The organism is Cyanobium sp. NIVA-CYA 375, assembly GCF_056108345.1.
In genome coordinates this window covers 1-54,326 of sequence record NZ_JBSYHW010000008.1, presented here as the reverse complement: position 1 = coordinate 54,326, position 54,326 = coordinate 1, and the positions used below count along the sequence as shown (strand labels likewise).

60 protein-coding genes and 1 tRNA gene (1 of these 61 running past the window's edge) are annotated in these 54,326 nt (G+C 65.8%); 27 read left to right on the top strand and 34 right to left on the bottom strand.

All coding sequences use genetic code 11. The features are described 5' to 3' along the window. The 6 genes in view from lysA to AC01FP_RS03950 are tightly spaced (at most 21 nt apart) and all read left to right on the top strand, a layout consistent with a single transcriptional unit that may run on beyond the window. Positions 1-1,338, top strand: the 3' portion of a protein-coding gene (gene lysA / locus AC01FP_RS03975; RefSeq protein WP_474478317.1) for a diaminopimelate decarboxylase. Its footprint begins 51 nt before the window's first position; only the last 1,338 of its 1,389 coding nucleotides appear in the window; its start codon lies off the left edge, out of view; the stop codon is at positions 1,336-1,338. A 21-nt stretch (positions 1,339-1,359) separates the two neighbouring features. Beyond that, positions 1,360-2,190: a diadenylate cyclase CdaA gene (gene cdaA, locus AC01FP_RS03970; protein ID WP_474478316.1), complete on the top strand. Its 831-nt coding sequence runs from the start codon at positions 1,360-1,362 to the stop codon at positions 2,188-2,190. After that, a complete protein-coding gene (locus AC01FP_RS03965; RefSeq protein WP_474478315.1) occupies positions 2,187-2,960 on the top strand; it encodes an isoprenyl transferase in 774 nt (257 codons plus the stop codon). Before cdaA ends, AC01FP_RS03965 begins: the two co-directional genes overlap by 4 nt. Beyond that, entirely contained in the window at positions 2,941-3,915 is a 975-nt protein-coding gene (bioB, locus tag AC01FP_RS03960; protein WP_474478314.1) for a biotin synthase BioB, read from the top strand. Before AC01FP_RS03965 ends, bioB begins: the two co-directional genes overlap by 20 nt. Continuing rightward, positions 3,912-4,847, top strand: coding sequence for an oxygen-dependent tRNA uridine(34) hydroxylase TrhO (trhO, locus tag AC01FP_RS03955; RefSeq protein WP_474478313.1), 936 nt, complete (start codon positions 3,912-3,914; stop codon positions 4,845-4,847). The genes bioB and trhO overlap by 4 nt, the downstream gene beginning before the upstream one ends. Positions 4,848-4,860: 13 nt before the next feature. Next, positions 4,861-5,820, top strand: a complete 960-nt coding sequence (locus AC01FP_RS03950) for a DUF952 domain-containing protein (RefSeq protein WP_474478312.1) — start codon at positions 4,861-4,863, stop codon at positions 5,818-5,820. A 47-nt stretch (positions 5,821-5,867) separates the two neighbouring features. Here the strand turns inward: AC01FP_RS03950 and AC01FP_RS03945 are convergent, their stop codons facing one another. The 5 genes from AC01FP_RS03945 to AC01FP_RS03925 all read right to left on the bottom strand — a co-directional run bounded on the left by AC01FP_RS03945 (position 5,868) and on the right by AC01FP_RS03925 (position 7,578). Beyond that, on the bottom strand, positions 5,868-6,083 hold the full coding sequence (locus AC01FP_RS03945; protein ID WP_474478311.1) for a hypothetical protein: 216 nt from the start codon (positions 6,081-6,083) through the stop codon (positions 5,868-5,870). After that, positions 6,080-6,463, bottom strand: coding sequence for a type II toxin-antitoxin system VapC family toxin (locus AC01FP_RS03940; RefSeq protein WP_474478310.1), 384 nt, complete (start codon positions 6,461-6,463; stop codon positions 6,080-6,082). The genes AC01FP_RS03945 and AC01FP_RS03940 overlap by 4 nt, the downstream gene beginning before the upstream one ends. After that, a complete protein-coding gene (locus tag AC01FP_RS03935; RefSeq protein WP_474478309.1) occupies positions 6,460-6,648 on the bottom strand; it encodes a hypothetical protein in 189 nt (62 codons plus the stop codon). Before AC01FP_RS03935 ends, AC01FP_RS03940 begins: the two co-directional genes overlap by 4 nt. 302 nt (positions 6,649-6,950) lie before the next feature. Continuing rightward, positions 6,951-7,289 (bottom strand): HEPN domain-containing protein, encoded by a 339-nt coding sequence (locus AC01FP_RS03930; RefSeq protein ID WP_474478308.1) that lies wholly within the window; start codon positions 7,287-7,289, stop codon positions 6,951-6,953. Further along, positions 7,252-7,578: a nucleotidyltransferase domain-containing protein gene (locus AC01FP_RS03925; protein WP_474478307.1), complete on the bottom strand. Its 327-nt coding sequence runs from the start codon at positions 7,576-7,578 to the stop codon at positions 7,252-7,254. The genes AC01FP_RS03930 and AC01FP_RS03925 overlap by 38 nt, the downstream gene beginning before the upstream one ends. A gap of 137 nt (positions 7,579-7,715) precedes the next feature. Here AC01FP_RS03925 and AC01FP_RS03920 point away from each other — a divergent pair, with 137 nt between their 5' ends. Next, on the top strand, positions 7,716-8,258 hold the full coding sequence (locus AC01FP_RS03920; RefSeq protein WP_474478306.1) for a hypothetical protein: 543 nt from the start codon (positions 7,716-7,718) through the stop codon (positions 8,256-8,258). Then, complete coding sequence (locus AC01FP_RS03915; protein ID WP_474478305.1) at positions 8,248-9,009, top strand: DnaJ domain-containing protein; 762 nt, start codon at positions 8,248-8,250, stop codon at positions 9,007-9,009. The genes AC01FP_RS03920 and AC01FP_RS03915 overlap by 11 nt, the downstream gene beginning before the upstream one ends. A 1-nt stretch (position 9,010) precedes the next feature. Here the strand turns inward: AC01FP_RS03915 and AC01FP_RS03910 are convergent, their stop codons facing one another. The 5 genes from AC01FP_RS03910 to AC01FP_RS03890 form a co-directional block, all read right to left on the bottom strand. Next, on the bottom strand, positions 9,011-10,264 hold the full coding sequence (locus AC01FP_RS03910) for a carbohydrate porin (RefSeq protein WP_474478304.1): 1,254 nt from the start codon (positions 10,262-10,264) through the stop codon (positions 9,011-9,013). A 118-nt stretch (positions 10,265-10,382) separates the two neighbouring features. Continuing rightward, positions 10,383-10,736 carry a PAS domain-containing protein gene (locus AC01FP_RS03905; protein ID WP_474478303.1) on the bottom strand — a complete coding sequence of 118 codons (354 nt, stop codon included), beginning with the start codon at positions 10,734-10,736 and terminating at the stop codon, positions 10,383-10,385. Beyond that, positions 10,726-11,673 carry a lipoyl synthase gene (gene lipA, locus AC01FP_RS03900; RefSeq protein ID WP_474478302.1) on the bottom strand — a complete coding sequence of 316 codons (948 nt, stop codon included), beginning with the start codon at positions 11,671-11,673 and terminating at the stop codon, positions 10,726-10,728. Before lipA ends, AC01FP_RS03905 begins: the two co-directional genes overlap by 11 nt. 19 nt (positions 11,674-11,692) lie before the next feature. Continuing rightward, positions 11,693-12,271: a recombination mediator RecR gene (gene recR / locus AC01FP_RS03895; RefSeq protein WP_254960346.1), complete on the bottom strand. Its 579-nt coding sequence runs from the start codon at positions 12,269-12,271 to the stop codon at positions 11,693-11,695. 62 nt (positions 12,272-12,333) lie between these two features. Continuing rightward, the gene (locus AC01FP_RS03890; protein WP_322763854.1) at positions 12,334-13,029 is read right to left on the bottom strand and encodes a pentapeptide repeat-containing protein; all 696 of its coding nucleotides are present in this window, start codon (positions 13,027-13,029) and stop codon (positions 12,334-12,336) included. Positions 13,030-13,153: 124 nt separating this feature from the next. On the opposite strand from AC01FP_RS03890, the gene psbP reads away from it, so the two are divergent. The 4 genes from psbP to AC01FP_RS03870 are packed head-to-tail and all read left to right on the top strand — an operon-like array spanning position 13,154 to position 16,328. Beyond that, positions 13,154-13,684, top strand: coding sequence for a photosystem II reaction center PsbP (gene psbP / locus AC01FP_RS03885; protein ID WP_474478301.1), 531 nt, complete (start codon positions 13,154-13,156; stop codon positions 13,682-13,684). After that, positions 13,681-14,766 (top strand): FAD-dependent oxidoreductase, encoded by a 1,086-nt coding sequence (locus tag AC01FP_RS03880; protein WP_474478300.1) that lies wholly within the window; start codon positions 13,681-13,683, stop codon positions 14,764-14,766. The genes psbP and AC01FP_RS03880 overlap by 4 nt, the downstream gene beginning before the upstream one ends. 18 nt (positions 14,767-14,784) lie before the next feature. Next, positions 14,785-16,125, top strand: a complete 1,341-nt coding sequence (locus AC01FP_RS03875) for an NHLP bacteriocin system secretion protein (RefSeq protein ID WP_474478299.1) — start codon at positions 14,785-14,787, stop codon at positions 16,123-16,125. Then, a complete protein-coding gene (locus AC01FP_RS03870) occupies positions 16,122-16,328 on the top strand; it encodes a hypothetical protein (protein ID WP_255015852.1) in 207 nt (68 codons plus the stop codon). Before AC01FP_RS03875 ends, AC01FP_RS03870 begins: the two co-directional genes overlap by 4 nt. A 4-nt stretch (positions 16,329-16,332) precedes the next feature. Here the strand turns inward: AC01FP_RS03870 and AC01FP_RS03865 are convergent, their stop codons facing one another. From AC01FP_RS03865 to AC01FP_RS03855, 3 genes are all read right to left on the bottom strand, one after another. After that, on the bottom strand, positions 16,333-18,081 hold the full coding sequence (locus AC01FP_RS03865) for a TolC family protein (protein ID WP_474478298.1): 1,749 nt from the start codon (positions 18,079-18,081) through the stop codon (positions 16,333-16,335). A gap of 157 nt (positions 18,082-18,238) precedes the next feature. Further along, complete coding sequence (locus AC01FP_RS03860; RefSeq protein ID WP_474478297.1) at positions 18,239-19,300, bottom strand: FUSC family protein; 1,062 nt, start codon at positions 19,298-19,300, stop codon at positions 18,239-18,241. Beyond that, on the bottom strand, positions 19,297-20,253 hold the full coding sequence (locus AC01FP_RS03855) for an FUSC family protein (RefSeq protein ID WP_474478296.1): 957 nt from the start codon (positions 20,251-20,253) through the stop codon (positions 19,297-19,299). The genes AC01FP_RS03860 and AC01FP_RS03855 overlap by 4 nt, the downstream gene beginning before the upstream one ends. Before the next feature lie 77 nt (positions 20,254-20,330). Between AC01FP_RS03855 and AC01FP_RS03850 the strand changes: the two genes are divergently transcribed. After that, entirely contained in the window at positions 20,331-20,813 is a 483-nt protein-coding gene (locus tag AC01FP_RS03850) for an MgtC/SapB family protein (protein WP_474478295.1), read from the top strand. On the opposite strand, the gene AC01FP_RS03845 is transcribed toward AC01FP_RS03850, so the two are convergent. The 10 genes from AC01FP_RS03845 to AC01FP_RS03800 all read right to left on the bottom strand — a co-directional run bounded on the left by AC01FP_RS03845 (position 20,795) and on the right by AC01FP_RS03800 (position 35,617). Then, positions 20,795-21,667: an LCP family protein gene (locus AC01FP_RS03845; RefSeq protein ID WP_474478294.1), complete on the bottom strand. Its 873-nt coding sequence runs from the start codon at positions 21,665-21,667 to the stop codon at positions 20,795-20,797. The genes AC01FP_RS03850 and AC01FP_RS03845 overlap by 19 nt on opposite strands. 254 nt (positions 21,668-21,921) lie before the next feature. Next, positions 21,922-22,590 (bottom strand): MarC family protein, encoded by a 669-nt coding sequence (locus AC01FP_RS03840; protein ID WP_474478293.1) that lies wholly within the window; start codon positions 22,588-22,590, stop codon positions 21,922-21,924. Positions 22,591-22,742: 152 nt separating this feature from the next. Further along, complete coding sequence (locus AC01FP_RS03835; RefSeq protein WP_474478292.1) at positions 22,743-23,093, bottom strand: RNA recognition motif domain-containing protein; 351 nt, start codon at positions 23,091-23,093, stop codon at positions 22,743-22,745. A 473-nt stretch (positions 23,094-23,566) separates the two neighbouring features. Beyond that, positions 23,567-23,857: a hypothetical protein gene (locus tag AC01FP_RS03830; RefSeq protein WP_474478291.1), complete on the bottom strand. Its 291-nt coding sequence runs from the start codon at positions 23,855-23,857 to the stop codon at positions 23,567-23,569. A 28-nt stretch (positions 23,858-23,885) separates the two neighbouring features. Beyond that, a complete protein-coding gene (locus AC01FP_RS03825; RefSeq protein WP_474478290.1) occupies positions 23,886-25,766 on the bottom strand; it encodes a DEAD/DEAH box helicase in 1,881 nt (626 codons plus the stop codon). Between the two features lie 220 nt (positions 25,767-25,986). Next, positions 25,987-26,352 carry a phosphomannose isomerase type II C-terminal cupin domain gene (locus AC01FP_RS03820; RefSeq protein ID WP_474478289.1) on the bottom strand — a complete coding sequence of 122 codons (366 nt, stop codon included), beginning with the start codon at positions 26,350-26,352 and terminating at the stop codon, positions 25,987-25,989. Beyond that, positions 26,339-27,925, bottom strand: coding sequence for an ATP-dependent DNA helicase (locus AC01FP_RS03815; protein WP_474478288.1), 1,587 nt, complete (start codon positions 27,923-27,925; stop codon positions 26,339-26,341). Before AC01FP_RS03815 ends, AC01FP_RS03820 begins: the two co-directional genes overlap by 14 nt. Continuing rightward, on the bottom strand, positions 27,922-31,680 hold the full coding sequence (locus AC01FP_RS03810; protein WP_474478287.1) for a UvrD-helicase domain-containing protein: 3,759 nt from the start codon (positions 31,678-31,680) through the stop codon (positions 27,922-27,924). The genes AC01FP_RS03815 and AC01FP_RS03810 overlap by 4 nt, the downstream gene beginning before the upstream one ends. Continuing rightward, positions 31,677-34,934 carry an exodeoxyribonuclease V subunit gamma gene (locus AC01FP_RS03805; RefSeq protein WP_474478286.1) on the bottom strand — a complete coding sequence of 1,086 codons (3,258 nt, stop codon included), beginning with the start codon at positions 34,932-34,934 and terminating at the stop codon, positions 31,677-31,679. Before AC01FP_RS03805 ends, AC01FP_RS03810 begins: the two co-directional genes overlap by 4 nt. Positions 34,935-34,957: 23 nt before the next feature. Further along, on the bottom strand, positions 34,958-35,617 hold the full coding sequence (locus AC01FP_RS03800) for a metallophosphoesterase (protein WP_322763842.1): 660 nt from the start codon (positions 35,615-35,617) through the stop codon (positions 34,958-34,960). 115 nt (positions 35,618-35,732) lie between these two features. Between AC01FP_RS03800 and AC01FP_RS03795 the strand changes: the two genes are divergently transcribed. Next, on the top strand, positions 35,733-36,056 hold the full coding sequence (locus AC01FP_RS03795; RefSeq protein WP_322763841.1) for a hypothetical protein: 324 nt from the start codon (positions 35,733-35,735) through the stop codon (positions 36,054-36,056). Here AC01FP_RS03795 and AC01FP_RS03790 read toward each other — a convergent pair. Both AC01FP_RS03790 and AC01FP_RS03785 read right to left on the bottom strand, forming a co-directional pair. After that, positions 36,053-36,373, bottom strand: a complete 321-nt coding sequence (locus tag AC01FP_RS03790) for an MgPME-cyclase complex family protein (RefSeq protein WP_322763840.1) — start codon at positions 36,371-36,373, stop codon at positions 36,053-36,055. The two genes, AC01FP_RS03795 and AC01FP_RS03790, sit on opposite strands and share 4 nt — an antisense overlap. Continuing rightward, positions 36,370-37,119: a pyridoxine 5'-phosphate synthase gene (locus AC01FP_RS03785; protein WP_474478285.1), complete on the bottom strand. Its 750-nt coding sequence runs from the start codon at positions 37,117-37,119 to the stop codon at positions 36,370-36,372. The genes AC01FP_RS03790 and AC01FP_RS03785 overlap by 4 nt, the downstream gene beginning before the upstream one ends. A gap of 254 nt (positions 37,120-37,373) precedes the next feature. On the opposite strand from AC01FP_RS03785, the gene AC01FP_RS03780 reads away from it, so the two are divergent. The 4 genes from AC01FP_RS03780 to grxD are packed head-to-tail and all read left to right on the top strand — an operon-like array spanning position 37,374 to position 39,159. Further along, positions 37,374-37,991 carry a lysophospholipid acyltransferase family protein gene (locus AC01FP_RS03780; protein WP_474478284.1) on the top strand — a complete coding sequence of 206 codons (618 nt, stop codon included), beginning with the start codon at positions 37,374-37,376 and terminating at the stop codon, positions 37,989-37,991. 17 nt (positions 37,992-38,008) lie between these two features. Beyond that, a complete protein-coding gene (locus tag AC01FP_RS03775; protein WP_474478283.1) occupies positions 38,009-38,560 on the top strand; it encodes a hypothetical protein in 552 nt (183 codons plus the stop codon). A 37-nt stretch (positions 38,561-38,597) separates the two neighbouring features. Continuing rightward, positions 38,598-38,831, top strand: a complete 234-nt coding sequence (locus tag AC01FP_RS03770) for a BolA family protein (RefSeq protein WP_474478282.1) — start codon at positions 38,598-38,600, stop codon at positions 38,829-38,831. A 4-nt stretch (positions 38,832-38,835) separates the two neighbouring features. Beyond that, entirely contained in the window at positions 38,836-39,159 is a 324-nt protein-coding gene (gene grxD, locus AC01FP_RS03765; protein ID WP_106632779.1) for a Grx4 family monothiol glutaredoxin, read from the top strand. Positions 39,160-39,184: 25 nt separating this feature from the next. Here the strand turns inward: grxD and AC01FP_RS03760 are convergent, their stop codons facing one another. After that, positions 39,185-39,451: a DUF6761 family protein gene (locus tag AC01FP_RS03760; protein WP_474478281.1), complete on the bottom strand. Its 267-nt coding sequence runs from the start codon at positions 39,449-39,451 to the stop codon at positions 39,185-39,187. Between the two features lie 177 nt (positions 39,452-39,628). Here AC01FP_RS03760 and AC01FP_RS03755 point away from each other — a divergent pair, with 177 nt between their 5' ends. Then, complete coding sequence (locus tag AC01FP_RS03755) at positions 39,629-40,390, top strand: response regulator transcription factor (protein ID WP_474478330.1); 762 nt, start codon at positions 39,629-39,631, stop codon at positions 40,388-40,390. On the opposite strand, the gene AC01FP_RS03750 is transcribed toward AC01FP_RS03755, so the two are convergent. Further along, positions 40,374-40,898: a hypothetical protein gene (locus tag AC01FP_RS03750; protein ID WP_474478280.1), complete on the bottom strand. Its 525-nt coding sequence runs from the start codon at positions 40,896-40,898 to the stop codon at positions 40,374-40,376. The genes AC01FP_RS03755 and AC01FP_RS03750 overlap by 17 nt on opposite strands. Before the next feature lie 8 nt (positions 40,899-40,906). After that, on the bottom strand, positions 40,907-41,191 hold the full coding sequence (locus tag AC01FP_RS03745; protein ID WP_474478279.1) for a hypothetical protein: 285 nt from the start codon (positions 41,189-41,191) through the stop codon (positions 40,907-40,909). Positions 41,192-41,296: 105 nt separating this feature from the next. Here AC01FP_RS03745 and gad point away from each other — a divergent pair, with 105 nt between their 5' ends. Next, complete coding sequence (gene gad, locus AC01FP_RS03740) at positions 41,297-42,694, top strand: glutamate decarboxylase (RefSeq protein WP_474478329.1); 1,398 nt, start codon at positions 41,297-41,299, stop codon at positions 42,692-42,694. Positions 42,695-42,705: 11 nt separating this feature from the next. Beyond that, entirely contained in the window at positions 42,706-43,383 is a 678-nt protein-coding gene (locus tag AC01FP_RS03735) for a MarC family protein (protein WP_474478278.1), read from the top strand. Here the strand turns inward: AC01FP_RS03735 and crtH are convergent. The 4 genes from crtH to AC01FP_RS03715 form a co-directional block, all read right to left on the bottom strand. Further along, positions 43,358-44,887 (bottom strand): carotenoid isomerase, encoded by a 1,530-nt coding sequence (gene crtH, locus AC01FP_RS03730; protein WP_474478277.1) that lies wholly within the window; start codon positions 44,885-44,887, stop codon positions 43,358-43,360. The two genes, AC01FP_RS03735 and crtH, sit on opposite strands and share 26 nt — an antisense overlap. Positions 44,888-44,914: 27 nt before the next feature. Next, positions 44,915-46,288 (bottom strand): FADH(2)-oxidizing methylenetetrahydrofolate--tRNA-(uracil(54)-C(5))-methyltransferase TrmFO, encoded by a 1,374-nt coding sequence (trmFO, locus tag AC01FP_RS03725; RefSeq protein ID WP_474478276.1) that lies wholly within the window; start codon positions 46,286-46,288, stop codon positions 44,915-44,917. Between the two features lie 4 nt (positions 46,289-46,292). Further along, a complete protein-coding gene (locus AC01FP_RS03720; protein WP_106632785.1) occupies positions 46,293-46,415 on the bottom strand; it encodes a photosystem II protein Y in 123 nt (40 codons plus the stop codon). A gap of 73 nt (positions 46,416-46,488) precedes the next feature. Next, positions 46,489-47,004 carry a gamma carbonic anhydrase family protein gene (locus AC01FP_RS03715; RefSeq protein WP_474478275.1) on the bottom strand — a complete coding sequence of 172 codons (516 nt, stop codon included), beginning with the start codon at positions 47,002-47,004 and terminating at the stop codon, positions 46,489-46,491. Positions 47,005-47,101: 97 nt separating this feature from the next. Between AC01FP_RS03715 and AC01FP_RS03710 the strand changes: the two genes are divergently transcribed. The 4 genes from AC01FP_RS03710 (at position 47,102) to AC01FP_RS03695 (ending at position 49,476) form a co-directional block, all read left to right on the top strand. Then, positions 47,102-47,173: transfer RNA gene (locus AC01FP_RS03710), tRNA-Lys, on the top strand. A 175-nt stretch (positions 47,174-47,348) separates the two neighbouring features. Beyond that, a complete protein-coding gene (locus AC01FP_RS03705) occupies positions 47,349-48,884 on the top strand; it encodes a site-specific integrase (RefSeq protein WP_474478274.1) in 1,536 nt (511 codons plus the stop codon). Between the two features lie 53 nt (positions 48,885-48,937). Continuing rightward, on the top strand, positions 48,938-49,150 hold the full coding sequence (locus AC01FP_RS03700; protein ID WP_474478273.1) for a hypothetical protein: 213 nt from the start codon (positions 48,938-48,940) through the stop codon (positions 49,148-49,150). 29 nt (positions 49,151-49,179) lie between these two features. After that, positions 49,180-49,476: a helix-turn-helix domain-containing protein gene (locus AC01FP_RS03695; protein ID WP_474478272.1), complete on the top strand. Its 297-nt coding sequence runs from the start codon at positions 49,180-49,182 to the stop codon at positions 49,474-49,476. On the opposite strand, the gene AC01FP_RS03690 is transcribed toward AC01FP_RS03695, so the two are convergent. Together AC01FP_RS03690 and AC01FP_RS03685 are read right to left on the bottom strand one after the other, a co-directional pair. Next, positions 49,426-49,782 carry a VRR-NUC domain-containing protein gene (locus AC01FP_RS03690; RefSeq protein WP_474478271.1) on the bottom strand — a complete coding sequence of 119 codons (357 nt, stop codon included), beginning with the start codon at positions 49,780-49,782 and terminating at the stop codon, positions 49,426-49,428. The two genes, AC01FP_RS03695 and AC01FP_RS03690, sit on opposite strands and share 51 nt — an antisense overlap. Then, on the bottom strand, positions 49,779-51,173 hold the full coding sequence (locus AC01FP_RS03685; RefSeq protein ID WP_474478270.1) for a DEAD/DEAH box helicase: 1,395 nt from the start codon (positions 51,171-51,173) through the stop codon (positions 49,779-49,781). Before AC01FP_RS03685 ends, AC01FP_RS03690 begins: the two co-directional genes overlap by 4 nt. Before the next feature lie 80 nt (positions 51,174-51,253). Here AC01FP_RS03685 and AC01FP_RS03680 point away from each other — a divergent pair, with 80 nt between their 5' ends. Together AC01FP_RS03680 and AC01FP_RS03675 are read left to right on the top strand one after the other, a co-directional pair. Further along, entirely contained in the window at positions 51,254-51,439 is a 186-nt protein-coding gene (locus AC01FP_RS03680) for a hypothetical protein (protein ID WP_254942272.1), read from the top strand. After that, positions 51,439-54,204, top strand: a complete 2,766-nt coding sequence (locus AC01FP_RS03675; RefSeq protein ID WP_474478269.1) for a primase-helicase zinc-binding domain-containing protein — start codon at positions 51,439-51,441, stop codon at positions 54,202-54,204. Before AC01FP_RS03680 ends, AC01FP_RS03675 begins: the two co-directional genes overlap by 1 nt. Positions 54,205-54,326 lie beyond the last annotated feature (122 nt).

Sequence of the window (54,326 nt, the reverse complement as noted above, 5' to 3'; positions counted from 1 at the left end):
CGGGATCCGCACAGTCCCAACCGCAATCTCACCCCCATAACCACGGCTATCGACAGCGAGGGGCGCTTAGTGGTGGGTGGCTGCCTGCTGAGCGACCTAGCGCGCGACTACGGCACACCTCTTTATGTGCTTGATGAAGCCACGCTGCGGGGTGCTTGCCTGGCCTACCGGGAGGCCCTTGCCCAGCACTATCCGGGACCGGCCCTGGCCATTTACGCCTCTAAGGCCAATAGCTCCCTGGCGATTACGGCTCTGGTGGCTTCTGAAGGTCTGGGGCTGGATGCGGTGTCTGCCGGCGAGCTGCTCACCGCCCTGCAGGGGGGCATGCCGGCTGAGCGCATCGTGCTGCACGGCAACAACAAGAGCCGCGAAGAGCTGGCCCTGGCAGCTGAGCAGGGCGTCACGGTGGTGGCTGACAACTGGCGCGATCTTGAGCTGCTGGCTGCCCTGGCCCCTGACTTGCAGCGACCTGTGCAGCTGATGCTGCGTTTTACGCCGGGCATTGAGTGCCACACCCATGAGTACATTCGCACCGGCCACCTCGATAGCAAATTTGGTTTCGATCCCGACCAGTTAGAAGCGGTGTTGCAGCACCTGGTGACCTGCTCCTGGGCCCAACTCACCGGGCTGCACGCCCATATCGGCTCCCAGATTTTCGAGCTCCAGCCCCACCGCGACCTAGCTGGCGTGATGGCCGATGCCCTCGCCTTGGCCCGCTCCTTGGGGCACCCGGTGGTTGATCTCAACGTAGGCGGCGGTCTGGGCATTCGCTACATCACTAGCGACGATCCGCCGAGCATCAGTGAGTGGGTGCGCACCGTGGCTGAGGCGGTGGCGGCGGCCTGTCAGGAGCGGGGGCTGGAGCTGCCCCGCCTGCTCTGTGAACCGGGGCGTTCCCTGGTGGCCAGCGCCGGGGTCACCCTCTACGAGGTGGGCAGCCGTAAGGACATCCCCGGCCTCCGCACCTACCTCTCGGTGGACGGAGGCATGAGCGACAACCCCCGGCCGATCACCTACCAGTCCCAATACACGGCGGTGTTGGCCGATCGCCCCACGGCCGAGGCCAGCGAGATCGTCACCTTGGCTGGCAAGCACTGCGAATCTGGTGACGTGCTGCTAAGGGATCTGGCCCTGCCGCCGGCTGGCAGCGGCGATGTGCTGGTGGTGTTTGCCACCGGTGCATACAACGCCTCGATGAGCTCCAACTACAACCGCATTCCGCGGCCGGCTGCGGTTTTGGTGCACGACGGCGTCGCTGATTTAGTGCAGCGCCGCGAGCAGCCGGAAGACCTACTGCGCTACGACGTTTTGCCAGCTCGGTTGAGCTCGGTAAGATGAATAAATTGATTTTGTGGGCACGTGATCGGGCAGCAACTGGGTGAGTTGCTACGCCTGATCGATCTGCGTCTGCTCCTCGATCTTCTGTTTGCTTTCGGTCTTGGCGTGCTCGTGCTTGGCCGGGTCACCGAAGCCCGCACCCTCTGGCTGCTACGCGGCTATTTGCTGCTGGTGGCCCTGGCCTGGGTGGTGCAGCGCTACGCCAACCTGCCGCTCACCAGCAAGCTCATCGATGCTTTGGTGCTGGCCTGCAGCCTCGCCCTGGCGATTCTCTGGCAGGGGGAGCTGCGCCGGCTGATGGAGCTGCTTGGCACCGGCCGCCTTGGTGTGCTGTTTGATAGCCGCAGCCAAGACCAACTGGGATCGGGATCGGTGGCGGTTCTGAGTGAGGCTGCCGGTCGCCTTTCCCAGGCCCGCCGCGGCGGCTTGATCGTGGTGGATCTGGGCAGCGACCTGCGCCCCGAAGACTTCTTGAATCCCGGCATTGGCCTCGACGCCAAGCTGTCAGTGGATTTGCTGCTCAACCTGTTCGCCGCTGACACGCCGCTGCACGACGGTGCCGTGCTGGTGAAGGCCAACCGCATCGTCGCCGCCGGTGTCATCCTGCCCCTATCCCGCCAGGGCATCAACCGCTACGGCACCCGCCATTTGGCAGCACTGGGGCTGACCGAGCGCTTCGATCAGTGCCTGGCGATCGTTGTGTCGGAGGAAACTGGCACCTTGTCGCTGGCGAGTCAGGGGCGCCTCGAGCGGCCGATTACCAGCAGCCGGCTGCACGACTTGCTCAGTCAAGCCTTGGCCTTGCCAGTTGGGCGTAGCGTGGTGAAGGAAATGCCGGAATCACGCGGATGAGTCGCGCACCGGCGACCACCATTGCGACTGCCCCTAAGGCCGTGCCGCCTGGCCTCGATCCGGCGCGGCTACCCAGCCATGTGGCTGTGATAATGGACGGCAACGGCCGCTGGGCCAAGCGGCGCAACCTGCCCCGAGTGATGGGCCACCGCGAGGGTGTTGAGGCGCTCAAACGTACCCTGCGCCTTTGCAGCGACTGGGGTATCGGCGCCCTCACCGCCTACGCCTTCTCCACCGAAAACTGGAGCCGCCCCGGTGAAGAGGTGAGCTTCCTGATGGCCCTGTTTGAGCGGGTGCTGGCCCGTGAGCTGCAAGCCCTGGAGCAGGAACAGGTGCGGATTCGCTTTCTCGGCGATCTTGAGCTCCTGCCGGATGGCCTGCAACGGCTGATCGCCGACGCCACTGAGCTCACGGCGAACAATACCGGTATTCACTTCAACGTTTGCACCAACTACGGCGGCCGGGCCGAGCTGGTGCGGGCTGCCCAGCGGCTGGCCCAGCGCTGCGTGGCTGGGGAACTGGATCCTGCCGCAATCGATGAGCAGCAGCTCGCCGCCGAGCTGCACACCGCCGGCGAGTGCGATCCGGATCTGCTGATCCGCACCAGTGGCGAGCGGCGCATCAGCAACTTCCTGCTCTGGCAGCTTGCCTACGCCGAAATCCACATCACCGACGTGCTCTGGCCTGATTTCGATCAGGCGGCCTTGTTAGAAGCTCTGCTCGACTACCAGGGCCGCCAGCGCCGCTTTGGTGGTGTCGAACCCTGCTGAACTCGCCTTGATCACGCGTCACGACTGGTCCCGTTCCGAAATCCAGGCGCTGCTCGAGCAGCCGCTGCTGGAGCTGCTTTGGCAGGCCCAACAGGTGCATCGAGTCGCCAATCCTGGCTACCACGTGCAACTGGCCTCCCTGCTCAGCGTCAAGACCGGCGGCTGCGAAGAGGACTGCGCCTACTGCCCCCAGTCGCTGCACAACAGCAGCGATGTGGCGGGACGGCCGGAGCTGGAGGTGGAGCCGGTGCTGGAGCGGGCCCGGGCCGCCAAGCAAGCCGGGGCCCATCGCTTCTGCATGGGCTGGGCCTGGCGTGAGATCCGCGACGGCGCTCCCTTTGAGGCGATGCTGCAGATGGTGCGCGGCGTGCGCGAGTTGGGCCTGGAGGCCTGTGTAACCGCCGGCATGCTGAGCGATTCCCAGGCCGAGCGCCTAGCTGCAGCTGGCCTCACCGCCTACAACCACAACCTCGACACCAGCCCCGAGCACTACGACCGGATCATCACCACCCGCACTTACCAGGAGCGGCTCGAGACCCTGGCCCGGGTGCGGCGCTCCGGCATCACCCTCTGTTGTGGCGGCATCATCGGCATGGGCGAAACCGCTGCCGACCGGGCCGGGCTGCTGCAGGTGCTGGCCAACCTGGATCCCCACCCGGAGAGCGTGCCGATCAATGCCTTGGTGGCGGTGGAGGGCACCCCCTTAGAAGACCTGCCGCCGGTCGACCCCCTCGAGCTGGTGCGGATGGTGGCCACGGCCCGGATCCTGATGCCCCAGGCGCGGGTGCGTCTCAGTGCCGGCCGCGAGCAGCTGGGTCGGGAAGCCCAGATTCTTTGCCTGCTGGCTGGGGCTGATTCAATTTTTTATGGCGACACCTTGCTCACCACCTCCAATCCAGCGGTGGAGGCCGACCGGGAGCTCCTGGCCGCCGCCGGGGTGCAGGTGGGCGGATGAGTGTGCTGGTGGCGGCGTTTTATCGCTTCGCCGCCCTGGAGGGCCTGCCAGAGCTGCAGCGCGAGCTGGGCGACCTGGCGGCAGCCGAGGGGGTGAGCGGCACGATCCTGCTGGCGGCTGAGGGGGTAAACGGCACGATTGCCGGAGCAGATGCTGGCGTGCAGGCGCTGCTGGCTCGGCTGCGGCAGGTGGCAGGCCTGGAGCGGTTGGAAGCCAAGTTCAGTCGCTCGGAGATTCAGGCTTTCCACCGGCTCAAAGTGCGGCTCAAGCGCGAGATTGTCACCATGGGTGAGCCCCAGGTGAGTCCCTATTTGGCCTCGGAGGTGGGTACCCACGTGCCCCCTGGGCAGTGGGATGCCCTGATCGCCGACCCCGAAACCCTGGTGATCGATACCCGCAACGCCTACGAGGTGGCGATCGGCAGCTTTGAAGGTGCGATTGATCCGGGCACCGCAACTTTTCGCGAGTTTCCCCAGTGGGTGGAGCGGGAGCTCAGGCCGCTGGTGGAGCAGCGCCAGCCCCGGGCGATTGCCATGTTCTGCACCGGCGGCATCCGCTGCGAGAAGGCCACGGCCTACCTGCAGCAGCAGGGTTTTGCCGGGGTGCACCACCTGGAGGGCGGCATCTTGCGCTACCTCGAGGAGATCCCCGAGCCGCAAAGCAGCTGGCGCGGCGAGTGCTTCGTGTTTGACAAGCGAGTAGCCGTCAACCACCAGCTCGAGCCCGGTGAGCACAGCGTTTGCCATGCCTGCGGCCTGCCGCTTTCGCCTGCCGATCGCCAGCTCCCCAGCTACGTGGCCGGGGTGAGCTGCCGCCACTGCCTCGAGCGCTTCAGCGACGCTGATCGGCAGCGTTTCGCCGAGCGTCAGCGCCAGATGGAGCGGGCTCGCCAGCGGGGTGAGTGCCACCTCGGCGGGAGACCCGTTGGCTGATCACCAGCCAATTTTGTATAGCTTCCGCCGCTGCCCCTACGCGATCCGGGCGCGGCTGGCCTTGGCTGCCGCTGGCCTGCAACCTGGCCAGGAACTGGAGTTGCGCGAGGTGAGCCTCAAGGCCAAGCCCCCCGAGCTGCTGGAGGCCTCCGCCAAGGGCACGGTGCCAGTGCTTGTGCTGGGGGCCCAGGTGCTGGATGAAAGCCTGGCGATCATGCGCTGGGCCCTGGAGCGCTGCGATCCTCTTGGCTGGTTGGCGGGCTGGAGCCCAGCACAGCTGGCCGATATGGATGCACTGATCGCCGCCAACGACGGCCCCTTTAAGCAGCACCTCGATCGCTTCAAATACCCAGATCGCTATCCAGGGGAGCCAGCCAGCACCAACCGGTTTGCAGCCCTCACGATCCTGCGCCGCTGGAACGAGCAACTGGGGGCCGGCGGCTGGCTGCTCGGCGATCGCCCTTCCCTGGCCGACTGGGCCCTGCTGCCCTTCGTGCGCCAGTTCCGCCTGGTGGATCCGGCGGGCTTTGACGCCGAGCCGCAGTTGGCGGCGCTCCAGGCCTGGCTGGGTCGGTTTTTGGGCGGCCCAGAGCTGGCGGCGGTGCAGGAGTTCCCCTGGGCGGCGCGGGCCCCTTGGCGCTCACCTGGCTTGCTGTATCACCTGGCGTTGCGTCCGGAGTGGCAGGCGGCCCGGGCCGATGGCGAGTATCGCCGCTCTACTCGAGAGCGCTCCTTGGAGGAGGTGGGCTTCATCCACCTCAGCTCAGCGCACCAGGTACCGGCCACTGCTAGCCGCTTCTACGCCGATCTGCCCGCCGCTGAGGTGTTGTTGCTCACGATCGATCCCCAGCGCCTGGCGGCTGCCGGTTTGGAGGTGCGTCTCGAGCAGGCCGACGGCGTGGAGCCCTTTCCCCACCTTTATGGCCCCTTGCCCCTGGCGGCCGTGCTGCGCGCCGAGCCCTGGCAGCGGTGACGATATTTGGTATATCTCAATATAATTTGACGGGACTTAAGTTGGATTCAGCCAAGTGCCTTCATGGATCGCCTCCGAGAACTTTTCGCCCTGGTGGAAGTCAACGTCACCACCACGGCCAAAGCGCGCATTGCAAGCAGTGGCAGCCAGCTTTTCTTTGCTGATGCGCACCGTATGCCCTTGAATAGATAGCCATAAAATGCCTTGGCACCGAGCTGATCGAGATGGTCCATCTCACTGGTGATCGTGGCTGCTTGTGTCACGGAAGCAGTTTCAGCTGCAGCAGCTTGGCGGCCTGGTTGAGGCGTCGGTCGAAACAGGCAAAGGTCAGCGGAAGGGCAAAATGCTCATGCAACCGATGGGCAGCTGCCAGCTGAATGCTGTCGGAGCCGCGCAGGCCAAAAGCCTCGGCAAATACACCAGCTTTTTCAACCAGCGGCTGGGTGACATCCGCGATCGCAAAGCCAGGCAAAGCCTGCTCAAACATTGATAGAGCCTGGGCGAATGCAGCCATCGACTCAGCCCAGGTGATCCTGCAGACCGCGATTCCTTCTGATGAGATCCGTGCCTTGATCATGCTCTCGCTGCTCTGCTCGTCGATGAAGAGCTTGAGAAGGGCAGAGGTATCACAAAAAAGGATCACAGTGTATAACCACGATCCTCGATCACGATGTCACTCATCAGTGGGCCACCATCATTCAGCTTTACGGGTGGTGGAATCACAGGATTCTGGCCATTCCAGCTAATCACGCCGGCATCAATCGCCTTCTGCAGCGGATTGGTTGAGGCTGAAGCAGCTGGCTTCAGAGCCGTGATGCGAGCCTTCATCCTGGCCGGCAATAGACGCTCAGCCAGGACACACAACACCAAAGAGAAGCAGTCAACCAATTCCTGCAAGCGCTTAGTCGATCCATGTTGATCGGCTGGAAGCCAGCCTGAGGAAGATCTGAGCGGCTACTTCTGTGCGGCAGCCAGGGACCGGAACCACACAAACTCCTCGGCCATGTCGACGAGCTGCGGTGAACTCGGTCTGAGAGACAGCTCAGGCTGAAGAATTCAGCAGGGATAACAGCACAGCGCGTATCTCTCCGGCGAGACCGAACAACTCGTCTGCATCGTCTGCTGTGGTCTCAAAGCCTGGATACCGGGCCAAAACCGCACCAGTTGAAAAGACCGCTGAGATTCTCCTCGTCCCATTGCCAATCAGAGTCCACACTGGCGAGGTGTCGCGATACAGCAACCAGATCATGCACCTTCTGGATCGGCTGGTTGAGCTGAATCAATCTTGCTTTGAGCAGCTTTTCAACGCATTGCTGAGCATGAAAGACAACCGCATCATGAAGCTCCTCATTGTTCTGCGAGTAGAGGGTTGAGGCAGCGGTCCAGTCCGCTTCTGCCTTGCGGATCCACTCAGGCACTGCACTCCAGGCTTCAGCCATGCAGAACCGTTCCGTGATCGAGGGCTTCACGGATGATCGGATCCCCACCCAAGTAGCGCTCGGCGATCTCATCGGGCCGCCGCACCAGCAGGTCGAGGGGGAAGCCCGCATGGCAAGACTTTCGAATTGCGCGGATCTGAGCCAGATGCCTTCCCTGGAATGGCATTACCACGAGGATGTCTGCATCTGAATCCCAGCGCCCCTCACCGCGGGCCTGGGAACCGAACAGGATTACTTTGTGTGGGGCAAACCGCTCCACCAGCTGCTGCGTGAAGGCTTGGAGCGCCTCACGGGTGACGAGCGGAACTGGGGTAACCATGACCATTCCCCCATTCTGGCCCGTAATTCATCCCGGCCAATACCGCTACGCACGCCTGGGGTGCGGGCTAAGACTTAAAGGCCATGGATCGCGCGGCGGGCAACGGTTGAGACTGGCCCAGGCCGTGGCGGTTGTGGATGTCCAGCTCTTCCCCCGAGGCACCTACCTGCCCCAACCCCAGCTTGGAGCAGCTGGAGCAGAACGCCCGTCTGCGGGGGCTGTTGCTGCGTCTGCAGGTGGGACGGCCAGCGGGGTTGGCCTGGAGCCTGCGGCTGGGGGTGGCGCGGAGGGATGGGGAGAGGCTGGTGCTGCTTGGTGAGATCAAAGGCTGGGCCCTGCCTGCGGCCGCTGGCCTGCGGCTCGACACGATGCGAGTGCAGGGCGAGGACACGGCCGCCGTGGGCCCGCTGATCTGGGCGGCCACCTTTGCCTGGGCCCTGGAGGCCACCCCCTGCCGCCAGGCCACGATCCTGGCCATCCGCGACAGCGAGGCCCAGCATCGCCGCCTGGTGCGCTACTTCCACCAGCTGGGCTTCAGCCCCCTGCGCGAGCTCGGTGCCGGCGTTGCCGATCTGGCCCCCCGGCTGCTCTGGGGTGGCTCGGGCCTGTTGATGCGGGCGGACTGCGCCGAGGTGCTGCGGCGCAGCGTCCGCCGCCTGGGTGGGCTGGATGGGCTTTGATCCCCGCCGCTGGCGTCCAGCTCCCGGCAGCCCTCCAGTCACCAGCAACGTCGATGCCCTCCTGGCTGAAAACGATGCCCTGCGCCGCGAAGTGCAGGCCCTGCGCCGCCGGCTGGAGCAACTTTCGGCGCAGGACCCCCAGCCTGGCCCGACCTATGGCCATGGCCTCAGCCCGCATCAGCTGCAGCGCTGGGGTCAGGCGATGGCCGCCCACCCTCAGTGGCAGGCGCTGCGGATCGGTCCACCGGGCGGATTGCGGGGGGTGATCGAGGAGCTGCGTCGCCACTGGACGAACCCGGCGCTCAGCCTGGAGCAGGAGCTCGACCGCCGCTCCCCTGGCCTGGGCACCGCCCTGGCCGAAGCGCTCCGGGGCCCCCACAGTCGGGCCCGCTGGGCCGTGCGGGCGGCCTTTGCCCTCTATGGCCCCCGGGCGCCGGAGTGGCTCACTGAAGCGCCGCTCCAGGTGGTGGTGGAGTTGGGGCGCCGCCAAGCCCAACTCGGCCAGCGCCGCCGCGGCACCCGCACCGAGAACCACTCTCGGGGCCCGACCACCTCCCAGGACTTCTCCCAGAACTCGGACCCAGACCCCCGCGGCGAGGCCCTGCGGGAGCTGGGGCTAGTGGCCGGGGCGAGCCCGCAGATGGTCAAGCGGGCCTATCGGCGCTTGGCCAAGGCCCACCACCCCGATCTGGGCGGCGATCCCCAGGCCTTTCACCGGCTGGAGGCGGCCTATCGGTTGCTGATGGACTGATTCAGAACTGCAGCTGCAGTTGCAGGCCGGCGGCCAGGATGTCATTTACCTGGCCCGATCCACCCGGGTTGAGCACCCACTGCAGCACCGGTTGCAGCGACAGGTTGGCAGTCAGGTTGAAGCTGTAGTTCAGCTCCAGCACGGCTTCGGCTGTCAGGCCTGGGTTCAGCTGGCTGTTGAAGCTGCTGCGGCCGTAGCCCAGGGCCAGCACGTCGAGGGGGCGGCCGGGCACCAGCCCCTGGCCCAGCCAGCCGCCGGCCAGAAACAGGGGCACGGGGTTGGTGTTTCCGCTCACAGCAGTGTTGACACCGAGCCAGAAGCGGTTGTCGAGGCCCAGCGGCAGGGGGGCCGTCAGGGTGACCGTGCCGTAGAGGGACCCATTGGACTCGCCCGAGCTGCCGCTGGCCAGATAGCCCCCGCCCAGCTGAATCTGGGGGGGAGGAAGCCTGCGGGAGATGGTCTGACCCTGGCGCCGGATCGGTGCCGCCAGGGCGCTGGCTCCGGGCAGCTGGGTGAAGGTCCACTGCAGAAGGTGAAGGCTGCCCTCGCTTGAACTCAGGTCGGGGTTGACCCCGAACAGACCCGCCAGGGCGAGTTGGGAATCGAGCCAAAAGGAGCCATAGCGCCATTCGCCATAGCGCCCCTGGCGACCGGGGGTCCAGCTCAGCTGCAGTCCCGGGGCCACGTAGGGGTTGATCGGCGGGCCGTCGACGTTGAAGTTGAGCGTGTTGCTTAGGGCTGAGTGCACGTATTGATCGAGCACCGGCGTCGACACAAAGCCCGGATTGAGGGAGAACACCCCAGCTTTCAGCGCCAGTTCCCCCGTGCCAGCCCGGCGCTCAATGGTCGCCTCCGTAAGCCACAGGCCAGTCGGATGGGCCGTGCTCTGCAGGGGGTAGGCGGCTCCGATCGCGGCGTTGAGCTGGGGATCGCCGCTGAACAGCATCAGTTGCAGGTTGGCCTGCCAGTGGTCGCCCTCGTGCCACTGGTCGGCGGGCTTGGCCAGACCACTGCTGAACGCTGCCCCCAGGGTGAGCTGCTGCATCCAGCTGGCGCTCTGCTCGCTCCCGCCGCTCGGGTTGGCCAGGGGCTGGGCCTGCAGATTGAGGTCGAGGTCGATCCAGCCAGGAACATTCAGCAGCCGGTTGAGGCTGGGGGGATCGGACTCGGCCTGGACTGCCTGGGTGAGTCCACCGGCTCCCAACACCAACAGGGCCCTGAGCAGGGGAATCAACAGTCCGCTGGGACGCAACACGATTGGCAACCGTTTGAGCCCTGCAGAACAGGATCCCTGGCGTGGGGAGCCAGCAAGTATTGCTGGCTGCAGCGGCGAAGACAATCGCAGGGACGGCTGGTCAGGCAAGCAGGTCTGGTCAGCGAGGACAGGCGATCTCCCGGCAGACCCCAACCAGGCCAATCACGGTGCCATTGGCGTCCCGCAGGGGTGTCTTGACCGTTTCCAGCAGGGCGCTGCGGCCATCGGGGTAGGTCACCCACTCCTCATTGCTCTGGGCCTGGCCACTGGCGAGAATGGCCTGATCATTGGCGCGAAAGCTGCCGGCCAGATCGGCGGGGAATAGATCCAGATCCGTCAGCCCGGTGAGTTCGTCGACCGTTTTCCCCAGTAGGTGGGCCCAAGCGCTGTTGCCAGCGATGTAGCGACCGTTGAGGTCCTTGGCGAACACGATGTCGGTCATGGACTCGATCAGGTGGGCTTCAAGGCTCATGTCGGGTCGCCACAGGGGCGGCCATCATGCCGCCGGCGGCGTGATAGCTGCTGCGCACCAGCGGCCCACTGCGCACCTGCTGGAATCCCAGCTCCCTGGCCCTGGCTCCCAGCTGCTCAAATTCTTCTGGAGTCCAGTAGCGAGCCACCGGAATGTGGGCGAGGGATGGGCGCAGGTATTGGCCCAGGGTCAGGCGCTGGCAATCGACTGATCGCAGGTCGCCCATCGTCTGCAGCACCTCGGCTTCGGTTTCGCCCAGCCCCAGCATCAGCCCACTCTTGGTGGGGATGGCGGGCGCCAGTTCGCGGGCAGCGGCTAGCAGGGCCAGGGAGCGGCGGTAGGTGGCGCCCCGGCGCACCTCCCCCTGAAGGCGTTCCACGGTTTCGAGGTTGTGGTTGAAGCAGGCGGGCAGCGCCGCCAGCACTGCGGCCAGCCGTTGCCGTTGGGCCGCCAACCCCTCCTCTTCGACGCGCTGGCCGCCCCAGAAGTCGGGGGTTAGCACTTCAATGCCGACGCCAGGTGTGCGCTGGCGGATCGCGGCCATGGCGGTGGTGAATAGGTGGGCGCCGTGGTCGGCTAAGTCGTCGCGGGCGACGGCCGTGAGCACCACATAGGAGAGCTGGAGCGCGGCAACTGCCTCGGCCACCCGCTCGGCCTCGCCTGCATCTAGGGGCTGGGGTGCCTGGCCTTTCTCCACCTGGCAGAAGGCGCAGCTGCGGGTGCAGATTGGACCTCCCAGTAAAAAGGTGGCGGTGCCCGCGGCGTAGCACTCGGCTCGGTTGGGGCAGCGACCCTCCTCGCAGATGGTGTGCAGCCGTTGCTGCTTCACCAGCCCCTGCACGTTTTCCAGGGCTGAGGCATTGCCCACCGGACGCCGCAGCCACTCGGGCAGCCGTTCGGTCGGGGCGATGCTGCTGTAGCGGGACTTACTGGTCATGGCAGGGCCACCTTTGCGCTTACTCCATCTGGCGTCTGCCTTCAAAGGCCCGGGCCAGGGTTACCTCGTCGGCGTATTCCAGCTCGCTGCCGACGGGCAAGCCGTAGGCGATGCGACTCACGGTGGTGAATGGTTTGAGTAGCCGGGCCAAATAAAGGCTGGTGGTATCCCCTTCCACACTCGGAGTCAGCGCCAGGATCACCTCAGTGATGGACTCCTTGTCGACCCGGTTCACCAGGGGCTGGATCTGCAGCAGCTCGGGGCCGATGCCATCCATTGGTGAGATCAAGCCGCAGAGCACGTGGTAGTGCCCCTTGAACTCCCGGGTGCGCTCCATCGCCAGCAGGTCGCGGGAATCGGCCACAACACAAAGCTGGCCGTTGCCCCGCTCCTCGTTGCGGCAGATCTCACAGATCGGCTCGGCCGAGAGGTGGAAGCAGCACTTGCACTGGCCCACCTGGCTGCGGGCCGCCAGCAGGGCGTCGGCGAAGTTGCGGACCTGCTCCTCAGGCTGGCGCAACAGGTGTAGAGCCAGCCGCTGGGCCGTGCGCGGGCCAATGCCAGGTAAGCGCTCGAACTGGTCGATCAGCCTGGCCAGGGGGCGGGTAAAGCCGCTCAGCAGTCCGCCGCAATTGCTCAGAACTTAGGCAGCCAGCTCGATCAGCTGGGATTAGGGGCACCGCTATCGAGGCTGGCCCTATCAACTTGTGCATCATCAAGTTGTGCGCCTTCCATTAGGGCCCCTTCCAGTTGGGCACCCTCAAGATCGGCACCTACAAGGATCGCGCCACGCAAGTCGGCATCTCGCAGATCAGCACCGCGCAGGTTGGCTCCGCTCAGATCGGTGCCGGCCAGGTTGGCTCCACGCAGCACGCTCCCTTCCAGGTTGACGTTGTGCCAGTGGCCGTTGGCAGCCTGCAGATTGCGTAGGTCAAAGCCCGCTAGCTGCTGGCCGTCGATTGGTAGCCCGGCACTGTTGAGGATCTCTAGAGCGGTAATGCGCCCCACCAGCCATTTGACGCCGGAGGCATTGCAGTTCATCAGCAGCTCGTAGGCCTCGATGTTGTCGCGCTGGCGCCGTTTTTGAGCCTCCAGGACGTAGAGGAAGGCGGCCGTCACGATGCTCAGCGATTCCACATTGCCGACGCTGATCAGGGCCTCCGTCTCCCGCCAAAGGCAACCCTGGGCCCAGCGGTTGTTGCGGCAGGTGGCGTAGCTGTTCACCACCATCAGCAGCGCCATGGCCGCTGCACCCGATAGGGCTAAGCGAAACAGAAAGGAGCCGTCCAGCAGGCGGAAGAAGCGGGAGTCGTGACGACGCTGCTGCCGGTCCACCCAGGTGGATTGGCGTGGCATGGGGAGACTGGAGATCAGGAGCCCATGCTGACGCCTGGGGGCTCGGCTGCCTAGCAGAATGGCGCCACGCAACGCGCCTTGAGCCATGGCTGTCTTTTGCAATCGGGCTGTCCTACGCGCATTTATGCCGCGTCTTGTTGCCTTGGTGCTGGCGGGGCTGCTGGTTGCTTGCAGTGCTGGGGCAGCCGGGCTCAATGGCTTCCAGAGTCCCGATGGGCGCTATGCCTTCCTCTATCCCACCGGCTGGACGCGGGTGCAGGTGAGTGGCGGCCCCCAGGTCGTGTTTCACGATTTGATCAACAGCGATGAAACCCTCAGCCTGGTGATCTCGGAGGTGAACCCCACCAACGACTTGGAAAAACTCGGCAGCGCCGTGGCGGTTGGCGAGCAGCTGCGCCGCACCGTGATTGCCCCTGAGGGCAGTGGCCGCCAGGCTGAGCTGGTGGAAGCGTCGGAGCGGCAGGAAGGCCCCCGCACCTTCTACGACCTGGAATACGCCGTGCACCTCGACGACCGCGACCGCCACGAGCTGGCCACCGTGGTGCTCGACCGGGGCCGCCTTTACACCTTTGCGGCCAGCACCAACGAGATCCGTTGGGCCAAGGTGAAGGACATGTTCCGGCAGGTCGTCACCTCCTTCACCCTGCTGGTGTGACGGCTTCGGCCCCCGCCGATGTGGTGATCGTTGGCGCTGGGGTAGCTGGTGCTCTGTTGGCCTTGGCGTTGCGGGAGCTAGGGGCGTCGGTGACGGTCGTCGCTGCCCCCGCCAGCCATGGGCTTTGCTCCGCTACCGAGCTCAGCTATGGCGCTCTGCCGGGATGGCCCCTGGCCCCAACCCCTTTAGCTCGCTTGGCGGCCGGAGCCTCTAAGCGCTGGCGGCTCCTGCAAGAACGCCATGGTGAGCTGGGCTGGCGGCCCTGCCGCTTGCGTTTGCACGGGGCTGCCGCCGGTTGGCGGCCCCTTAGTGCCTGGTGGCCGCTGCCCTTCGCCCAGGTGGATTCCGCAGTCTTGGCGGCGCGCTTGCCGCTGGTGCTGGCGGCGGCGGGGGTGACGGGCAAAACGGGCCGGGTGGAGCGCCTGGAGCCGCTGGCTGGGGCAGGCTGGGAATTGACCCTCAGTGATGGCACCAGCCTGCAGGCCCCCCAGTTGGTGCTGGCCGCGGGCGCCTACTGCCGCCAGCTCTGGCCGCTCCTGCCCCAGCGCTTGCGCAGCAGCTGGGCGGCGGCGCTGGAGCTGGCCTCCTTTCCGGCGTCGCTGGGCCGCACCGCCGCCTGGCTCCCGCCCAGCTTTGGGCGGGTAGCTCTGGAGCGGCGCGCCGCTGGCCTGAGCCAGCCGGAGTGGCTGGTGGATGGCGGGTTGGTGCCCCGGGCAGAAGGGGCCCTGCTAGGCCAGCACACCCTGGTGCGACCGGGCCTGGAGCTGGGGGCAGCGCCGCCGCCTTTGGAGGTGGAAAGGCAACTGCGCCAAGAGCTAGCGGCCCAAGCCTGGGGGGCGCCGCTGGCGGCCCTGCCCGGCCATCTGCGCCAGGCGGCCGTGGCCTTCTGTAGTGAGGGCTTGCCCCTGGTAGGTCCGCTGGCAGGGGCGCCTGGGTTGTGGCTGTTCACCGGCTTCAGTGCGGGCTTTAGCCAGGTGCCGGTGCTGGCGCCCCTGCTGGCCCAGGCCCTGGCCTTGGAGGGCGCGCCGGCGGAAGCCGCGGTGCGGCGCCTGCAGCAGCTGGGCCTGACAGGTGCCTTTTAATCCTGCAAGCTGGGACCCATGACCCAGGCCAGCCCCACCGCCACCGAGCCCAGCCATCGCGGCCCATTTCAGCGCTTGCAGGCCCGCTGGCAGGGGCTGAGCGATCACAACCAGGTGGGCGTGAGCCTGGCGGGGGTGGGCGGTGTGTTGGTGCTCTGGGCCCTGTTCTGGCCCGTGCCCACCGAGGTGGAAGGCATGGGCGTGCTGATCTACCCCAACAACGCCGGCATCCTCAACGCCCGTGCCGGCGGCCAGGTGCGGGAGGTGTTTGTGAAGGAGGGTGAGTCGGTGGCGCGCGGCCAGGTGCTGATGCAGCTGTATTTGCCGGTGCTAGAGCGCCAGCTCGACCAGCAGCGCGGCAACCTGCGCCAGCTGCAGCGGCACAACGCCCAGCTCGATGAGCGCGATTCCCTGCGTCTGCTCACCGAGAAGCGTGCCCTAGATACATCTCTGGCCAAGTATTCCGAAGATCGCCGCCGCTACGGCGAACTGCAGTCGACCTACGCCAGCAAATTGCGCAACCTCGATTGGCTAGCCCAGCGGGAGGTGGTGGCGCCGCTGTCTTCTGAGGTTGTGTCGGCTGAGCAGGGGCTCACCAGCACCAGCGTCAATCTCGATGACGTCAAGATCAACGAGAAGAACGTGGTGACCAACTACCAGCAGGTGAAGCTGAGCATCGAAACCCAGGCCCTGCAGCGCCGCTATCAGATCGACGATCTCAAGCGTCAGATCCAGGTGACCGAAGCCAAGATCAGCTACGACGGCAAGGTGCATGCCGACCGGGACGGCACGGTTTTGGATCTGCAGGTGATCGGGGGCCAAACCGTGGGCACCGGCCAGCGGCTGGGCACGATTGGCCGGCCTGAGCAACCCAGCGCCAAGGACCGCCCGCTGCGGGTGGTGGCTTATTTCGCGCCCGCCGATGCTCGCCGCCTGCCCCTGGGGCTGCCCGTGGAGGTGGTGCCGCAGTGGAACCAGCGCGGCCGCTTCGGCGGCATCGTGGGCAAGGTGACCCAGGTGCTGACCCTGCCCGCCACGGCAGACGACATCTCCACCACCACCGGCAACGCCCAGCTGGCCCAGGAACTCACCAAGAGCGGCCCGGTGATGCGCAGCGAAATCGAGCTGGAGCGCGATCCCTCCAGCGTGGACGGATATCGCTGGACCCTCTCGGGGGGCAGCGGTGTGTTCCCGATCCGCGACGGCCTCACGGTGTCGACCCACGCCTATGTGGAATGGCGCTCGCCGATCAGCTACGTGATCCCTGGCCTGCGCTCCCTCACCGGCGGCTTCCGCACCACCTGGATCGACCTGCGCTGGAACCTGCCCTCCCTGCGTCAGCCGAACTCCGCCCCATGAGCCGCCCCGTGGACGCCAAGCCCCGTTTCCAGATCCGCAACCCCCTGCTGCGCCAGGAGTTCCCCTGGCTGGTGAGCGAGGTGGTGTTGCTGCTGATCCTGTTCAACGCCAACCCACCGGAGCTGTGGTTCTGGCTGGTGGTGCTGCTGGTCGTGCTGCTCTATCGCGTGGAGCGCTGGTGGTCGTCGCGGCCCAACGCCTGAGCGTTCAGGGTTGGGTGACGGGGCTACTGCTGAGTTGCAGCTGCAGCTGGGGTTGGATCGGCAGATTGGGATCGCGCGGCATCGGCAGCAGTTCTTTCAGCAACTTCGCGTAAGTGATGTTCACGGCCACCGTGGCGTTGAGCCGCCGCACCAGGGAGTTGATCAGACGGTCCTGGGTGTTGGAGACATTGAGCTCGTTGTCGAGGCCGGTGAGGTAGCGCAGGCGCACATCGCGGAAGGCTTCCAGGGCAGCGGCCACGCCTCGGCGGGCGGAGCTGAGCTTGGCCAGGCTGGCTTCGTGGTTGAAGAAGGCTTGCTCGATCCGCAGGCGGATGTCGTTGCGGCTGGCGGCGTATTGCTGGGCGGTGGCCGCTGCCTGCTTGGTCAGGGCCCGCGCCTGGCCGGAGGTGCTGCCGGCATCAAACAGCAACCAGGTGAGGGTGAGTCCCGCCGACCAATCCCAGCCGTTGGTGGTGGAGAGGGGCAGGGCGGTGGAACCGCAGCAGCCACCTCCGCCAAGATCAAAATTACTCAGGCTTGTTTGGGAGCTGCTGCCGCCGCCGCTGGCAAACAGGGAGAGTTTCGGCAGCAGTCCGGCAGCGGTGGCCTGGCTCTGCTGGGCCAGGGCCGTGCGGGTGGCCAGGATCGCCTCTAGTTCGGGATTGCCCCGGTAGGCCGCCAGCAGGCTGGCCTCCAGATCGAGGGGCCAGCGGGGCTGCACCACGATCGGGTCGCTGGAGCTGGGGGTCACGTTGGCGGGCAGGTTGAGTAGCACCGCCAGTTGGCGGCGCGCCACAGCCCGATCCGCCAGGGCCTGAATCAGGGTTTCTTCATCGGCGGCCTGGATGGCCCGACGCCGCAGCACATCGAGCCTGGGCACTAGGCCGGCCTGCTTGAGGTCCAGGGTGTCCTGCAGGATCACCAGATCGTTGCGCAGGTTGGCGTCGTAGACGCGCACCAGCTGCTCGTCCTGCTGCAGGGAGTAGTAAGCCTCACTCACCTCCAGCTGCAGGGAGCGCAGTTGATTGGCATAGGTGTTGCGCTGCCGTTCAAGGGCTGCCCGTGCCGCGCGCACCGTGGGTGTTCGGGCGAAGTCGAGCAGGGCGTAGTTGAGCTGCAGGCCCCCCTCAGCGCCCCATTCTCCGCTGGTGATTCCTATGGAACCGCCGTTGGGCACGTAAAAGGGGCCATTGGGTGGTTCAAAATTCGGGCCCAAGCCCAGGTTGTCGTTGGGTTTGTTGGAGGTGGTGCTGCTGCGGTTTCCTTCGTAGCCACCGGCGGCAAAGGCGCTGATCGTGGGCCAGTAGCTGCCCATGGCGGCCTGAACGCTGGCCAGGGCGGCAGCCACCTGCTCGCGCTGGGCCTGCAGGGTTGCGCTGTTGGCAAAGGCGATGGCCAGGGCCTGCTCCATGCTGAGGCTGACGATGCTGCCGGCCTGGAGTTGCTGGGGGGTGGGTAGATGCAGGGGCGGCCCGGCCACGGCTTCGGCCGGTTGGATCGGGCCGGTGGGGGGTTGGTTGGCCCGGATCAGGTTGGCGGGCAGCTCAGGAGTGCTGAGTACGTTTCCCACCGGGGGCTCGGGCTCACTGGGGAGCAGCTGATCGAGCGCCCGCAGTTGCGCATCCAGCTTTTGCCAGCTGCGCTCCAGCAGCTTGGTGATCTGGGGCTGGGCTGGGGGCTGAGCCAGCGCGGCCGGGGCCAGCTGGGCCGGGATCAGCCCAAGCCACAACAGGGCCAGAACGCGCTTGCGCATTGCCACGAGGGTGCAGATCAGCGCCTTGGTAGGCGCAGTTTGATGGGTGCAGTGGTTCTGGTGACCTGGGGGTGTTCGGCTTCAGGGGCGGCAGCTGGCTGGCCGGTGAATCCCACCACCAGATGCACCAGGCGGCTGATCTCGGCCCCTGCTTGGTTTAGCTCCTACCCAAAATTGCCTGCCACTTCGCTTCGCCATCGCGGATGGCCTGCTCGGCCTGGCGGCAAAGCATCAGCCGGCTGGCAATCCGCTCGAGTCGCTCCAGGCAGGCCGAGTTGGCGGTGGGGTCGCTGAGCTCCTTCCCCAGCTCCTGCCAGCTGCGTGGTGCCTCAAGCCCCGTCTCTGGCGGCTTGGGCAGACCCCGGCGAGTGCGGATTTGCCGTTCCCATTGGCCTAACTGGCTTGCCATGGCCTGCAGCAACTCCGCTTCGGCTCGATGCAGCTGCACCACCAGCTGGGGATCCTGGAGGGTGGGTGGCTCGCGCACCAAACCCCCCACCAGGGTGATCAGGCGGGAGGCGGTGGCATCGAAATTGGCCATCAGCAGGGTGGCCGGATGGCGCTCCGGCAACGTGCCCAGCTCCTGCAGCAGGGCTGGCCGTTGTTGCCGGATGGCGATCAGCTGGTTGCGCAGGGCCCGGTAGCGGCCGATCCCGATCGGATCAGCCCCCTCCCCCTGCCCTGTGATGGCGGGATCCACCCGCGGCGCCAGGTCGCAGAAGCAGCTCTGCAGCTGGCCGAGCAGGCCGGCGACCTGGGCCAGGCTGCTGTCGAGTCCGCGGGCCGGCCAAAACAGCCGCAGGGCCAGCAGCGTGATCAGCACCCCGAAGCTGGTCCAAAAGAAGCGAATCGGAATCCAGCTAGCCAGGCCGCCCTCGTGCACGAGCCAGCCCATCACGATGATCATGCCGCCCGCTTTGTAGCCCACCTGCAGCTTCAAAATTCCGCCCAGCAGGCGCAGGGCGCCGAGGGTGAGTGCGAGCGCCAGCGGCATCGGCACGCCCCGCAACCCCTCGTAGCCGATCAGCAGCAGCACCGACCCGAGCGCCGTGCCCAGCAGGCGCTGTCGCCCGAGGGCAAGCGCGCCCCCGTAGGTGCCGCTGGACACCGCCAATACCGCCAGGGCCACGTACTGGCTGAACTCAACCCCCGACAGGCTGGCAAAGGCGTTGCCGAGTCCGGCGGTGAGAGCGGTGCGCAGGGCGTTGCGGTTGATCACGGCGGCGCCATCCGGTTCAAGCCCCCGAGGCAGGCATGCAGAGGGCGGCCCTCCTCGGCTAGGGCCAGCAGAGGCAGCAGGGGCAGTTGCAGCTGTTGGGCCAGCTGCTGCCAGCGCTGGGGCTGACGCCGTGGGGTAGGTGCGGGTTGCCCGCTCAGCTGGCGTTGCAGCTCTTGCACCGTGTGCTGCAGCAGATCGGCCTGCAGGATCTGGTGTTCGGGCAAGCCGGCCAGCAGTCGCTCCCAGGCAATCCAGTGAAAATGGGCGAGCTGCCACAGCCGCAGCCGCTGCTCCCAGCCACTGCGTTTGAGGGCCTGATGACGGGGGCCGCCGCGCTCCCGGGCTACCAGTTGCTCGATGCGCTGCAGGTCGTTGGAGAGCGGTGCGGGATTGAGTGGTTCAGGGCGACTTCGACCCTGGCCCAGCCAGTCGCTGTAGGCCTGCAGCTGGGTTTGCAGCGACCGCCGCAGGCGACTATCGGCGCTCTTCAGCTCGCTGCTGCTGTTCTGCGGCCAGAAAAGCAGCCCCACCGCGATGGCCACCACACAACCCACCACAGTGTCGAGTCCGCGGTTAAATACGTAATCCCAGTTCAGCGCCGCGTGGCTGGGAATCATCAGGAACATCACGCTGGTGAGCCCGGCGGTGCCTAGTGCGCTCTGCCAGCCCAGCAGCTGCAGCAGCGGAATCATCACCAGCAACGACACCAGCACCCCGATCCAGCCGCCCAGGATCATGTGCACCAAGAAGGTGATCAGCCCCCCCAGCACCGTGCCGGCGATGCGGCCGGTGGCCGCTTGAACGGTGTGGTCATCGTTGTCGTCCACAACGATCACTACCGCCATCAGGGGATACCAGAGAAACTGAATGCGCTCAGCCCAAGTGGCGATTGCCGCGGTGATGAATATGGCCACAAATAACTTCAGGCTGTTGCGCAACAGCAGGTTCTGCACAGGCCGCGGCAACGCTCAACTGCCAGGAGCTTATGGGGATCAGCCACGCTTCACAGGGCTGTCGTGAGAGGCCTGATATGAGCTGGCTGCCTGCGCTCACTCCCGATCTGGAGGTCCTGCTGCGCCTAGGGCTGGCGGTGCTGTGTGGATTGGCTGTGGGTATCAACCGCGCCCACCATGGCAATACCAGCCATCCCAATCGCCTGCGGGTGCATGTGTTGGTGGGTCTTAGTGCCTGTCTGATGGTGCTGGCGGCCGGTGACGACCCCCAAGCCCGCAGCCGGGTGATTCAGGGGGTTGCCACCGGAATTGGCTTCCTGGGGGCGGGCGAGATCCTGGTGCCCCCTGCTGCTGACAAGAGGGGCATGCCAGAGGTGCGCGGACTCACCAGTGCGGCTTCGATCTGGTTTACGGCTGCCCTCGGAGTCACGGTGGCGGCTTCCACGCCGCTGCTGGCAGGCGTGGCCCTGGTTCTGGCCCTGATCACCCTCTCCCAGCGCAGCAACGGCGGGCCTCCCCCGGTCGTTGATCCTGAGCTGGATCAGAAGAGGAAGCGATAGCGGCCGTCGCCGCTGCTTTCAGCTTCGTTGGTTCCATCCAGCACCGGTTGGGGCCACTCCGCTTCCCAATAGCTGATGTCATCTAGGTAGAAGGGCCGCCCGCCCAGGCGCTTTGTCTCCAGCTGGGTCGAACCCATGGCGGTGATCAGCCCACCAAGCTCCATGGGGCCCAGATCGGTTTTCAGATCCTTACCGGCTGCAGCCAGCAGGATCGGCAGGCGCACCAGATGCTCTGGCCTGGTGAGCTTGCGAAATAGGGCCTGTAGGGCCAGTTGCTGGCGCTCCAGCCGGCCGATATCGCCCATCTCATCGTGGCGAAAGCGCAAAAAGCCTTCTAGGTCTTGGCCTTTGAGATTTTGCAGGCCTTGTTGCAGGTCGATGTAAAGGCCCTGGGTGTTGTCGGTGTAGGCCATGCGTTTCGGCACATTCACCTCGATGCCGCCCAAGGCATCGGCCATGCGCCGGATTGCCGACAGGTTCACCACCACGTGGTGAGTGATCGGCCTGCCCAACTTGCGGGCCAGCTCCCGTTTGAGCAGATCAGTGCCCCCGAGGCTATAGAGGGCGTTGATTTTGTGGGGACCGTAGCCCTCGGCCTCGATGTAAGTGTCCCGGGGTATCTGGGTGATCCGGGTGATGCCGCCATCCACCCGCAGGCTGGCGATTACATCGGTGTTGCCACCGCCCACATCAGTGCCGATCAGCAGGATTTCTTGGTTGGTGATGCCGCTCCAGGCCGCGAACGGATTGGTGATGGCATTGCTGGCTCCGGAGGCGGTGTCGCTGAGAAGCTCGGAGAAGGGCCCAGCCAGCAAAAGGCCTCCACCAAGGCCGACCCCGATAGCCAGGAGCACGGCACCGCGTTTACTCCGCTTGCGGGGCCGCTTGGCCGGAGGGGTTCTCATCCCCTAAAAGCTATTGCACCAAGCGAACCTTTCCTCCCTGGGGGCTTGCCGCTGCTCAGAGCGGCCAGGCTCGAACGAGTTGATGAAGATGTTTCCCCAGGCCTGCAGGAGGTGCCGTGACGAAAAGCAGAGGCCACTGCCTAGAAACGCACCCAGCGCCTCAGCTGGCTCGATAAATCGATCGCTACCGCGCGCCGATAGATTTAGATTCTGAGTTGGATCTGCTCAAGGATCGTGCTGCTGCCGGTCACTATGAACTGGATGCCGATCGCCAAGGTGAATAAGCCCATTACTTTGATCAGCACCGTCATGCCCACATGACCCAGCATCATCGTGAGGCGGGCGGCGAACACGAACATCAGCGCGATGATCAGAGCCATCGCCCAGATCGCAGCAAAAAGCTCGATGCGGTGATTGAAGCTGGTGGCGCTGTTGGCGTACACCGTGATCGTCGACATCGTGCCGGCGCCCGTAGTGAGCGGTAGCGAGATCGGCACGATCGCCGAGGAGGCCATCTGCCCCATATCCATGTGGCTGACGTCGCAGTTCTTCTCGTGTGAGTCGCCCGGAGCCGTTGCATTAAGCATTTTTAGGCCGCTCGCACCCAACAACAAGCCACCGGCGATCTGGAATGCGCTTACTCCGATACCAAAGAACTGGAGCACCGCCGTGCCGATGAAGTAGGCACCCAGCATGATCAGCAAACTTGAGAAGCTGGCAAGCGTGATCACGCGGCGTACCTGGCGATTCGGCAACCCCTCGCTGAGGGTAAGGAAGGGCCCTATGGCCGGGAAGTTGTTGGCCACGGCGAACAGCCCCAGCAGATAATGCTGAAAGGTGCTGGGCAGCAGTAAATCGTGATTTAGGGCCATGGGGAACAGCGGTGGAGCTCCATCATTCCGCGAGCTACTGCCGATGATCAACTCTGCGCAAAAAAATAACCCTGCCGTGGAGCTTCCGCGGCAGGGTTGGTGTAGCCCAATGCGGAGCAGGAGAGCTTGTGGCAGAGGCTGATGGGTTGGTTCTACCAGCGATTGCCGCCACCACCGCCGTAACCACCACCACCACCACCACCGCTACCACGATTGCCACCACCGCCGCCGCGATTGCCACCGCCACCGCCGCCTCCGCCTTCCCGGGGAGTGGCCTTGTTGACGCGAATCATGCGGCCCATCCATTCGACGTCTTGGAGGTCGTCTATGGCTTTTTGTTCGGCCGCATCGTCAGCTAATTCGACAAAGGCGAAGCCACGCTTGCGACCGGTTTCCCGGTCGAGGGGCAGGCTGCACTGGCGCACTTCTCCGTATTGGCCGAAGAGATCAAGCAAGTCTTCGCGCTCAGCTTGGAACGAGAGATTGCCAACGTAAATGGTCATTAATGGAGCAGATCCTGGAACTGATTTGGTTGGAGCTGCGGCGCCTATAGGGCCCCAGTGGAAACTGGGGGAGCCCAAAGGTTGCCCAATCAACTCGAAACCACCGGTAACGATACCGGGTGAGCCGACCCTGCTTGCCGTTTGACGAAGAACCGTAAAGAGGTTCTGAAGAGACTCTGAGGTTCGCCCGGCGATCCCCGATGCTGTCCCAATGTCAGCAAACTCTGATTATCGAGGACCTGTGATGACGGCACCTGTCCCCTGGAGCCTCGCCTGGCGTGAGGATGGTGAGCTTGCTCCTCAAGATCGTTTTGACCTGTTGCAGAGCCTGGTTGCCTGCGAAAGCGCAGATGCTCAAACCACCTTGATCGCTGCTGTGGAACGGTTGTCAATCGCTGACTTAACCAGCCTAAGTGTCGGAGGTGTGACCAGTCTCTGCGCCTGAAGCGGCATTCCGGGCAGTTAGTGCTGCATCAGGAGCTGGGCTTTCGCACCGAGCGCTGGTCCAGAGTCCGCCCGCAGGCTTCATGGGCATCCTCCACATCACTGCCTTTAGCTACCCGATCGCCTACGCAGGCGCAAGTGCGTTCTAGCTGGGCAGCAGGAACAACTTTGCCCGCCCTTGCCAAGTCGGCTTGATAGGCCGACAGGCAAAAGTCTTTAACTACATCCGCAACGCTGATGGAGCGGCTGGCGGGCACCAAGGCAAGCAGCCAAAGGCAGAGCAGTCCGAAAAGGAAAGGGCGTGGGGGGCTGGCAGGCATGAAGCAAAAGGGCAGGAGCCCAAGGCGCTCACCCCTGGAACCTTGAAAGCTGCAAGGGCTTGTTCATCACCCGCAGTTGGCGTAGACCCTGAAAAACATCTTCGGGCATGCCCTTGGGTAGGTCCACGGTGCTGTGGGTGTCGAAAATCTGGATGCGGCCGATGGATCGCCCGTTCAGACCGGCCTCATTGGCAATGGCACCCACGATGTTGCCGGGCTTGATGCGGTCGCGCCAGCCCAGTTCCACCCGGAAGCGCTCCATGTGATCCTCTGGCGGACCCACGGGGCGTTCGCCCCTGGAAGCAGCTCCTCGGCCCAGATCCCGGCCAACCTCGCGACCCACTTCCCGGCCCCGTCCCCGGTCCCGGCCGAAGTCGCGACCGCCATCCCTACCGCCATCCCTACCGCCATCCCGGCCTCCATCGCGGCCAGGACCGTTCTGACGCACTTGCTGGAAGTTCTCTTCGCCCTGCAACAGCAGGGGCTTGCCCACCAGGCTCAGCTCTAGGGCCGCCAGGGCTAGCTGCTCAGGACTGGAGCCCTGCTCCTGGGCAACCCGTTGCAGGATTTCGCTGAGTAGGGCCCGTTCCTGCTCGCTGCTGGCTGGGGTTTGTAGGCAGTTGGTGAGCTTGGTGCGCATCCGGTCGAGCCGGTTTTGATTGATGGTGGCGTTGCTTGGCACCTCCATCTCTTCGATCGGCTTGCCCACCGCCCGCTCCATGCCGCCCAGGAAACGGCGCTCCCTCGGGGTCAGGAACAGGATGGCGTCGCCGCTGCGGCCAGCTCGACCGGTGCGGCCAATGCGGTGGACATAGGCCTCCGCATCGAAGGGGATGTCGTAGTTGATCACCAGACTGATCCGCTCTACATCGAGCCCGCGGGCAGCTACATCGGTGGCCACCAAGACGTCCACCTGGCCGCTCTTAAGCCGCTCGATGGTGCGCTCTCGCTGGGCTTGGGGCACGTCGCCGTTGAGCACGGCAACGTCGTAACCGTGCTGTTCAAGCGATTCGGCCACGGTGAGCGTGATCGCCTTGGTACGGGCAAAAATGATCACACCCTCACTGGTCTCGGCCTCCAGTACCCGCTCCAGGGCTGCTTGCTTGTGGGGCGCATGCACCATCAAGAAACGCTGACGAATGCGGGTGGCATCGGCGGCCTTTTGCTTGATCGTGATCTCAGCGGGAGCGTTGAGATATTTCTGCGATATGCGCCGGATTTCCGGAGGCATGGTGGCAGAAAACAGCACTACTTGGCGCTGCTCAGGTAGTTGTTCGAGCACCCATTCGACATCATCGATGAAGCCCATGCGCAGCATTTCATCGGCCTCGTCCAGCACCAGGGCGCGAAGACTGGAGAGATCGAGGGTGCCTTGACGCATGTGGTCCATCACCCGGCCGGGGGTGCCGACCACGATTTGAACGCCGCGTTTGAGCTGATGGATCTGGTCGCGGAAATCAGCGCCGCCGTAGATCGCCAGGGTGCGCACACCGGGTAGGTGGCTGGCATAGCTGTTAAAGGCCTCGGCCACCTGCAGGGCCAATTCCCGGGTTGGGGCGAGCACCAGTACTTGGGGCTTGCGCTGGTCGGGATCGAGGGCCGCCAGCATTGGCAGGGCGAAGGCAGCGGTTTTGCCGGTGCCGGTCTGGGCCTGTCCCACCAGGTCGCGGCCGAGCATCAGCTCGGGGATGGCGGCCTTCTGAATTGGTGAGGGCTCCTGATAGCCGATGGCTTCAAGGGCCTTCAGCAGTTCTGGGCCAAAGCCAAAGCGGGCAAAGCCCGAGGCAATGGCTGGTTCTGTCTTGATTTCAGCTGAAATGTTTTCAGCTGAGTTGATTTCAGCTGTTTCGAGGGGCGCGTCGATGTCGACGGAGCAAGCAAAGCTGCTGCCGTTGGCGTGTTCGGTCACGGGATGCAAATAGCCTGGTTAAACAGGGCTTGGTGAAGTCCTTGAACGCAGGCCGGCAGAAACCCAATGGAGCCTAAAAATACTGAACGGATGGGCCGTTGCGGGGCAACTGAAGCTGCACTGCTTTACCCGATGTTCAGTTGTTCAGACCCGCAATTAACAAAACTGCCCTGCCCTTGAAAAAGGCTGAAAACAAATATTATCACCTCCCCCATCCGCTTCACTTCCGGCCGAAGTCATCCGCCAGGCGCTCGATGTCTGCCTCGCTCAGCAAGCTACCCCGCTGCACCTCCACGATCTCCAGATCCGCCAGACCTCCTTGGGCCCGGTGAATTGCCCCTTGGGGGATGAAGACGCTGGTCCCTGCCGTTGCGATGATGGCCTCCTCTCCCACCTGCAGTTCGCCGTCGCCGGCCACCACCACCCAGTGCTCACAGCGGTGGTGGTGGCGCTGCAGGCTCAGCCGCTGGCCGCGGTTGATCAGTAGGCGCTTGACCAGGTATTCATCACCGCACGCCAGCTGTTCATACCAGCCCCAGGGGCGTAGCACCCGGCCGGCGGGAATTTGAGGCTCAGGAATGATCACAATTCAGGTTGGCAGCCGCCGCCGAGCTGCGCAAGGGGGTGATCAGGCAGGCCCGCTGTCTGGCTCTGGTTAGGGCTGTGTAGAGCAGGCGCCGTTGGGGTCTGCCGATGTCGGGCATCAGCACCCACACCTCTTCGGCCTCACTGCCCTGGGCCTTGTGCACCGTGAGGGCCATGGCTGGCTCGGCTTCGGGTAGCTGGGCCGGGTGAATCCAGAGCGGCTCGCTACCGCCCTGGTTTGCAAACAGCAGGCGGCGTTCCCGCCCCCGCTTGCCTTCCCTTTCCACCACCAGCCCCACGTCGCCATTGGCGAGCCCCAGTTCGCTGAGGTTGTGGCGGCACAGTACGGGCGTGCCCACTGGCCAAAACTGGGGCGAGCGGGCCGCCGCCTCCCCCAGCAGGGCCTGGTGAATTGCCTCCACCCCCCAGCGGCCCCGCCGCAGCGGTGTCAGCACTAGGAAGTTGTTCAGGCCCGCCAGCAGGCTGGCGGTGACGGCGGGATCGTCCAGATCGGCCGCCAGGCAGCACTCCTGCAGCTGGTGCTGGTGCTGCCGCAGTCGCGCCAGCAGCTCTGCTGGCAGCTGGCGTGGGTTGGCCGGCAGCCAGCGCAGATTGGCATCGGCGGCTAAGGGTGTGAGCAGGGCCTCGAGGGGCTGCTCAGCCTCCCGTAGGGCGGTTGCTACCGCAGCGATGGCCCCATTGTTGCGGTAAGTGGTGCGCAGCTCGATGGCGGCGTCGCCCAGGGCCTGGCGGCGTTCGGGTGCCTGCAGCTCCAGCAGCACGGGCCCGGGGCCTACCGGTGGCAGCTGGGCCGCGTCCCCCACCAGCACCAGCCGGCAGCTGGGGGGCAGGGCCTCCAGCAGGGCCTGCATCAGGGGCAGATCCACCATCGACACCTCATCCACCACCAGCAGGTCGAGGGCGAGGGGGTGCTGGCGGTTGCGGCCGAAGCGCTCGCCGCGGCTCTCCAGCAGCCGGTGCAGGGTGCTGCAGGGAAGTTGCAGGCTGTTGCTGGCTAGGGCTGCCCGCAGTCGACTAGCAGCTTTGCCCGTGGGGGCTGCTAGTTGAATGCGGCTGTCTGGTTGCTGGGCGAGCACCGCCGCCAACATGCGAGCCACGGTGCTGGTTTTGCCGGTGCCCGGACCGCCCTCAAGCAGCACCAGGCCGAATCGCAGCACCGCCGTGACGGCCCGCTGCTGGTCAGGATCCAGGCCGTCGCTGCAGCTTGCGCCGGGGCTCGCCTCTGGGAGCTGCAACTGGGCCCGCTCGATCAGTGCCTGCAGCACCTGCTGGCGCTGGCGCTGCCAGCGGCGCCACAGCAGCCGGTCGCCCTCCAGCACCAGGGGACCATCCGGCTCGGCGCCCAGGGGTGAAGCCTCCAGGGCGCGGCGATGCTCGGCGCTGGGCAGGCTGATTTCCAGGCGACCCTCCGCCAGGGCGGCAGCCAGGTCAGTGATCAGTTCCGCCAGCAGGGGATCGGGGCTGCTGCCATGCAGCCGCGGCAGGGCTTCAGCCAGTGCCGCTGCCAGGGTCTGGAGCCAGCGGGGTTGCTCTAGGGGTGGGGGGATGCTCATGGTGTGCCCCCCAGGGCCTGGTCCAGTTGGAGCAGGCGGGCCAGGGGCGGCTGCTCGACAAACATGCCGGGCACCGCGCTGGCCGTGGTGGGTCCTGGCACCCCGCGCAGGAACACGTAGACGTAGCCGCCCAGGTGCTGCTCGGGTCGGTAGCCGGGCAGGCGCCAGCGCAGGTAGCGGTGCAGGGCTACCAGGTACAGGTGGGCCTGCAGGGGGTAGTGGTTGGCGGCCATCAGCTCTGCCATGGCTGCTGCTCCGTAGTGGCGTGGACCGCAGTGCAGCGGCTGCCCCTGGTCGTCGCGCTCGCCCAGCCAGTTGCTCTTCCAGTCGGCCACCCACCAGCGCTCGCCCTGCCGAAATACCAGGTCGATCGAGCCGGTGAGAAAGCCCCGGCTTTCCACTTTCAGCTGGGCAAGCTGCTCGGCGTAGGCGCTGCCAAACCAGCCTTCGGGATGGTCGGCAAATGGACGCGCCAGGTCTGGGCTGCGCACCAGGCCGAGGGGCAGATCGAAGTTCATCTCATTGAGGCGGCCGCCGCGCTCAAGCTGGGCCAAGCTGAAGTCGTTGCAGGGGCCGCCCAGGGGCGTGTGGAGCAGCTGCTCCAGCCCAACTAGCACCGCTTCGCCGTGCTGGGCAGCGATACCGGCCCGCTGCAGCTCCCGGTCCACCAGCTCGGCCTGGGTTGCCAAGGGTTGGCAGTAGTCGAGCTGCTCAAGGATGCGGTGCAGGCAGTCGCCGGCCTGGGCGCCCCGGGGGAAGGGGGCCAGAGGGCTGTCCTGGGGCCAGGCGCCGGGTGATGCCAATGCCTCGAGTTCGGTGACGATGGCATCGGTTTCGCGGCCCTCCTCCACGGCTGCGGGGGCGGCGCTGTGGCTGCCCTGGGTCCAGCTGGTGTAGCTGCTGCGGCCCCAGCTGCTGTCGAAGCCATGGCTGGGTACGGGGCCCCGCTGCAGGGATAGGCCAGCTGCTGTCGGGCCTGGTTTTAGCTGGCTGCGCTGGCCGCTGGCGGGGGGCTGCACCAGGGTGAGGGGCAGCTGGCGGCGGGCGATTGCCTGCTCCAGCCGCTCGCGCCACTCCGCATCACTGCGGCCGCTGTAGGGGTCGTGGTCGCTGGCGGGGGGGGGCTCCTGGTCGAACAGCCAGGGGTGCAGCGGATTGCCCTGCTGGCCCAAGACCGGGCCCCAGGCCAGCACCAGCAGCAGCTTGGCCCGGGTGGCGGCGACGTAGGCCAGTCGCTCGCGCTCCTGCAGCTCGGCCCCAAGCTGCTGCTGGCTGGCGCCCTGGCCCGGGCCCCAGTTGTTGTTTAGGTGTAGGTCGAGCACGGCTTCGGGCTGCCCGCCTTCAGGGCCGCCCGGGTGCCAGCGCACGCCGATGGACTGGCCGCTGCGGCTCTCAGCGCCTGCCTGCCAAAGGTAGGGACAGATCACCACTGGATATTCCAGACCCTTGCTGCGGTGCACCGTCAGCACCGATACGGCCTCATCGACCACGTCGCTGTGGGGCTGGTGGGCGTCGGGGATGTCCCGGTCGGGATCGAGCCGCAGGCGCCGCAGCCAGTCGGCTGCCGCTGCGGGACCCAGTTGGTCGGCATGGAGCCGCACGGCCACCAATTCACCGCACTGCTGCAAATCCGCCAGCAGCCGGCCGCCAAGGGATAGCTGGGCCAGCCCCTTTTGCTCCAGCAGGCTCGCCAGCACCCCAAGCAGGCCGCGGCGGGGTAGTTCAACGGCCAGCTGGGCTAGGCGCGCAGCCAGGTTGCTCCAGGCTTCGGGGCTGGCGGAGGCGATTTGCTCCGCGCTCCAGCCCAGCAGGGGAGAGGCGGCCAGCAGCCGCAGGCGCTGGGTCCGGCCGGGTTCGGCCAGGGCATCGAGCAGCCGTTGTAGTGCCGAGGCGCCGGCGCTTTCAAACACATCCCCCTGGCTCACCAGCTTGCTGGCTATGCCGCAGCGATCGAGGGCGGCGCGCAGCGCTTCAGCCTGACGGTGGGTGCCCACCAGCACGCATAGGTCGTTGGGGCAAAGGGGCTGGTGCTGCTCGCCCCGCTGTTGCATCAGCCCCTGGTTGAGCAATTCGGCGCTGAAGCAGGCGATCTGGTCGGGAAGTTGCCGCTCCAGGGCGCTGCGGCTGGGTGGTTTCTCACCAGCCAGGCGGCTGCCGCCGAGCCAGAGCAGCTGCAGGGGGTGCTGGCCGGCCGGTAGGAGCAGTTTGGTGTCGGTCGCTTGGGGGTGCACCTCCGGTACGGCCAGGTCGCTTCGGCGCAGCCCCGGCCCCATCAGGCCGTTGAGGCCGGCGACCAGGGCCTCGCTGGAGCGGTAGTTGTCGCGGAGGCTGCTGATGCCGCCGAAGCTGGCGGCGGCCTGACGGGCCTGCAGGTAGGTGCGCAGGTCGCCGCCGCGGAAGCGATAGATCGCCTGCTTGGGATCACCCACCATCACCAGTCGGTGCCGCTCAGGCTGGAAGGCCCGCGCCAGGATGCGCCACTGGATCGGATCGGTGTCCTGGAATTCATCGATCAGGGCAACGGCATAGCGGGCTCCCACCGCCTCTAGCAGGGGGGTAGTGGCCTGCTCGCCCGGATCGAGACCCTCCAGCAGTTGGGCGAAACCCAGCCTTCCGCTCTGGCGCCGCCGCCGGCCCAGCTCGGCCCGGCCCCAGTGGCAGGCATGCAGAAGCAGGGCTTCAGCCGGTCCATCCAAAACCTGGGCGATCGCCTCCTGCAGGGGGCGTTCGGGCAGGGAGGGTCCGGGGCCTTCCTGGTCGCCAGGCTCGAGGCTGCGGGCCACTTTGAGAAAGGCGCCGGGGTGGAAGTAATCGCGTAGCAGGCCTTGGGCTCCGCCCTGGCTGCCTGCCGTGGCGCCGTAGTCGCCGCCGGGGGCTTGGGCGGCGATCCAGCCCCGCACCAGGCCGCAGCGGTCCTTGGTGGGTTTGGGGACGTAGGGGCTGGTGGCTTTGAAGCCCTGGCCGCGCCATTGGCTAGCTGCGGCGCAAAAGCCGGCCTCCAGGGCTTGGCCGTGGCTTGCCCAGAGCTGCTGGAAGTTGTGCCACGCCTCGCTCCACAGGGCCTCGAGCTGGGGCGCCAAGGGGGCGTCGGCCCGCAGCGTTGCCGGCAGGGAATCCAGGCCTAGGGCTGGATCGCCATCGAGCTGGCGCAGCAGGCCTTCGAGGCTTTCGGGGCCGCGAACCTGTTGCTGCAGCCCGGCCAGCAGGTGACTGGGCAGGGGCAGCACCTGCTGTTGCCAGTAGTCATGGGCCACCTGGCGCACCAGGGTTCCCTTGTCGGTTTCGAGCTGCAGCTCCGGTGGCAGGCCCGCTTCCAAGGCGTGGCGCTGCAGGGTGCGGCGGCAGAAACCGTGGATGGTGGTGATGTCGGCGGCATCCAGCTCTTCGAGGGCCAGCAGCAGCCGGGCCCGCAACTTTTCGGCCCGCGGTCGTTGCTGCTCCAGCCAGGCGGCCAGGGTGGGATCGGGCTGCTCCAGATCTGGATTTTCCAGGCCGGCCAGGGCCCGCTGCAGGCGCTGGCCGATGCGATCGCGCAGTTCGGCGGCGGCGGCCTCGGTGAAGGTCACCACCAGCAGCTGGCGCAGCCCTAGCTCGGCCTCGGCCACATAGCGCAACACCAACTGGGCCAGGGCGAAGGTTTTGCCGGTGCCGGCGCTGGCCTCTAGCAGCCGCAGCCCGGGATCCAGGGGAAAGGCATTGGCAGCAAATGGTTGTTCTGGCGTTAAGGCCTGATCGCTGCCGGCAGCTGGGCTCATATCAACCGCTCCCGCATCGGACCAAGTAGCTCCCCAGCCCGGGCGGCTAGCTCACCGCTGGCCAACAGGGTGGCGCCACTGAGCTCGGATCCGAAACAGAGGGCCTGCTCCGGATCAAGCCGTTCGCCGCGCACCTGAAAACCGCCCTCCCAGGTTTCGATGGCCCGCGCTTCACCCTTATCGAGCAGGGCCCAGCCGGTTTCCGGTGGCACCGGCCAGCAGCTCTGGCGCCACTGCTGGCGCAACTCCAGCAGCCGCAGTAGTTCGGCCCGGGCGCTATCCACCTGGGGCGCCTGCAGCCGCAACTGCACGCCGAAGTCCTTGGCACCCCGGGCCACCAGCACCCCATCCAGCGGCCCTTGGTCGGCGGCGGCGGCCAGCAGCAGCGCCAGCCACAGCTCCAGCCGGTGGCGGCTGCGCGGTTTGGCGGTGTGCAGCACCAGCACCGAGCTCCCCCGCCACTGCAGCTCCTGCTGCCAGTTTTGCCAGAGGGCCAGCTGGCGGCGCTCGGGGCCCAGGGCCTCGAGGCTGGCGTGCAGGCTGCGCCAGCGCTGGCTGAGCCCGCCGGCCTCCAGTTCGCCTGCCGCCAGAGGAGGCAGCAAGCCCTGGCCGCGGTGGCGAGCCAGCCAGCCGGCGGCCCCATCTAGGCCTGCTTCGCTGGGGCTTTCGAGGGCCTGGCGCAGCAGCAGCGCCCGCCCGCGCTCATCGAGGCTGAGGGGCTCGAGGTCGTCGAGGCTGTCGGCCCATTCCCGCGGCTTTAGCCCCAATTCAGCCAGCCAGCTGGCCTGGGGGGCAAGCAGCCAGTCGCGCAGATCCCCGTAGGCATCGCTGGGCTGGGACGGGGGGGCGCTAGGGGGCTCGCTGGCCGCCAGGGGCCGGGGCGGTTGCGGTGCGCCACTCTGCTGGAGGGGTTGATCGAGCAGCAGGCGGGCCTTCAGCAGGCGCTCGTCGCAGCTGGCGGGCGGCCGCTCGCCGCTGGCTTGGAAATTGGCCCGGTCGAGGGGGTTGGCGGGGTGACTGATCACCAGGTCGCTACCGCGACAAGGCAGCTGCCCCTGCAGCCACTCGAGCCACTGGCGTACCGGTGTGGCCGGTGGCAGCTCTTCGCCGCTGCGGGGGTCGCGGCTGCTCCAGGTCACCAGCAGATGGTCGCGGGCTGAGAGCAGGGCCTCCAGCAGCACATAGCGGTCCTGGTCGGCCGGGTTGGGATCGCCGAGGTGGCGCTGCTGCTCCAGCAGGTGGAAGCCGGGCCGCTTGCTCTGACGGGGATAGGCGTTTGCATCCAGCCCCATCAGCACGATCACCCGATGGGGAATCGCCCGCATCGGCTCGAGGGCGCTGATGGTGAGGGCGCCGCTGCGGTGGCCAAACCGGCCCGAATCCGCAGCCAGGCGCTCATCGAGCACGGCTGCTACCACTGGTGCGGCCAGCTCCAGGTCGCAGCCGGCGGCGGCCTGCTGCCAGTCGTCAATGGCGGCTAGCACCAGGGGTAGCTCCCAGTCCTGGGCGTTGTTGCCAAGCTGGTCGCCGTCGCCGAATAGGTCGCTCAGCAGGGTCCTCAGGCAGCTGTTCCAGGCCAGGCAACAGCGGGGTCGCCGCAGCTCCACCAGCCAGTGGCGCAGCCGGGTGAGCAGGTGCAGCCAGCGGCCCAACAGCTCGATGCTCTCGCCACTGGCCAGGGGGGCGGTAGCGGCCGGGGCCAGGCCGGGGTCGCAGGGCAGCACCAGGCCCAGTAGCAACCGATCGATCACCCAGCTGAGGCTGCCGCTGCCCAGGCCGCCGCGCTCCTCTGCATCGAGGCCCCAGTGGAAGCCGCCCCGCTGCAGCAGGGGATGCAGGGCCGCCATCTCGGCACCGCTCAGCTGGAAATGCCCCTGCAGCGCCGGACTCTCCAGCAGGGTTTCCAGGGCGGAGGCGGTGAGCCGCTCCCCCGCCAGCCGCAGCAGCTCCAGCAAGCTGCGGCTGAGGCTGGCTTCGCTCTGCTGGCTGCGGTCGGTGAGGCGCCAATTGAGGGGCACCCCAGTGGCCTCCTGATCGCCAAATACGGCAGCCACCAAAGGCGCTAGGCCATCCACCTGAGGCGTCATCACCAGCACATCGCGGGGCTGGAGCGTGGGATCGGCGGCCAGCAGCTGCAGGATGCGGTCCCGCACGACCTGCACCTGGCGCAGGGGGCCGGGACAGCGGTGGAACTCCAGGGAGCTGTCTGCCGGTGCCCGCTGCAGCAGGGGTTGGGCAGCCGGATCCGCCAGTTGTTGCTGCAGCTGATGCAGCAGGGGCGCTGGCCCCTGGCCCCGATGGCTGCTGGCCGGGGCCACAAACAAATCCTTTTCCTGCCACTGGCCCTGGAGGCTCTCGCCGCTGCCTTCGAGCAACTGCTGAAACTCGCCGCCGAGTCGGCCGAAACGGGCCTCCAGGCCCGGGGCCTGCAGCAGCCAGTCGCCATCAAGGGGCTGCTGCAGCGCGATCGCATCGCTGAGCAGTTGGCGGCGGCTGGTGCAGCGCTGCCACAGGTCGCGGCAGGGGGTGAGCAGGTAGAGGTCCACATTCGTGTGCACGCTCAGGGCCTGCAGCAGCTGCACCTGGATCGGCGCCAGGCTGCTGAGCCCAAACAGGCGCAGGGGATCGGGCAGGCTGCCGGTCGGCGGCGCCTTGATCTGCAACTGGGCTATGGCCTCCAGCACCTGCAGGCCGAAGGGCTTCACCCCCAGGCGCTCCCGTAGCCGCCCCACCAGCAGCCGCTGCCACTCCTGCTCCGGCGGCAGGGGTGGGCCGTCCTCCCCACACCACCAGGCTGCCAGCAGCTCAGGGCGATATAGGGCAAGGTCGTCTAGGGCATCGGCGATGCTGCGGCCCAGCTGCCAGTGGGCCAGCTCAAGCTTGCTGCCGTGCTGGGGGTAGCGGCCTAGCCAGTGCTTAAGCGAGGCAGCTTCTGGCTGCTCCACCAGCTGGGGCAGCAGCTCCAGCACGGGCCACACCAGCTGGCTGGCACGCCAGGGATCCTGGTCTGCGCCAGTTTCGCCCAGCACTCCATTAACGATCTGGCGCAGCTGGCTGCCAGGAAATGGGTAGCGGATGTTGGCGGCGATGCCACCGAGTCCCACGGCCAGCTGTTCACCAAGCCAGCGGCTGGTGGGCCAGGTATTCACCACCACCTGCACCGTCTCGAGCGGCCCTGGAGGTGTGAGCAGCAACTGGGCGGCCAGGAGTTCGGCTAGGTGTTCGGCCCGGTTGCCCCGGAAAACTGTGAGCAAAACAGATGCTCAGCGGTGGATCATCAAGGCAGGCAGCCTGCCAGCTCCTGGCGCAAGGAGGAAAGCCGGCGCTCTTGCAAGCCGTAAACGGCCTGAATGGCTCCGGTTTCGGGGCAGTAGGCCGAAAGCTGGCCGCCGTAGCAGGCTCCGGTATCCACCATCACGATCTGGCCGAGGCGACGCACCTGGGGCCCGGGGGTGTGGCCGATCACCACCTCACCGAAGCGACCGTCGTAGGCCTGCCAGAAGGGCATGCGGATGCTGAGGTCGGGTTCCCAGGTGTCGGGATTGAAGCCAGCGTGGGTGGCGAGCCAGCCTTCGCCGGCGTAGGTGCGGGGCAGCTGCTCCAGCCGCTCCTGCCAGATGCGGCAGTGGTGGTCGCCGAGCTGGCGATAGGTGTCGCAGCCGGCCAAGGCCCGTTGAGCGGTCCAGTCGCCCTGCCGTAGGGCAGCCACCAGGTCGGCTTCGTGATTTCCCAGCAGCCAGATGGCCCGGCCGGAGCTCACCAGGCCCCAGGCCAGCTCCATGGTGCGGAGAATCTGGGGGCCGCGGTTGATCACATCACCGCAAAGCACAATTTTGTCGCCGGCTGGCAGACGAGCTACCAGCCGCTCCAGCGCGTCGGCACAGCCGTGGACGTCCCCGATCACCCAGTGGTGGCAGGAACGTGAAGGGGACGTCATCAGTCCATCGCGTTAGTTCCAGTCTTGCCTGCCCAGCGGCTCCTTGTCAGCCCCCCAGCTACCGCCGTCGACCGGCCAGCGCTGGTACGGTCGCCCAAAGCCAGTGCCAGCCCCGATGAATCCAGCGTCGTTGTCGGTGGTCCAGCGGGTAAACGCCCTGGTAAAGGCCCTCAATGGCGCTAAGCGCACCAATGAGGCCTTGGCCCGCTGCGGCAACGGTGAGGAGATGCTCGACGTTCTGCTCGCTGCCTCCGCCAAGCTCGGCCTAGGGCTCAGCCGCCAGCAACTTGCCAATACGCCCCCAATCCGCGATTGGGTCTGGTGGAAAAACAAGGAAGCCCTGCTCACCATTGGCGACAACAAGCCTCGCTACCAACAGGATGGCGGCCAAGGAGCCTCCGATGAAGGGCCGCGCAAACGCTTCCTGGGGCTGTTTTAGGGCGCGCTGGCGAGGGCGTCGGGGATGGAGGCACTGGGCGCCTCAAAGCGGCCCACGGCCACGAATTCCAGGCGCAGCTTCAAAAAGGTGATGAATTTCTCATCGGTGGACAGCACCGCCGCCGCCGGCCGCGGCACGGCGCTGCCGATCGGTTCGAGTTGGGGTGCATCGAGAAAGGCTGGCCGTTTCACCAGCCAGAAGTCGATTTCCTTGCCCTGTTCTCCGTAGTGGCGCACCCTTTCCCGCAATACTTCCTCAAGGGGCTCCTCGACGGTGAGGAACGCTTCGCTGGCGGCGATGAAGTGATAAGTGCTCATAGCTGGCGGCTGCCGAACAGGGGATCGCGGCGCGGATTCTGTATCAGCGCCTTCATCTGCCGAACAGCTTCTTCCAGGCCCACCGCCAGGGCCCGAGCCACGATCGTGTGGCCGATGTTGAGCTCCTCCATGCCCTCGATGGCGGCGATGGGCTCCACGTTTTGGTAGGTGAGGCCGTGGCCGGCATTTACCCGCAGCCCGAGGCTGCGGGCGATGAAGCTCCCCTCCGTGAGCCGGGCCAGCTCGGCTGGCTGCAAACTCCAGCTGGCTTCGGCGTAGGCGCCGGTGTGCAGCTCCACCCAGCGGGCGCCGCTGGCGCGGCAGGCCTCCAGCTGGCTCGCCTCGGCGTCCACAAACAGGCTCACGCCAATGCCGGCTCCCTGCAGCTTGCCCACCAGGGCGGTGAGGGCCTCCTGCTGGCCGGCCACGTCCAGGCCGCCCTCGGTGGTTATCTCTTGGCGCTTCTCCGGCACCAGGGTCACCATGTCGGGCTTGAGCCGTAGGGCGATCGCCTCCATCTCAGCTGTGGCCGCCATCTCCAGGTTGAGCCGGCTGCGCACGGTTTGACGCAGCAGCTCCACATCGCGGTTCTGAATGTGGCGCCGGTCTTCCCGCAGGTGCACCGTGATGCCGTCGGCGCCGCCCAACTCGGCGAGTAGCGCATAACTGACGGGATCGGGCTCCACGGTGCGGCGGGCCTGGCGCACATTGGCAATGTGATCGATGTTGACGCCGAGGCTGGCCATGGCAGGGGGGTGATTTGCGGGGGGTGCTCCCGCGGAAATCCTATGGATACCCAACCCAGCGCTGGCTCTGGACGCCGGCCCAACTGCCCGAGGCAAGGCCAAGCCCCATTGCGTAGCTCCTAACTTTGAGCTTGCTCGCTCTTAACCGGTTGTTGGCGGTCCAATCCGGCCCATCGGAGTTGTCCGTTCAGTCACCCTGCTCACGGGAACAGGGGCTCTGCAACGGCATCAGCCCTTGGCTGGCTCCTTTTGCCATGGTCGCTAGCCAGGACATCGCCCTGCGGCTGTTTTTTCGTGGGGTTCGGGTGCTTGGCAGCGAACACCTGCCTCGGAGGGGCCCCCTGCTTCTGGCCCCAACCCACCGGGCCCGCTGGGATGCCCTGCTGCTGCCTTACGCCGCTGGCCGCCGCATCACCGGCAGGGATTGCCGCTTCATGGTCACGGTCGATGAGATGCGCGGGCTGCAGGGCTGGTTTTTGCACCGGCTCGGCTGCTTCCCTGTAAGTCAGGGCCGCCCCTCCCTGGCCAGCATGCGCTACGCCATTGACTTGCTTGCCGCCGGTGAGCAGCTGGTGGTGTTTCCAGAGGGCCGCATCGTGCGGGAGGCGACCCAGCTGCAGCTACATCAGGGCCTCGCCCGCCTGGCCCTACTGGCGGCTGGTCAGGGTGTGGCGGTGCCCGTGGTGCCGGTGGGCATCGCCTACGGCCACCGGCCGCCCCGCCGCGGCGATGCTGCCGTGCTCTGTTTCGGTGCTCCGCTCAGGCTGGAGGGCCAAGGAAGGCAGGCGGCAAGTGCTCTCACAGACCACTTGGCCGCCGCCATGGCCGTGGTCGAAAACCGGGCCATAGGAGCCCTTGGCTTGGCCCCCTAGAGTTGTTTTTAATCTGAATGCTGGTTGTGCGAAGGCCATCCCGCTTGGTTTGCGGTTCCGTCCTGGCCCTTGTGGCCCTCGCTGCACCCCTGGCTCCCTCCGCGGTGCTCGCCCAGCAGGAGCCCCAGAAGGCACTGGAGTCTTCTGGTAGTCCTTTTAATCTTGAAGGGGTACGAGCCCTGTTGGTGCGAGGTGATGCTGCTGTTGCCAAGGGCGATCTCACCGAAGCGCGCAGACTTTATGACCAGGCAAGGGATGCCTGCCGCCGGCTGTTGGGGTTTTACCGCGATCTGAGCGGCTCCTTCCGGGGACTAGATGCCCGCATCCCCCGGGAGATGGACCAGAAAGGGCGCGACGCGCTGGAAACCATGGCCCAGGCAAACCTGCGCTTGGCGGCCTTGTTCCGGCGTCAGAACCAGCCTGAGGTGGCGGTGCCTCTGCTTGTGGAGGTGGTGAAGGTGATGACCCCGGCTAGCCCCGAGGGGCGTAAGGCTTTTCAGAGCCTGGTGGAGATCGGCTTCGCCGCCACGCCATACACGGCAGGCGCCGCGGCAACCCCCGGCAACTGACCTCTAGATTCCCTGCATCAGCCGCGTTATCTGTTCGATGGTGTCTACCGACCAGGTGAAGGCCGCCATCTCCCTGGCCATGCCCGATGCCCAGGTTGAGGTCGAAGACCTCACCGGCGGTGGTGATCACCTGCAAGTCACGGTGATCTCAGCGGCTTTCGACGGGTTGAGCAGAGTCAAACAGCATCAGCTCGTTTATGGCGCCCTGCGCCAAGAATTGGCCAGCGAAGCAATTCACGCCCTAGCCCTTCAAACATCATCCCCCGCCTGAGTCCATGGACGCCACTACCCGCCAACGCATCGAAGAACTCCTGGCCACCAGCCCGGTCTTCGTTTTTATGAAGGGCAACAAGCTGATGCCCCAGTGCGGTTTCTCCAACAACGTCGTGCAGATCCTGCACTCGGTTGGGGTGCCATTTGAAACCTTCGACGTGCTCTCAGATGCCGAGATCCGTAATGGCATCAAGTCATTTTCTGACTGGCCCACGATTCCCCAAGTGTACGTGAAAGGGGAATTCATCGGTGGCTCCGACATCCTGATCGAGATGTACAACTCCGGTGAGTTGCGCGAGAAGCTGGAAGTGGCCCTCGCTAGCTGAAAAGGGCAGCTAGCCACTCAGTGAGTCAGTAGCGCTCGCTTTCGTAAAGGCTGCGAGGGTCACCATCGGGACCCACAAAGCTGGAAGGATCTCGAATCCAGCGGTCAGTTAGCTCCTCTAAGCGCCGCTGGGAGATCGGATCAAGCACCGCTGTGCGGCGCAGGGCGTGGATGTAGCCATCTGCGTAAAGCCGCAGCTCCCCTGGGCTGTGGAAGCGATGGGCAAGTTCTTGGCAGGCATCGCAAAGCGATTGGAAATGGCGGATGGCGTCTGGGTGCTGAAGCGAAGTCATTGGGTCATAGGGCGTATCCCCATTTTGCCCCTTTAGGCCAGGGGCTGCGATTGGGTGGTCTCCGCCCAGTTGGGGGTGTCCACACAAACGCAGCCCCTGATACGCGGATGCCCTTGCAACTGCCGTTAAGGTGAATCCAACACATGAGTGGTCTCCATCAGCTCTTCTCACCCGCCACTGACGGCCCCTGCGTCCGCTGACCAGGTTGGAAGCCAGCCCCAGCGTGTCCTGGTGGTTGATCCCCATGCCACCCTGCGCACGGTGTTAGCCCAGCGGTTGCGGCAGGACGGCCATCTAGCCGCAGCGGTAGCCACGGCTAGGGAAGCCTTGGAAGTGTGCCAAGACCAATCGCCCGATCTGCTGATCAGTGCTGAGCTGCTCGATGAGAGTTCGGCCCTTCGTCTGGCTGCCCAGTTGCGCTGCCAAGTGATGGTGCTCACGGCCCGCACCGGATCCGAACCTGTAGTGACCTTGCTCGATGCTGGCGCAGATGATGTGCTGCGTAAGCCCTTCGGCTTGGAAGAACTCGCCGCCCGCTGCCGTGCCCTGCTTCGCCGCAGCGGCACCGGCCTGCAGGAGCGGGTGTGCGTGGGTCCGCTTGAAGTGCATGTTTTGCTGCGCCAGGTGACCCTGCGCGATCAGCCGGTGGAACTGAGCCCACGGGAATTTGCCTTGCTCTGCGCCCTGCTGATGCCCCCTGGTGTTGTGCGCAGTCGTCAGGAGCTGTTGCGCATGGCTTGGCCTCCTTTCAGCGGCGGCCCCCGCTCGGTCGACACCCAGGTGTTGACATTGCGACGCAAGCTTGAGCAGGCCGGCCTAGGCGAAGGCGGCGGTATTGAGACAATGCGTCAACAGGGCTACCGCTTCAGTTTGGAGGCTCTGCCGGAAGCATCAGGTTTGGAAGAACCAGCACGCCAGCCCATCAATTCCCTGGCTTAAATGCCCATACCAGCTCTCCAAGCAACATTGTGGTGCTGAGTCCGGCCAGAAGCTGGTATGTCCAGGGGGGGCTAATACGGCAGATTGAGCTGACGTTCAGACCTGTTTCCTGGCTGAAGCGGCCCAGAAACTGCTCGAAGGCTGCAACCCGTTGCGGCAGCAGGTAGGCCGATCCGTCTTCTCCCCTCACGTAAAAGACCCTGCCCCCCTGGCTTGTAGCGACTGGTGTGAGCCCACTGATGGATTTCCAAGGCAGGCTCCAGCCGCGGCGCAGCAGCCAGGCACACCAGCTGGGATGGCCAACCCGAATGCCATTGGTGTCTAGCTCGACGGCTTCGCTGGTGGCGGCTACTACCAGGCCAAGGCCCAGGGGCAGCGCTAGCCACAGCAGGAGTTTGAGTTCAGCTGGGGCCAAAAATGGTAACGGAGCCACCATGGCCAGATAAAGCGCGATCAACGTATAGCGGATCAGCGCAGCCATCGGGAAGCGGTCGCTAGATGTAGTCAAGGCGCCACTCATCGATCTTCTGGGGAACCGGGTAGGGGTTCGATCAGGGCCGCTGGCTGGTAGCGACCGCTGAACACTTCCTGCTCGCGACCTTTCCAGAATTCGCCAAGTCGCATCAGATCGGCGTGGGCCTCCTGCAGGCTGGCCATGTAGGCGTCTGGTTCCATGCTGTCTTTTGCCTCCTTGAGCTTGGTGAGCCGCAGCAGCTGCAGCATCCATGGCTTGCTTAGTTCACCGCGCTGCTCGAGGTAGCTGGCCAGCTCGGCGGAGCTGGGGGTAGGGGCGCTGGCCATGGAAGTGGGGAATCGCTGACGTTGTAGAGCCAGTTTATGGAGGCCAGGCGTGTCGCTGTTGGTTGCCAGACTTAGCTTGGGTCTCCTTGGCATTGGTTTGGCTTGGTGATCCAGCGCAATCGTTCCCCTCAGTTGAATCTGGAATCGCAGCTGGGCCATCGTCTGCAGCTGCGCAATCTGCCAGCCCAGATTCCCCGCGACCGGCTGGGAGAGGAAGGGCTAGAAGCGGATCTGGCTTATCAGCTGGTGCACGATCACCTGATGCTCGATGGCAATGCCCGCCTGAACATGGCGACCTTTGTGGGCACTTGGATGGAGCCCGAGGCGCTGCAGCTTATGCAGGAGTGCGCCGAAAAAAATATGATCGATAAGGATGAATATCCTCAAACGGCAGAGCTGGAGGAGCGCTGTCTGCACATCCTGGCTGATCTCTGGAATGCCGAATATCCCGATCAGGCGATCGGCACTTCCACCACAGGATCAAGCGAGGCCTGCATGCTGGGGGGCATGGTGCTCAAGTGGCATTGGCGCCAGAAGCGACGTGCCACTGGCCTCGATGATCGGCGCCCTAATCTGGTGATGGGCACAAACACGCAGATTTGCTGGGACAAGTTTTGCGCCTACTTCGATGTGGAGCCCCGGCTGGTGCCGATCACCCCCGAGCGGCTCCATCTCACCGGCGAGGAGGCTGCCGCCCATTGCGATGAGAACACCATCGCTGTGGTGGCGATTCTGGGAAGCACCTTCGACGGCAGTTATGAGCCCATCGCCGAGATTCACCGCTGCCTAGATGGGCTGCAGGAACGCACCGGTCTCGATATCCCGATGCACGTGGATGCGGCTTCGGGAGGATTTGTGGCGCCGTTTAATTCACCGGAGCTGGTTTGGGATTTTCGCCTACCCCGGGTGCATTCGATTAATGCCAGTGGTCATAAGTATGGAGGTGTCTTGCCAGGGGTTGGCTGGGTGTTGTGGCGTGAGCAGTCGTTACTGCCCGAGGAGTTGCGCTTCAATGTCAACTATCTGGGTGGCCAAATGCCTACCATTGGCATGAATTTCTCCCGCCCCGGGGCTCAGGTGGTGGCGCAGTATTTCAACTTTCTGCATCTGGGTCGGGCGGGATATGCCCAGCGCATGGGCATGCTGGAAGCGATCGCCTGTGAGCTGGCTGATGGCCTAGCTGAGCTGGCGCCCCTGCAGCTGGTGAGCCATCCCCGCGGCCAGCTGCCTGTGTTTGCCCTGAAGTTGAATCCAGCCGTAACCAACTGGACGGTGTTTCAGCTCTCTGACAAGTTGCGTGAACGGGGCTGGCTTGTGCCTGCTTACACCATGCCTGCCGATTGTGCCTCGCTCGCCGTTTTGCGCTTTGTGGTGCGGGCAGGTTTTAGTCGCGATATGGCCGATCAACTGCTGGAGGACATCCGCCGGGCCGTCGATTGGTTTGAACGGCTACCCGGGCCCCTATTGGCGCCGGATGTCGCCGAGCAGGCTTTTCACCATTAGGGGAGCAGGGTTTGGTTATTGCCCAAGGCTCGGTTCAGCACTACCTGCTTGGTTTGCTGGCTATTGGCAACAACGTGTCGGCTTTGGGCGCCTTTCTTGCCCATAGCCGCGGCCTGCCAAGGACAAAGGTGCGGCGCATCATCTTGATCAGCAGTGGCGCCTGCCTGGCGATGTTGCTGCTGTTTCTGCTGCTGGGGCCGGCGATTCTCGGCTTCTTCGGTATCTCGATCAGCTCCTTCCAGATTGCCGGCGGGCTGCTGCTGGCTGCTTTGGGGTTCGACATGATTAAATCTCGCCAGCCCGATAACGTCGAAATCAAAGCGGTTGCTGCCGGCACTGAGACAGCCCATCTGGGCAACGATGCCCATACTTACGGCTTCGCCGTAGTGCCCATTGCCCTGCCACTCACGGTGGGTGCAGGCACCTTTTCCGCCGTGATTTTGTTTTCCTATCAGGCGCAGAGTTCGGGAACGGTGCCGGCCTTGGTTGCGGCGATTGGGGCTCTGGTGGTGGTGAACTTTGTGGTCTTCAGCTTCAGTGCTCGCATCGTCCGGCTCGTCGGCGATGTGGGCCTGAGTGTGTTTACCAAGGTGATGGGCATGTTCACCCTGGCAATCGGTGTGGAATTCATCCTGCGGGGCCTCAGCACGGTTTACCGCCAGCTCAATCTGGCAACGCCCATGGGTTGAGTCCCAGGTCGGCGCCGATGCGGTGGGCGCAGGCAAAGCCACTGAAGGCCACCGCATTGAGGCCCTGGCCTGGGAAACAGGAGTCGCCCACGCCGTAGAGCCCCGAAATGCCGGTGCGGTTGAAGGGCATCGGCAGCAGCCCCGGCAGGCGCAGGGCGGGGATAGGCCCGTAGCTGCCGCCCATGCGGCCCAGGAAGCGCCGGTGGCTGCGCGGTGTGCCGACTTCGCGGTGACTAATAGCGCCGCTGAGGCCGGGCAGGATCGCTTCGAGCCGGCCGATCAGCCGGTCGGCATCCGCCTGTTTTTTGGCGCGATAGGCCGCTGGCGTCAGCCCCTGCCAGTGCTCCATGGAGCTGGGGGTGAAGGCATGCACGATGTGGCGCCCTGCCGGGGCCAGCTCCGGATCCAGCAGGGTCGGCATCGACACGAACACCACCCCCTGCTCGGCCTCCATCTCCTCCCAGCGCTCCAGCAGCAGGTGGTGGCAGTGGTAAGCCTGGGGCACGATCTGGGCATCGATGCCCAGGTGCAGGGAGAGAAAGGAGGGGGAGGGCTTGTAGCGGCGCCGCCAGGTGGTTTCGGCCTTGGGGGTGTGGGCGGCATCCACCAGAGCACCAAAGGTGTCCCAGCGGGTGGCGTTGCTCACCACCCGGCGGGCCCGCAGCTCCTCACCACTGGCCAGCTTCACCCCCACCGCGGTGTTGTTCTCCAGCAGCACCTGGGTCACACGCGCCTTGTAGCGAATCGCGCCGCCATGGCTCTCCAATCCCGCAACCAACTTTGCCGAGATCACACCAACGCCCCCTTTGGGGTAGTTGATACCGCCGGCATGACGATCGGAGAACACCATGCCCGCATTGATCATCGGCGTGAGATCGGCGGGCATCACGCTCCAGCAGAAGCACTCCATGTCAATGAACTTGAGCAGGGCCGGATCGCTGATGTGCTGCCGCGCCACATCGCCCACGTTCACCGGCAGCCAGCGGGCTAGGCCCAGGCAGGCCAGGGGTGCTTTGAAGAACACCTTGGCCAGGTAGGCCGGATCCTCCAGCGACAGCAGGGGCATCGCATCGAGGCAGCGGAATACCTGCCAGCAGGTGTCGTAGAAGGCGCGGATGCCCTTGGCCTCGTGGGGAAACAGGGCGCTGAGATCAGCCAGAAACTGCTCGTAATCCCTGTCCACCGCCACATTCAGCCCGCCGGGCAGGTGGTATTCGAGCTGGGCTGGATCGGGAATGGTGACGCAGTGCTGGCCCACATCGGCCAGGGCCCGGGTGAGCAGGTTGGTGTGCCCCTTCTCGCCGAAGCCAAAGATCATCGAGGCGCCCACATCAAACGTGTAGCCCTCGCGCTTGAAACTGCCGCCGGAGCCCCCCGGAATTAAGTAGCGCTCCAGAACCAGCACTTTTGCTCCCTTGGCGGCCAGCTGGGAAGCGGTGACCAGGCCACCAACGCCGGCCCCGATCACGATCACATCCCAGATGGGGGCAGGGTTGCTGGTCACCGTTGGGCTGGAGAAGCTGCTGCGACCCTAGGCAGTGGCCCTGGCGCCGTGCAGTTGTAGGGGCCGAGTGAAAGGCTCAAGATCCAGTAGGGCCCGGTCGCGGTAGGCGCCATAGCGGGCCCGTTTCTCGCGGACGCGTTCGGCTAGCTCGGGCAGTAAGCCGAAGTTGGGCGGCATGGGCTGGAACTTCTTGCTGGGAGCTTCGGCGATGAAGTGACTGAGGGCGCCCAGCATCGTGGTTTTGGGCAGGCTCAGGGGTTCCAGGCCCAAGGCCAGTCTGGCGGCGTTGGTGCCAGCCAGCCAGCCGCCGGCTACTGCGGCTGCGTAGCCCTCGGTGCCGGTGATCTGGCCCGCTGCCAGCAGGCTGGGGCGGCTGCGGAACTGCAGGGTGGCATCGAGCAGCTGGGGCGATTCCAGGAAGGTGTTGCGGTGCATCACGCCGAAGCGCACGAATTCCGCGTTTTCAAGCCCGGGGATCAGCCGCAGCACCCGTTTCTGCTCGCCCCATTTCAGGTTGGTCTGGAAGCCCACCAGGTTCCAAAGGCGGCCGTCCTTGTCTTCCTGGCGCAGCTGCACCACCGCGTAGGCCCGCTTGGCGTGGCGCACATCGCGATCATTGAGGTCGCCCCAGCGGGGATCCCAGAGCCCAATCGGCTTGAGTGGGCCGTAGCGCATGGTGTCTTCGCCGCGGCGGGCCAGCTCCTCGATCGGCAGGCAGCCTTCGAAGAAGTGAGCGCTCTCCTGCTCAAAGTCCTTGAGCTCGGCCTGCTCGGCGCTTAGCAGCTCCTGCCGGAAGGCAAGAAATTGCTCCCGGTCCATCGGGCAGTTGATGTAGTCGGCATCGCCCTTGTCGTAGCGGGAGGCGCGAAAGGCCACGCCCAGATCGATGCTTTCGCCCTCGACGATCGGGCTGGCCGCATCGAAGAAGTGGCAGTCGGCCCGGCCCGTGAATTCCCGCAGCTGCTCCGCCAGGGGCTCGCTCGTGAGCGGGCCAGTGGCCAGCACGGCGATCTCACCGGGGCCGGGCAGCTCGGTGTGCTCGCGCCGCTCCACCGTCACCAACGGGTGCTGTTCGAGGGCGGCGGTGAGGGCGGCGCTGTAGCGGCCGCGATCAACGGCAAGGGCGCCGCCTGCAGGCACGGCGTGGGCGTCGGCGGTGCGAATCACCATCGAACCCAAGCGCCGCAATTCCTCTTGAAGCAGGCCTGCGGCCCGATCGCTACTTAGGGCGCCGAAGCTGTTGCTGCAGACAAGCTCGCCAAACTCCGAGCTGTGGTGGGCTGGGCTGCGGCGCACTGGCCGCATTTCCACCAACCGGACCGGAAGACCAGCTTGAGCGATCTGCCAGGCGGCTTCCGTACCCGCCAGGCCAGCACCGATAACGAGCAGCTCAGAGCCCAAATGCTCAGGCGCGGGCGCGCTTGAGTAGCAATTGCAGCTGTCCCACGGCGGCACGGCCGATATGGAAGACGGCCCAGCTCGCGGCGAGCAGGATCGGAGCAACCACCAAAATCAGCCGACCGTCCATGGGAAGCCAAACAAGATTTAGTGATCTTAAGGAATGAACCTCGAGATTCGCCCATCCAGCGCGGGATCTGTCGTCATCCGTTCGCCTGGGCATGGAACTGGGCATGGGCATCGGCGAGCTGGCGGTAGCGGCGGGCATGCTGGCGCTGCTCGGCCCGGGCCTCAGCCGTGAGCTCTCGCTTCGCCTGGGCCGGGGCTCCCATAACCAAAGTTCCAGCTGGTACGTCCCGTGTCACCACCGATCCGGCGGCCACCAGTGCCTCCTCTCCCACGGTGACGCCATTGAGCACGATGGCGCCGATGCCGATCAGGCAGCCGTCTTTCAGGGTGGCGCCATGCACCACAGCCCGATGGCCGATGGTCACATCGGCGCCGATGCTCACAGGCTGGTCGGGGTCGCCATGCAGCACGGCTCCGTCTTGCACGTTGCTGCCCTCACCCACCACGATCGAACTGACGTCGCCGCGGGCGACGGCAGTGGGCCAGAGGCTGGCTCCTGCCGCTAGCTGCACATCGCCAATCACCACGGCCGTTTCAGCCACCCAGGCCTCAGCGTGGATCTGGGGTTTTGGCCAGGGAAAGACGCTCATCCGCTGCGGCCCGTTGTTAGGCCATTCTCACGGCTGCCTAGGCACCCTTGGTGGAGGTCGCCCCTGGGTGATACGTTCCATAAGTGCCCAAGGGCGCGGGTCGCTAGCTCAGCGGTAGAGCACTCGGCTTTTAACCGATTGGTCCTGAGTTCGAATCTCAGGCGACCCATTCTTGTCACAGCCGGTTTTTGGTTCCAGATCCCCCTGAGGGAACCGGATCTCATGAATCGCCAACGTCCGACAGTCTGGTACACGAGACGACCCAATCGGTCACCATTTGACCCATTTTTGTGCCTAGGTACAGACCTCCCATGCGTCTCGCCCAATGAGACTGGGTGGTTCTGATGCGCCCTCGCAGTGATCTTCAGCAGGCCGCCTGTCGCTTACGCCTGGCCGCCTGTCCTTACCGCGTTCGGCTTCATCCGGGGCGGAACAGTCCTTACTACTACGTGTACGAAACCTGCACGGGTGGTCGCAGCCAGTCCGCCCGGGGCTTTCGCGTTGATCGGGAAGGCGATCTCGGCGAGTTGGTTGAACTTTTGCTGGCAGCCCAGCGCAAACTGCTGCGCGGCGGCCCTGGACTCGACTGGCGGCGTCTGCATCTCGCTTCGGGTGAACAACCTGCTCCTGATTGCGGCCCATTGCAGACATGGGGCGAGATCAGATTGCTGATTAAGTCCGACATCGCTCCCGGCGGCCCTAAGGCCAAGGATCGGAACCCCTTCTCCTGCTTCACCGACAGGGGTTACTTCGGGCGCACCTATCCCGATGAGGTTTTTGCCCGCACGGAGGACCTCGAGCGCTTCTGTTTGCACACGCCTGATTCCTTGGATGCTCACAGTCGCGACCGCACCCTGTCGCTAGTGCCCCGTAAGACCAACACCAGCGGTTTTTACGGCGTGGTGCAGATGGTGAACTACCTCGCTAAGAGGGGGATCTCAATCGCCACGCCGGAGCTGCGCACCAAGCTCGAAACCCTCAAGGCTGCTAGCGGCAGGGTTCGCGCTCCCGCCCCGCGGTTCATCCCCACCACGGCGGAGGTGCAGGCCTGGCTTGATCAGGTGCAGAGGGAGAACCCGCTGCGAGGCTGGGTTATGGCCATCATTGCCTGCTATGGCCTGAGGGCCCACGAGGTTTGGCACATCGAGAGGCTGCCGGGTGAGAGCAACATCCAGCCCACTTTTATGCAAATCAGCATGTTCGACAGCGAAGCAGGGCGTGCCACCAAGACGGGCCATCGCTTTGCCTTGCCGCTGCCGGAGGCCTGGTTGGAGCGCTACCGCCTCAATGACGTGGCCTACTCCCGGGAGATGCTCGCTGAGTTGCGCCGGCGATATCCAATCCGCACGGCGGAAGCCAGCGACGGCAGTGTGCAGTTCTGGAACAACGCTGCCCTAGGCCGGGTCGTGGTGCATTGGCTGCGCCATGCGACCAAGCCCGTTGGCGAGATCAAGGCCAAGCTCCTGGGCTGGCATCAGCCGCGCAGCATTCCCGGGCAGCGCAGCCCTCAGGCGATCCAGGGCCGCTGCAAGGCCTACGACCTTCGCCATGCCTGGGCGATCCGCGCCCGGGAGACGACCACCTGGTCGACGGCTCTCAAGGCCCAGGCAATGGGGCATAGCGAGGTGATCCATGCCCGTCGCTACCTGGTGGAGCAAACCGCACAGCAGATCGAGCGGGGGATGGCCCTGCAGAAGGCTCTCGATGAGGGCCAGCGGTCATCGCCTGCACCTGCACCGGGGGTGGGCCAGCTGCTCGGGTCTGGGCTGCCGCTCGACCCGGTTGCTACCGCGTTTTCGGCAGCTGAGTTGCCGGAGGACGTGACGCCGGAACTGCTGGTTCTTGCCCGCCAGCTGATGGCCCTGAGTGCCAGGAGTTGATGTGGCATCTGCTGTCACGGTGATCACTCAGGTCAACCGCCGGGGCCAGTGCCATGGTTGAGCTCAGTCATCAATTACTTGCCTCAGCAGCCGGTTCCCGAGCGGGTTCCAAGCAGATTGCCTGCGGCACCTTTGGTTACCTGTTGGGTTCCTGGAACGATTCATTGCATCAACATCTCTGCATCCAGGGATTACCGAATGGGAACCTATTAGAAGATGTCGACATAGCTGCGGGCGAACAGTTGATGGCGGATTTCTACGGTTAATGTCCTGGTAAGTCGCTTAATGACGAACAATGGAGTTCACCTATTCCACTCGGGAAGCTTGCAAGGCGCTGCGGATCAGTGACCGCACCTTGCTGCGGCTGCGGCGGGATGGGGTGTTGCGGCCTGGGGATCACTACAGGGCCGCTGGCGCCGGGCAGCACCGCCCCACCCTGCTCTGGAATGTCCCAGAAGTGGAAAAGGCCCTGGTGCGCCGTAGCCGCAGGGTGCTGATCGCTCAGCGCCCTGCCATTTCTTCCTGTAAGGGCGAATCCGGCTCAAGCAGTGAGGTCGCTGCCGCCGAGCAGGAGCCTGGCTTCTTCCAGTGAGCGCACCACCCCGGCGCGGCCGCCTAGCTGCTGCACCAGCCGCAGGAACTTCTCCTGCTCCTCGCTCAATCGGCCCCGGGCTGTCTTCACCTCAAGGGCGGTGAACAGCGCCAGGGTCTGGCCCAGGTGCTCGGGGCCGATCACGACCTGGCTGAGACCGATCAGGTCGCTGCTGCCCTTGCACAGTCCGTAGGTGACCAGACGGCCGCGCTCATCGCGCAGGGCGCCGACGTTGTTGCGCCATAGCCGCACCGGTCCGCGGCCCAGCTCCAGGCGGATCCGCTGCTGCAGCTCCTGCTCGCTCATGCCAGCAGCTCCCACTGGCCGCGCGCCTGGCGGCTGGCGATCACATGCCGCGCCCAGCCCTTGGGATTTTTCATGCCGCGCTGGGTTCCCAGAGCTTCCAGGTCAGCCGCGGTGCGGGCCTGGCGCTGCTCGCGGCGGCGCTCTCTGCGCAGCTCCTGCTGGCTCAGTTCGCTCAGCTCGCCGGCCACCGTCACCAGCTGCCGCTTCTCCGGCCGGAACTGCTTGCCGCATTCCGGGCAGAGGCTGGCGGCGCTGGCCATGGCGCAGAAGCACTCCGGGCAGGTTTTCACGGAAGGGGCCTTGCTCTGCTTGCGCTTGCGCACGCCATCGAGGCTCCACTCCTGCTCGTCGAGGTGGTGACCGAGACGCTCGATGTTGCCGACGTGATCGAGGATCACCGCCTGCTTGCCCGGCTGGGGCCGCAGGCAGCGACCGATCATCTGCAGGTGCAGCGCCAGGCTCTGGGTGGGCCGCAGCAGCAGGCAGCCCCCCACCGACGGCACATCGACCCCCTCACCAATCAAGTTGCAGCTGGTGAGCACCTGCAGCTCACCGCTGCCGAGCTGCTCAAGCAACCGCCGCCGCTGTAGGGGGTCCATCGAGCCATCGATCGAGGCCGCGGCCACGCCCCGTTCCGAGAAGGTTTCCGCCACGGCTTGCGCGTGGGCGATCGAGCAGCAGAAGGCGATGGCCGTGCTTCCGCTCAGGTGGCTGAGGTAGTGACTGACGGCATCGCCAAGGATGCGGCTGCCGCCAAGCTCACCGGCGGCCTGCCTCAGGTCGAAATCCCCCATCCGCCGGCGTAGGCCCTTCACCGAGAACCCCAGCGGTGGGGCAAACACCCGCGCCGGTGCCAGATAGCCCTCGGCGCAGAGCCAGGCGGCACTGGGGCCGAGCACCAGGGCGGAATAGAACTCGCCGAGGCCTCGGCCATCGCCTCGCACCGGCGTGGCCGTGACGCCCAGCAGCAGGGCTCGATCAAAGTGGCCGATCACCTTGGCCCAGGTGCCGGCATTGCTGTGGTGGGCCTCATCCACCACCAGCAGCTGGAACAGATCGGCCGGCAGCTGCGCCAGGCGCCGGGCCAGGGTCTGGACGCTGGCCACCTGCACTGGCGCCGCCAGGTTCATGGAGCGGCCGGCGGCAATCACGCCATGGCGCACTCCCATTGCCGCCAGGGAGCGGCAGGCCTGATCAAGTAGTTCAGCCCGGTGCACCAGCACGGCGATGCGCTTGCCGCGGGCAGCGGCCTGCTCGGCGATGTGGCTGAACACCACGGTCTTGCCGCCGCCAGTCGGCAGCACAAAGAGCACGGCGCGATGGCCCGAAAGGAAGGCCTGGCGCACGCGCTCTACGGCCTCCTGCTGATAGGGGCGCAGGCTGAAAGACACACCGGCAAGGCAGCACCGCGGCAGAGTTTAGGGCTTGCGGAACACCGGCTAGGCTTTCGGGCAAGCATTTCACTGCCACCATGAAGCGCATCCAGTTGCAGCTGCCGGAGGCCGTGGTCTCCTGGATCGATGACCATGCCGCGGGTATCGAGAGTCGTGCCTCCTTTGTGCGCCGCACCCTGGTGCAGGTGATGCGTGGCGAGGGACGGTCGCTCAACGCTCAGCAGCCCGTACCTCCTGCTGGAGCCCAAACTCCCCAGCGCTGATGGCCACCGATGTGCTGGCAGCTGCTGCTGGCCAGTGGCCGCGGCTGCTGATCGAGCTCGCCGCTCTGGCACCGGAGCAGCTGGAGAACCGCCATCAGCCCTGCCCCGCCTGCGGCGGCACCGACCGCTACCGCTGGGACCGCGATGACGGCCCGGGCGGCTGGTTCTGCAACCAGTGCGGTGGCCGCGAGCAGCGAGGTGGCGGCGGCAGCGGCATGGATCTGCTGCTGCGCCTTACTGGCTGGGACTTCGCCACCGCTGCCCGCCGCATCGAGGCCCACCTGGCCCTTCCGGCGCAGCCAGCCCCGCACCGGCCAGCCCCTGCCAGCCCCAGGCACACCCGCTCAGGCAGCAAGGCAGGCAGGCCTACCCGCATTCCCGACACCCCACCGCCCTCTGCCCCGCCGCCGGAGCTGGGCCGCGCCAGCGGCCAGTGGTGCTACACCGATGCGGCCGGAGCGCCGCTGTTCTGGGTGCAGCGCCTGGATCTGCTGCAGGGCGGCCGGCAGCGCAAGGTGTTCGTGCAGCGCACCTGGCTGGCTGGGGGCTGGCACTTCCCCTCCCGCCGCGATCCGTTCCGCTCCGACTGGCCGGCCCCCAGGCCGCTCTACCGGTTGGCGGAGTTAGAGCGCCACTTTTGGTCGCCTGTGCTGATCACCGAGGGGGAGAAGGCAGCCGATGCCGCCGTAGTGCTGTTCCCCGATCACGTGGTGGTGAGCTGGTGCGGCGGCAGTCAGGCCATTGGCAGCGTCGACTGGAGCCCCCTAGCCGGCCGTGCGGTCAGCCTCTGGCCCGATGCCGATACCAGTGGCCGCGAAGCGATGGCGCGGCTCTCGGCCCTGCTGCTGGAGCTCGGCTGCCTTGTGGCGGTGGTGCTGCCGCCGGGCAGTACGGAGGCGGACTGGGACCTGGTGGATGCGCCGGGCGCAGCGGGCTGGGATCTGGCCGATGCCAGCTGGAGTGCGGCAGAAGCCCAGGCCTACCTGGAGGCCCATTGCCGAACAGTGCAACTACCGCAGCCAGAGGCCGACGACGACGCGAAAGCCCCGGCCGCTGCTCCGGCACCTGTGCTGCAGGGCGGTGCTTCTCATGCAGTGCCGCCTGAGCGGCCAGGCCCATTAGGCGGTGAGCCCTTCGTGTGCCTGGGCTACGACAGCGACGGCTACTTCTATCAACCGCGCTCCACCGGCCAGGTGATGCGGCTGGGCTCCTCTGCCCATGGCGGCGTGAACCTATGCCGGCTGGCGCCCCTGGCCTACTGGGAAACCCACTACCCCAATAAGCGGGGCGTGAACTGGACGGCCGCGGCTTCTGATCTGTTCTGCCGTCAGGCGGCGGTGGGAATGTTCGATCCCGATCGCTTGCGCGGCCGCGGCAGCTGGTGGGACGAGGGCCGCTGCGTGCTGCATCTGGGCGATCGCCTGGTGGTGGATGGTGAGCCGCGGCCACTCAGTGCCACCCTCGCTAGCCGCTTTCATTACCAGCGCGGTACTGCCCTAGTGGGCACGGGGGCTGCCCAGCCGCTCAGCGACGAGGAGGCCCTGCTGGTGCTCACCTTGGCGGACCGCTTCCACTGGGAGGTGCCGGCTTCCGCAATGCTGCTGGCGGGATGGCTGACGCTGGCGCCGATATGTGGTGCCCTGCGCTGGCGGCCCCACCTCTGGCTGAGCGGCCCGGCCGGCTCGGGCAAGTCGCATCTGTTTGAGCGCTTCTGCGGCGTGCTGCTGGCCGATCTGGCTCAGGTGTTCGTCGGCAGCGTCACAGAAGCTGGCATCCGCCAGACCCTGCGCTCCGACGCCCTGCCGGTGCTGATCGATGAGGCGGAGAGCAACGAGCGCGAGGACCAGCAGCGCATCCAGGCGATCCTGGCGCTGGCGCGGGTGTCGAGCTCCGAATCCCGCGCAGCGATCGTCAAGGGCTCACCTACAGGCGAGGTGGCGCGCTATTCGGTGCGCTCGATGTTTCTGCTCTCCTCCATCGCCACCGGGCTCAAGCAGGGTGCGGACCGGCGCCGCTTTGCGCCGCTCAACCTGCGCAACCCCAGCGAGCTCCCCCAGCAGCAGCGGGAGGCGCACTGGCAGGCGCTGGACCGGGACCTCGAGCAGCTGATCACACCGGCATTCGCCAACCGGTTGATCGCCCGCACCGTGGCGCTGATCCCGGTGATCCGGCGCTCGATCGTCGTCTGCTCCCAGGTTGCGGCCGCTCACTTCGATTCCCAGGCCCTGGGCGATCAGTACGGCACCTTGCTGGCCGGGGCCTGGTCGCTGCAGGCCTCGCGCGTGCCTAGCGCGGCGGAGGTGCAGAGCCTGATCGATGGCGCGGACTGGAGCAGCTACCGCGAGAGCACGGAGGTCCCGGATGAGCGCCGCTGCCTCAACCGGATCCTGCAGCACCAGCTGCGGGTGGAGAGCGAGGAGCGCTCGGTGCTGTCCCGCACCGTGCTGGAACTGGTGGAGCTGGTGTCCAGCGCCCTGCCCTCACCGATGGAGCCGGTCCGGCCCGCTGATGCCGGCGACCTGCTGGCCCGCCATGGCCTGCGGGTGCGGGAGGGGGAGCTGCTGATCAGCAACAGCGCAGAAGCCATTGCCCGCATGCTGGCGGATACCGCCTGGGTGACCAATTGGGGTGCCATCCTCAGCCGCCTGCCTGGCGCCAGCCGCTCGCAGCTGGTGCACTTCCGCGGCCTGGGCAGCTCGCGGGCTGTGGCCCTACCCCTGGCAATGATCACCGGCTCCGGAGCGTTAGAAGGTGCCGTTATCTAACAGGACTGTTAGAGCGAAAACCGTTGCAGTGACTGGCTTCTAACGTTCTAACGCTCCTACAGGGGGTAGGGACTCTCTCTTTACACACCCCAGTGCACACCCCTGATCCAGGAGAGACCCCC

Excerpts from the sequence above, each read along its gene's own strand:
- AC01FP_RS03965 (WP_474478315.1), top strand. The coding sequence starts at position 2,187 with ATGAGTCGCGCACCGGCGACCACCATTGCGACTGCCCCTAAGGCCGTG.
- trhO (WP_474478313.1), top strand. The coding sequence starts at position 3,912 with ATGAGTGTGCTGGTGGCGGCGTTTTATCGCTTCGCCGCCCTGGAGGGC.
- AC01FP_RS03935 (WP_474478309.1), bottom strand. The coding sequence starts at position 6,648 with ATGAAGGCTCGCATCACGGCTCTGAAGCCAGCTGCTTCAGCCTCAACC.
- AC01FP_RS03925 (WP_474478307.1), bottom strand. The coding sequence starts at position 7,578 with ATGGTTACCCCAGTTCCGCTCGTCACCCGTGAGGCGCTCCAAGCCTTC.
- AC01FP_RS03920 (WP_474478306.1), top strand. The coding sequence starts at position 7,716 with ATGTCCAGCTCTTCCCCCGAGGCACCTACCTGCCCCAACCCCAGCTTG.
- AC01FP_RS03915 (WP_474478305.1), top strand. The coding sequence starts at position 8,248 with ATGGGCTTTGATCCCCGCCGCTGGCGTCCAGCTCCCGGCAGCCCTCCA.
- AC01FP_RS03905 (WP_474478303.1), bottom strand. The coding sequence starts at position 10,736 with ATGAGCCTTGAAGCCCACCTGATCGAGTCCATGACCGACATCGTGTTC.
- lipA (WP_474478302.1), bottom strand. The coding sequence starts at position 11,673 with ATGACCAGTAAGTCCCGCTACAGCAGCATCGCCCCGACCGAACGGCTG.
- AC01FP_RS03890 (WP_322763854.1), bottom strand. The coding sequence starts at position 13,029 with ATGCCACGCCAATCCACCTGGGTGGACCGGCAGCAGCGTCGTCACGAC.
- psbP (WP_474478301.1), top strand. The coding sequence starts at position 13,154 with ATGCCGCGTCTTGTTGCCTTGGTGCTGGCGGGGCTGCTGGTTGCTTGC.
- AC01FP_RS03875 (WP_474478299.1), top strand. The coding sequence starts at position 14,785 with ATGACCCAGGCCAGCCCCACCGCCACCGAGCCCAGCCATCGCGGCCCA.
- AC01FP_RS03870 (WP_255015852.1), top strand. The coding sequence starts at position 16,122 with ATGAGCCGCCCCGTGGACGCCAAGCCCCGTTTCCAGATCCGCAACCCC.
- AC01FP_RS03865 (WP_474478298.1), bottom strand. The coding sequence starts at position 18,081 with ATGCGCAAGCGCGTTCTGGCCCTGTTGTGGCTTGGGCTGATCCCGGCC.
- AC01FP_RS03850 (WP_474478295.1), top strand. The coding sequence starts at position 20,331 with ATGAGCTGGCTGCCTGCGCTCACTCCCGATCTGGAGGTCCTGCTGCGC.
- AC01FP_RS03840 (WP_474478293.1), bottom strand. The coding sequence starts at position 22,590 with ATGGCCCTAAATCACGATTTACTGCTGCCCAGCACCTTTCAGCATTAT.
- AC01FP_RS03835 (WP_474478292.1), bottom strand. The coding sequence starts at position 23,093 with ATGACCATTTACGTTGGCAATCTCTCGTTCCAAGCTGAGCGCGAAGAC.
- AC01FP_RS03830 (WP_474478291.1), bottom strand. The coding sequence starts at position 23,857 with ATGCCTGCCAGCCCCCCACGCCCTTTCCTTTTCGGACTGCTCTGCCTT.
- AC01FP_RS03815 (WP_474478288.1), bottom strand. The coding sequence starts at position 27,925 with ATGAGCATCCCCCCACCCCTAGAGCAACCCCGCTGGCTCCAGACCCTG.
- AC01FP_RS03810 (WP_474478287.1), bottom strand. The coding sequence starts at position 31,680 with ATGAGCCCAGCTGCCGGCAGCGATCAGGCCTTAACGCCAGAACAACCA.
- AC01FP_RS03800 (WP_322763842.1), bottom strand. The coding sequence starts at position 35,617 with ATGACGTCCCCTTCACGTTCCTGCCACCACTGGGTGATCGGGGACGTC.
- AC01FP_RS03795 (WP_322763841.1), top strand. The coding sequence starts at position 35,733 with ATGAATCCAGCGTCGTTGTCGGTGGTCCAGCGGGTAAACGCCCTGGTA.
- AC01FP_RS03790 (WP_322763840.1), bottom strand. The coding sequence starts at position 36,373 with ATGAGCACTTATCACTTCATCGCCGCCAGCGAAGCGTTCCTCACCGTC.
- AC01FP_RS03785 (WP_474478285.1), bottom strand. The coding sequence starts at position 37,119 with ATGGCCAGCCTCGGCGTCAACATCGATCACATTGCCAATGTGCGCCAG.
- AC01FP_RS03780 (WP_474478284.1), top strand. The coding sequence starts at position 37,374 with ATGGTCGCTAGCCAGGACATCGCCCTGCGGCTGTTTTTTCGTGGGGTT.
- AC01FP_RS03775 (WP_474478283.1), top strand. The coding sequence starts at position 38,009 with ATGCTGGTTGTGCGAAGGCCATCCCGCTTGGTTTGCGGTTCCGTCCTG.
- AC01FP_RS03770 (WP_474478282.1), top strand. The coding sequence starts at position 38,598 with ATGGTGTCTACCGACCAGGTGAAGGCCGCCATCTCCCTGGCCATGCCC.
- grxD (WP_106632779.1), top strand. The coding sequence starts at position 38,836 with ATGGACGCCACTACCCGCCAACGCATCGAAGAACTCCTGGCCACCAGC.
- AC01FP_RS03760 (WP_474478281.1), bottom strand. The coding sequence starts at position 39,451 with ATGACTTCGCTTCAGCACCCAGACGCCATCCGCCATTTCCAATCGCTT.
- AC01FP_RS03745 (WP_474478279.1), bottom strand. The coding sequence starts at position 41,191 with ATGGCCAGCGCCCCTACCCCCAGCTCCGCCGAGCTGGCCAGCTACCTC.
- AC01FP_RS03720 (WP_106632785.1), bottom strand. The coding sequence starts at position 46,415 with ATGGACGGTCGGCTGATTTTGGTGGTTGCTCCGATCCTGCTCGCCGCG.
- AC01FP_RS03715 (WP_474478275.1), bottom strand. The coding sequence starts at position 47,004 with ATGAGCGTCTTTCCCTGGCCAAAACCCCAGATCCACGCTGAGGCCTGG.
- AC01FP_RS03705 (WP_474478274.1), top strand. The coding sequence starts at position 47,349 with ATGCGCCCTCGCAGTGATCTTCAGCAGGCCGCCTGTCGCTTACGCCTG.
- AC01FP_RS03700 (WP_474478273.1), top strand. The coding sequence starts at position 48,938 with ATGGTTGAGCTCAGTCATCAATTACTTGCCTCAGCAGCCGGTTCCCGA.
- AC01FP_RS03695 (WP_474478272.1), top strand. The coding sequence starts at position 49,180 with ATGGAGTTCACCTATTCCACTCGGGAAGCTTGCAAGGCGCTGCGGATC.
- AC01FP_RS03690 (WP_474478271.1), bottom strand. The coding sequence starts at position 49,782 with ATGAGCGAGCAGGAGCTGCAGCAGCGGATCCGCCTGGAGCTGGGCCGC.
- AC01FP_RS03680 (WP_254942272.1), top strand. The coding sequence starts at position 51,254 with ATGAAGCGCATCCAGTTGCAGCTGCCGGAGGCCGTGGTCTCCTGGATC.
- AC01FP_RS03675 (WP_474478269.1), top strand. The coding sequence starts at position 51,439 with ATGGCCACCGATGTGCTGGCAGCTGCTGCTGGCCAGTGGCCGCGGCTG.